This is a genomic window from Streptomyces sp. NPDC005574 (assembly GCF_040605435.1).
Taxonomy (GTDB): Bacteria; Actinomycetota; Actinomycetes; order Streptomycetales; family Streptomycetaceae; genus Streptomyces.
Genome location: NZ_JBEXCW010000006.1, coordinates 109,954 through 167,624 on the forward strand (window position 1 = coordinate 109,954; position 57,671 = coordinate 167,624).

Sequence of the window (57,671 nt, forward strand, 5' to 3'; positions counted from 1 at the left end):
CCGGGTTTCGAGGATCCGGTACGCGGCTGTCATGCCGAGCGGCTGGGAGTCGTAGTACTCGGCGATGCCCTTGCGTCCGACACTGTAGGGGTGCAGGCCCTGGAAGATCGCGTCCTCCGTGAAGCCGGACGCGACCCGCTGCGGGTCGTGTGCGCCGACGGCCGCTTTCCATCGGTCGAGGACGCCACGCAGGATCGTCTCGTTGCCCGTTGTCGTACTCATCGCGGTGTCTCCCGTCGAGCGAATCGAGTGGTTCAGTGTCCGGCGCTCATGCCGCCGTCGACATGCAGGATCTCGCCGGTGACGAACGGAGCGTTCTCCAGGTAGAGGACGGCGTCGACGATGTCGCTGACTTCGCCCATCCGGCCGACGGGGTGGAGGGCGGCGAGGAACTCGTGGGTCTCCTCGGCGTGCATGGGGGTCTTGATCGTGCCGGGCGACACCGCGTTGACGCGCAGCCCGCGGGTGGCGTACTCGATGGCGAGCGACTTGGTGGCGGACTGCAGGCCGCCCTTGGTCAGCGAGGCCAGGACGGACGGGACGTCGGCGTCCGCGTTGTCGACCAGGCTGGTGGTGACGCTGACGATGTGACCGCCGCCCCGCGCCAGCAGATGCGGCACCGCGAGCTGGGTGATGTGGAAGAACCCGGCCACGTTGATGCCCGTCACCGAGGCGTAGTCCTCGGCCGTGTACTCGGTGAACGGCTTCGCCACGAAGACGCCCGCGTTGTTGACCAGGGTGTCGATACGGCCGAACCGCTCGACGGCGGCGCTGATCACGCGCGCCGCGGTGGCCGGGTCGGCGAGGTCGCCCTGGACGGTCAGGACACCGGCGTCCTCGACCGGGGCGATCGTGCGGGAGGTGGCGACGACGGCGTGGCCCAGCTTGCGGTAGGCCTCGACGAGGGCGGCGCCGATGCCCTGTGACGCGCCGGTGATGACGGCGACCTTCTGGTGCTGCGTGCTCATGATGACCTTCTCCGAAACGATTGACCGGTCACTAGCCGACCGGTCGACTATTTGGAATGTAGGTCGGCTGACGGGCGACGTCAAAGGTCGGAGGGGGTTGTCGCGGGACCCGTTTCCTCCCGCCTGTGAGGCGCGGACTCGCAGCGCAGATCAGCGGGGGAGTGCGGGCGGCTCAGCGGGGGAACGCGTGCGGATCGGCGGCGGGCAGCCAGACGTCCGGGGCGTGGAGGCCGAGGTCGCCCACGTCGTCGCACAGGGCGTCGACCACGGCCAGGACCCCGGCGCGGTCCTCGTTCTCGCGCCGGACCAGGGACCAGGTCCAGTAGACCTTGGGCGCCACGATCTCGCGGCGGACCAGGTCGGGCGGAAGCGGCGCGGTCTGCCCCTTGGGCGAGTTGAGGGCCGGGCGACGGCAACGGCGGACGTGGTCGAAGAAGGCGGGACCGGTGACGGCCCCGTCGGAGATGCGTACCGTACGGGCGCCGGTGGACCGGGCCAGTTCCTCGCCGTACGCGTTCCACGACGCCCAGGAGGTGACGTCGTCGTCGATGAGGACGTCGATGTCCTGAGCCGCCACGCCGGGCGCGTCACCGAGGTCGGCGCCCTTGGCGACCGCGTAGAGCCGGTCGGCGCCGATGAGCCGGGCCCGCAGCCCGAGCCGCCGGAGGTCCTCGGTGCGCACCCAGCACACGGCGAGGTCGAGGCTGCCGTCGGCCACCCGGGTGGCCTGGGTGTGCGAGGGCGCGACCCAGGCGTCGACATGCACCCGGGCCACCGCCGCCGTACGCGAAGTCAGGTCTGCCGGTAGCCAGTTGACGTATCCGAGCCGGACCGACTCCGAGCCGGAGAGGCGGCCGGCCCGGCGCTGGAGGTCGTCGGCGCGGTCCAGCAGGGCACGGGTGTGGGGGAGCAGGGCGGCTCCGGCCGGAGTGAGGGAGACCGAGCGCCGGTCCCGGTCGAACAGGCGCACGCCCAGGTCCCGTTCGAGGGACTTGATCTGCTGGGAGAGGGAGGGCCCCGCGATCAGCAGCCGCTCGGCGGCCCGGCCGAAGTTGAGCTCCTCGGCGACCGCCACGAAGTACCTCAGCTGGCGCAGTTCCACGCGCGCCATGCTACCCGCGCGGGGAGGCCGCGCCGCTCGGCAGCGAGGCCGTCGGCCGTGGCATCGGTGCTGGTGGCGGCCGCAGCGAGGCCGCTTCGAGCGGTTGGCTGTCAGCGCATGCCGCGACCGTTTCCCCAGTCAGCAGGCGCCGATGAGCGCCAGGCAGTTGCCCCAGAGGGGTGTCAGGCGCTGGGTGTTGTTGTACAGCTTGGCCAGCATCACCTGGCCCTCCAGCTGGGCGACCACGGCCCGGGCCGCCTCCCGGGTGTCGGTCACGGAGACGTCGCCGCGCTCCTGTGCTTCGGCGACGACCGCTTCGACCATGTCGACCTGTGCGTCGAAGATCTCCTGCAGTCGCGCCCGCACGGCATCCGTCTGGTTGCTCAGCTCAAGGGTGAGGTTCCCGAACAGGCAGCCCGACACCGTGCCGCAGCCCTGCTGACCGGCGCGCTGGGCGGCTTCGGTCTCCTCGAACAGCTGCCGCAACCGCTGCAGCGGATCAGCGCCACCGCCCAGTACGCGTGCCCAGTCGTGCTGTTGGTCCGCCCAGTGCTCGTCGACGACGGTGAGCACCAGGGCCTCCTTCGACTCGAAGAAGTAGTAGAAGCTGCCCTTCGGCACGCCGGCCGCCTTGCAGATCTCGGCCACGCCCAGAGCCGTGTAGCCGCGCTCCTCGATCAGCGAGCGCGCGGCTCCGAGGATCTTCTGCTTGGCGTCACTGGTTCGTCCCACACCTGGAGTGTAGCGAAGTACTAGACCGGTCGGCTAAGAGAGGGGGGCGGCGCCAAGCCGTCGTTCCGCGGCGGCGGGGGAGGTGGCCCCTGGGCCGGTCCCGTTCCCGGTCCCGGTCCCGGTTCCGCTCGGCGGCGGGCCCCTGTCGGTAGGACGGTCGCCCACGCATCCCCGGCGTCCACGTCCCGACACGGGCCGGTGGACGAAGGCCGCGGCGCCGTCGAGGGTGACATGGTGGTCCCATGTGCGGCCGCTACGTCTCCACCCGAAGCCCCGAGGACCTGGTCCAACTCTTCCAGGTCACCGACTGGCGAGCCGAGGAGGCGCTCGCGCCGAACTGGAACGTCGCGCCCACCGACCCCGTGTGGGCCGTCCTGGAGCGCTCGGCGCGGGGGAGCGACGACGGCGCGCCGCAGTCCAGGCAACTGCGGCCGCTGCGCTGGGGCTTGGTGCCCTCGTGGGCGAAGGACGCGAAGGCCGGAGCGCGGATGATCAACGCGCGGGTGGAGACGGTGCACGAGAAGCCCGCCTACCGCAGCGCGTTCGCCAAGCGCCGCTGCCTGCTGCCGGCCGACGGCTTCTACGAGTGGCAGCAGATCAAGGACCACGGCACGGGCAGGAACCGCAAGCAGCCGTACTTCATCCACCCCGAGGACGACCAGGTGATGGCGCTCGCGGGCCTGTACGAGTACTGGCGCGATCCGGCGGTCAAGCAGGACGACGACCCGGCTGCCTGGCTGACGACCTGCACCATCATCACCACCGAGGCCACCGACGCGGCCGGCCACGTGCACCCGCGGATGCCCCTCGCGCTCACCGCGGAGCACTACGACGAGTGGCTCGACCCCCGCCACCAGGACCCGGACGAACTACGCGCGCTGCTTACCCAGCCTGCCGGCGGCCACCTGGACGCCCGGTCGGTGTCGCCGGCGGTCAACAGCGTCCGCAACAACGGCCCCCACCTCCTCGAAGCGACCGCTCCGTAGACCACTGCCCGCCCGGTGAGCTCCCGCTCGGCATCCCCGTGCCCAGGGCGGCGAAGGAGCTGATGCCCCTCACCGACTACTTTTCTCGCCTTGACAAAAAAATTTGTCGGCAGGATCCTGGAGTGGTGCTGAGCGCCGCCGTGACGGAGAACCCGCACCGTCCGAGCCGTGAAGCCCACAGGACACCCGAAGAACGAACAGCCACCACACACCCCAGGAAGTCCTCCCATGCGCACTGTGATCAGCACGGCCTTCGTCTCGCTCGACGGCGTCGTCGAGGGGCCCGGCGGCGAGCCCGGATACCGCAACGCCGGTTGGACCTTCAAGGACATCGACTTCGTCCCCGAGGCGTTCGAGATCAAGGGGAGAGAGCAGCAGGAGTCCGGCGCGATGCTGATGGGCCGCGCCAGTTACGAGGCCTTCAGCCCCGTCTGGCCGAACATGCCGGAGTTCGCTCTCTACAAGACCATGCCGAAGTACGTGGTCTCCACCACCCTCACCGAGGACAAGCTCGTCTCCGACTGGGGCGAGACCGCCATCCTGCGCTCCCTCGACGACGTCGCCGCCCTCAAGCAGACCGACGGCGGCCCGATCATCGTCCACGGCAGCGCCCAGCTGAACCACGGCCTCTCGGACGCCGGCCTCATCGACCGCTACCACCTGCTCGTCTTTCCCCTGCTGCTCGGCGCCGGCAAGCGCCTGTTCAGTACCACGGACAAGGACACCCAGAAGCTGAAGCTCGTCGAGCACGAGGTGTACTCCAACGGCCTCCAGAAGAACGTCTTCGACGTCGTGCGCTGACCGGGGTGCTGGGGGCCGCGGGGAGGCTGTTCTACGAGCGCGGGATCCACGCCGTCGGAGTCGACCTGATCGCCGCCGAGGCGGGGGTGACGAGGAAGACCCTCTACGACCGGTTCGGCTCCAAGGAGCAGGTCGTCGTGGAGTACCTGGCTGATCGCGACGAACGCTGGCGGGCCTTCCTCACCCGGTATCTCGACGCCGCGGAGCCGGAATCGGTGGCGCGGGTGCTGGCCGTGTTCGACGCCACGCTCGCCTGGGTGGGGGAGAGCGGTTCCAAGAGTGCGGCATGGTCAACGCCCACGCTGAGATCAGCGATGCCTCCCACCCCGCACACTCGATCATCGTGGGACAGAAGGAGTGGATGCTCGCCCTGTTCACCGGCCTCGCCGGCGGCGTCGCCCCGGACCAGGCCGACCATCTGGGGCGGACACTCATGCTGCTGCACGAAGGGGCACTCGTCGCCCACGGCCTGAACATCTTCCCGGATCCCGTCAGTCACGCTCGGGAGCCGACGCAGATGCTGCTCACCGTGGCCGGGAAGTCCGCGGGGAGATGCTGAACGGCCGGCGAAGCGCCGCCGTGGGAGCGCGGACAGAAGGACACGCCCACGGTCGCGACAGCCCTCCTGTCTGTCGGCCGTGAACCGTCTGTCACCGACTCGGAGTTGAGGGTGCGGCCACCAGGCCGCCCCGCGCATCGAACCGGCCGTTGACCGCGGGCGTCACCACTCCCGAACGCGTCGCCACCACCGGGGCGCTCCGGCCCACGCCTTCTCCCACGTCGGGTCGGGCAGCGTACGTCGTACGAACTCCGCGTCGATGCGTTCCACCAGGCGGCCCAGATCCGCTCTGGCTCCTCCGGGCAGCCGGCACAGGGCCATTTCCAGGGTGTCCCGGGCATCCTCGACGTCGGGGCTCTCCACAGGGCCGGACAGATATCGCCGCGGTTGCCTGAAAGCCCACTCCCAGTGGCTCAGGGCGCCGGAGACCGCGTTCGGCCACAGGTGCTCGGCTTCAACGCGTCGCACCGTTGCGTGAGTTCGGGCTGACACGCCCGGGATCCGAGTGACCGGCACATGCTTGCCCGGTCGCCACCGCTCCGAGCGGACGGCCTTGGGACGCCTACGCGGCATCGCCCTTTCGGATCAGGAACATGTCGGCATACTGCCACGCTCCCCGCCGTCGACGCGGGCCGATGTCACATATCCGGTCGCCGGGTTCGTCGTTCACGCGACCGGCATCCCGCGAACGGAGTGCCGGTGACACCCGCCCTGTCAGAACGGAGAACCCGTGTTCGCTGCCTACGTCACGGTCACCATCCTCGGCGCCGTCTTCAACGGTGCCGCCGCCGTCACCTATCTGAGTGGCCACGAATACCCCAAGACCCAGGCGGACATGAAGGGCCTGCCCCGCAAGTGGGTCCCCGTTCTCGGCCTGTTGCTGGCAGCCGGCACCGTGGGCCTGCTGGCCGGGCTCGCCGTGCCGGTGCTGGGGACCCTCGCCGCCATCGGACTCGTGCTGTACTTCATCGGCGCGATCACCGCCCACCTAAGGGTCGGCTCCCACGACATCGTGGGCGGGATCGTGTTCCTGCTGACCGCGTCGGCGGCCCTGGTCCTCGGGCTGGTTCACCACGGCGCCTGGTGACCGCGGGCGCCCTCCCGTCTGCTCCACCTCGTCGTCGTACGTCGTAGAGAGGCGTCCGCCGCACATGACAGCCCCGCGCCCGCGGTGTGCGGCGGACGTGGGGCTGTCGCCGGGCGCCTCAGCGCGAGGTGAGCCTCCACAGGTGGTCGGCGGTGCCGTTGTCGGTCCACTGGAGAACCTGGGCGCCGGCGGAGGTGCTCATCTGGTCGACACCGAGCAGTCGGCCGCTGTTGTAGTTTGCGATCTTGTAGTAGCCGTCGCGGGCCGGGATCACCTGCCAGAGATGGTCGGCGGTGCCGTTGTCACCCCAGATCAGGGCCGTTCCACCGTCCGCGGTGCTCATGCTGTTGATGCCGAGCACCAGGCCGCTCTTCTGGTTGACGATCTTGTACAGGCCCGAGCCGGCCGCCACCAGGGTCCAGTTCTGGTCGGTGCCGGTCGTGGATGCCGCCTGGACGACCGAAGTCCCCTGAGCCGTGCCCGCGTTGAGGGTGTCCAGGGCGCGACCGCTGTTCCTGTTGGTGATCTGGTAGCGCCCGGCCAGCGAGGAGTCGGTGCCGCTGGGGGTGATCACCAGGTGATAGCCGTCGGCGTCGTTCATCGCCACCGGTACGGTGACGGAGCCGCCCGAGACCGCGTAGTCCGCGTCGGAGACGGTGATCGGACCGGAAGATGCGTTCGTACGCCCGGTGTTGGGGCTGTACTCCAGTTTGACGTGGACCGTGCTGCCGAAGGCCGACAGGGAGGACAGCCCGTTCACGGTCACCGCGCAGGAGCCGCTGCATCCGCCCGTGAGGACGCTGATCTGGTTGCCGGCGCCGTTGAGGGAGGCGAGACCGTCGATGCCCGTCTGGGCGGGCGGCGTGGTGACGAGCATGTTCCCCGACATGCCGCCGTACCACTTGTACGTCCAGTACGAGCCGTTGGGCGATCCGCCGGTGTCGGTGAGGGTGTCGCCGAGGGTGCCGTAGTGGTTCCAGAAGGCGAGTTCGGCGTCGCGGACACCCGCCCGTTCGAACTTGGCGGCGTAGCCGACGAGGGCGCCGGAGTTGCCCATCTCGGAGGGCGTGCCGTACTCCTCGATGTCGATCGGCCGGGGACTGATGCCGAGGCTCGACTCCAGGGAGCGGTACGCCGAGACGTGCGCGGCGATGTTCGCGCTGCCCTGGAGTTCGTGCCAGGCGATGACGTCGGGCACGGTGTTGTTGGCCTTGGCCTGGGTGAGGAACGTGTTCATGTCGCTCTGTTTCCAGCTGGAGTAGCTGGGCCCCTGGATGGGCGTGGTGGTGTCCTTGGAGCGGATCTCCTTGTAGGTCGTGTTCCAGGCGGTGTTGAAGGGGCCGGCCTTGGCGGTGTCCCAGTTGAGGTCGGGCTCGTTCCAGATCGCCCAGGCCGCGATGTTGGTCGCGCCGGAGGACTTCACGGAGGCGATCTGGGTGTCCACGGCGGACAGCCAGTCGCTCATGCTGACCCATTTGTAGGGGAAGTCCGGGTACCAGTCCGGCATCCGTATGACGACCTTGGCGCCGGCCCGGGCGGCCTTCGGCGCCACGACGAGCGCGTCACCGGCGGGAGCGGGCTCGCCGTTGGGCAGTTGGTGGCCACCGGGCGCCATCTGCACGAACGTGTTCGGCTTGAGGGCGCTGACCAGGCTGTCGGCGGGCGTGCTGTTGTCGGCGAGACCGTAGAGGCTTCCCGTGCCCACGTGCGTGACCGACCGCAGGGTCTGGTTCGCGTTGACCACCAGGGTGGTGGACGAGGTGGGTGCGGCCTGGGCGGCGGGGCCCGTGAGGACGAGGGCGGTGGTGGCCAGGGTCGTGGCGATGGCGGCGGCGCCGGCCCGACCGGGGGTCGCTCCGCGGCGGTGACGGGGGCTCGGATAGGACATCAGCGGCTCTCCTGAGAAGGGAGGGGACGTGTCGGTGGTGCGCGGCCGGGACGGCTCGGGGCCGGCGTCGGGTGCGTCGGGGGGTGGATGCGCGGTGAGTGACAGCCCTGCGTGGTGACGCGGGCGAGGAGCAGGGGCCCGGCCTCGTGCCGTCGGTGGGCCGGGGCGGGCGCCGGATCAGTCCTTGACCGCGCCCGCGGTCACACCCGCGGCCACGTACCGCTGGGCGAGGACGAGCAGCACCGCCGCGGGCAGGGACGCGACGACGGCGGTGGCCATGATCGCGTTCCACTCCTGGTTGTTGTTGCCGATGTAGTGGTAGATGCCGAGGGTGATCGGCCGCCAGTCGCCGCCGCTGTCAAGGGTGTTGGCGAAGACGAAGTCGGACCAGGCCCACAGGAAGCTGAAGAGGGAGACGGTGACGATCGCGTTGCGGCTCACCGGCAGGACGACCGAGCGGAAGATCCGGAAGGTGCCGGCCCCGTCGATGCGGGCCGCGGCGATGAGTTCGCCGGGGATGCCCGACATGAAGGCGGTGAAGATCATGACGCCGAAGGGCACGGCGATGGTCGAGTCGGCGACGATCAGGCCCCACCAGGAGTTGAGCAGGCCGAGGTCGAGGAAGATGCCGTAGAAGCCCATCGCCATGACGATGCCGGGAATCATCTGGGCGACCAGCAGCACCAGGCCGAGGAATCCCCCGCCGAACGGCCGCAGTCTGGCCAGTGCGAAGCCCGCGGGGGCGGCGAGGAGCAGGGTGAGGACCACCGTGCCCAGACCGATGAGCAGGCTGGTGCCGAGGTAGGGCAACTGGTCGTTCAGGACGGCGCGGTAGCCCTCGAAGGTGGGGTGCAGGGGCAGCAGGTCGGGTGGGCTCTTGCGCATGTCCTGCTGCGGGGTGAGGGACACGTTGATCATCCAGTACACCGGGAACAGCATCACGGCGGTGAGGACGATCCCGATGACGGTGTGGCGGCGGGAACCCTTACGGGGCGTCATGCTTCCTGCCTCCTCTGGACGCGGATGTACAGCAGGCCGAAGGCGAGGGCGATCAGGATGAGGATGTTGCCGACTGCCGCTCCCGGCCCGAACCTGGGCAGCAACGTGCCGAATCCGAGCTGGTACGACCAGGTCGCCAAAGTCGACGACGCGTCGCCCGGGCCGCCCTTGGTCATGATCCAGATCAGGTCGAACACCTTGAGGGTGTACACGAGGCCGAGCAGCAGGGTGATCGCCGAGACGGGCCGCAGCAGGGGGAAGGTGATCCGGCGGAACTGCTGCCAGGTGCTCGCCCCGTCCAGCGCGGCGGCCTCGTAGAGCTCGCCGGGGATGTTCTGCAGACCGCTGTGGAGGATGACCAGGTTGAACGGGATGCCGATCCAGATGTTGGCGATGATGACCGAAGCCAGCGCCCAGCTCGGTGAGTTGAGCCAGTTGACCGGGGCCACGCCCACCAGCTGGAGGGCGTAGTTGAGGACGCCGGACTCGCTGTTGAACATCCACGACCAGGTGGACGCCGACACGATCAGCGGCAGCAGCCAGGGGATCAGGAACAGCGCCCGGAGGATGCCGGCCAGCCGGAAGTGCCGGTTGAAGAACACCGCGAGGGCGAGCCCCGCCAGGTACTGGAAGGCGATCGACACGAAGGTGAAGATCATTGTGTGCCGTATCGCGGGACCGAACGTGGGATCGTCCAGGACCGTACGGAAGTTGGCCGACCCCGAGAAGGGCGCGTCCCCGGCCACGAACGAGCGGACGGTGTAGTCGCGCAGGCTCAGATCGAGATTGCGGTAGAGGGGATAGACGTAGAACGCGGCGAGGTAGACGGCCAGCGGCGCGAGGAACGCCAGTGCGGTCAGCCGGCTCTTGCGGCGTTCGCGGCGCCGGAGCGCCGAGGCGTCCGCCCCGTCGTCGGCGTCGGTCGCCGCGAGCCTGACCGGGGACCGGCGCGGGCGGCGGTCGACGCGGGCGGTGGTCATGAGAACTCCTGGTTGCGGGTGGCCGGCCCGGGGTGGTGGTGTCCGGGCGGAACCGGTTTCCGTACGGGGCAGGTGGAAGGGGCCACGGTGCCGTGAGGGCGTAGGTGTCAGTTTTTGGCTGCGGCCGTCTGCGCGGCGTCGAGGGCTGACTGGGCGCTCTGACCGCCGGACAGGGCGGACTGGACGGCCGTCCACAACGGCTGCGAGATGGTCGGGTACTTGGTGCCCAGGCCACCGCTGGTGCGTCCGCGTGCCGCGGCCACCGCGTCGACCCACGGCTTGAGCTCGGGGTTGGCGGTGGACTGCTTGGTCTGTACAGCCGCCACGGGGGCGACGTAGGCCAGGGTGGTGTCCGTGGACAGCAGGTTGGCCGGGTTGGTCAGGCAGGTGACGATCTTCTTGGTGACGTCGTAGCGCCCGCTGTCCTTCTGCACGGGCACGGTGACGAACTCGCCTCCGGTCGGCACCGGTGCCGCACCGCCGTTCTGGCCGGGGATGCTGATGACGCCGTAGTCGAACCCGGCCTTCTCGGCGTTGCCGAGCTGCCAGGTGCCGTTCTCGCTGAACGCGTAGTCGCCGGTGGCGAACTCCTGCCAGCTGGTGGTCTGGGTGTTCTGCAGGACGTCTTTGGGGGCGTACCCCGCGTCGACCCACTGCTTCCACAGGGTCAGTGCGGCCACGCCCTTGGCGGAGTTCAGCTTGGTGAGGTCGGCGCCGGAGCCCCAGAACCAGGGCAGGAACTGGAAGCTGCCCTCCTCGGTGTTGATCGCGGAGAAGGTGATGCCCTTCTTGCCGGCGCCCTTGACCTTCTTGAGGGCCGCGGTCAGCGAAGCCCAGTCCTTGACCGAGGCGGGATCGACGTGCGCGGCGGAGAGGACCTTCTTGTTGTAGTAGAGCGCAAGGGTATTGGCGCCGATCGGCACGCCGTAGGAGGCGCCGTCGATGGTGCCCGCGCCGAGGATGTTCGCCTGGATCGACTTGGTGTCCAGGCCGAGGTCGCTCGTCTTGTTGAGGATCCCCGCCTCCACCAGGGTGGAGACGACCGGGTTGTCCACGAGCATGACGTCGGGGGCGTTGCCCTGCTGGGCGGCGAGGAGTGCCTTGTTGCCCAGGTCCGTGGTGTCCATGCCGGTGCGCTTGATCTTGACCCCGGCGCCGGAACCGCACGTGGAGACGAGCTTGCTCCACGCCGAGGAGGCGTCGAACTGCGGGTAGGGGTCCCAGAAGGTGTACGTGCCCGCGGACGCGTCGGAGGAGCCCGACGAGCCGGAACCGCCTCCGCAGGCGGCGACGGAGGTGAGCGCACCGACGGCGGCGATGGCAACGATCAGGGTACGGCGGGAGTTTCTCACGATGACCTCGTTGTCTCGGGATGGTGCGGAGGGGCGCGCGGAGAGGGCGACGGGGGCGAACGGCGGCGGGGTCAGGAGGTGGGCAGCCAGACGCGCATGCTGCCGTTTCGGCGGTTGGCCCACGCGTAGTAGGGGATCGCGGTGAGTTCGAGGGGCTCGCCGGACGGCGGCGCGGGGGTGGTTTCCGCACTCCGGTACGGCCACCAGCCCTCGTCAGGGATGGACCGCCGTCGGCCTGCGGCGATGACGGTGGTGATGCCGCCGAGCAGGTCCGGGCGGTGCTTCACGGCGAGGGGCAGAGCGGTGTCGAGGACGACGTCGTCCAGACCGCCGCCGGGGTGGTCGACGCCTTCCAGGCAGTACACGAGGGGCCCGGCTTCGATCGCGACGCAGCCGCGTACGGCGTCCACCCGGGGGTCCGCGGCCGTGAGGCGGGGCTCCACGCCGAGTTCGAGGACGACCCGGTCACCGGGTGCCCAGACGCGCTGGAGCCGCAGCCAGCCGTCGGTCACGGGCGTGTCGTTCTGGTCGTACACCGCGTCCGCGCATCGGACCCGGAACTCGCGGCACCACTGGGGGATGCGCAGCGAGAGGGTCCAGGGACGCTCGGCCGGGGTCTCCTCCACGGTCAGACCGATCGCGCCCTGCCACGGGTAGTCGGTCTCTGCGCTCACCGCGACGGGGGAGCCGCCGAGGTCGCCGGCGTAGCGGCCGGTGACGTACTGGTGGATCTGCAGACCACCGGTGTCGCCGGAGGCGAGGTAGTGCTCCAGGGAGGCCAGCAACCGCATCACGTTGGGCGGACAGCACGCGCAACGGAACCAGCGGGTGCGGCGGGCCGACTGGTCGCCGCCGGGGTCCGTGTGGCCGTCGCGCACCTGCAGCGGGTTGACGTACAGCCAGCGCTCGCCGTCCAGGGAGACGCCGGCCAGGAAGCCGTTGTAGAGGGTGCGTTCGACCAGGTCGGAGTAGCGGGCCTCGCCGGTCAGCAGGGCCATCCGCCAGCTCCACTGGATGGAGGCGATGGCGGCGCAGGTCTCGCAGTAGGCGCGTTCGTTGGGGAGTTCGTACGGGTCGCCGAAGTCCTCCTCGTCGTGGTGGGCACCCAGTCCTCCGGTCACATGCGTCTTGGTGGCGGCCATCGCCGCCCACAGCCGCTCCCCGGCGGCCCGCAGCTCGGCGTCCCCCGTCTCGGTGGCCAGGTCGGCCGCTGCGGCCAGCAGGTAGAGCTGCCGTACGGCGTGACCTTCGACGGCGGTCGCCTCGCGCAGGGGGACACGGTCCTGGCAGTACGCCTCGTGGCCGAGCAGGCCGTGGCCGAAGCGGTCCACGAAGTAGATGGCGAGGTCCAGGTAGCGGCGTTCACCGGTCTCCCGGTACAGCTCCACCAGGGCGGTCTCGACCTCCGGGTGGCCGTCGACGCCGTCGATGGGCTTGCCGCTGTCGGCCGGGCCGAAGACCGAGTCGATGTGGTCGGCGAACTTCCGTGCCACGTCGAGGAGTTCGGTGCGTCCGGTGGCCCGGTGGTGGGCGACGGCGGCCTGGATCAGGTGGCCCGCGCAGTACAGCTCGTGCCCCCAGCGCAGGTCCTGGTAGCGCTCGCCGCCCTTGAGCAGTTGGAACCAGGTGTTCAGGTAGCCGTCGGGCTGCTGCGCGTCGGCGACGAGGGAGACGATCCGCTCCACGTCGGCCGCGAGCGGGCCGGCGTCCCCCGGTGCCTGCCGGGCGAGCTGCCAGGACGCGGCCTCCAGCCACTTGTAGACGTCCGAGTCCATGAACGGGTAGGCGCCCTGGAACCTGCCCTCGGCCAGGCCCGCCGCCATCCGCAGGTTGTGCAGGTTTCCCGCCGCTTCCAGCAGGCCGGGGCCCTGCGGGATGGAGGTGTGCGCGTTGACCTCGCGCCGGGTGTCCCAGAAGCCGGCACGGACCTGAACGGTGGCGGGGGTCAACGTGGCCCTGGCATCCGGGCCGATGCGGACGGGGCCGGCGGGGCCCGCGCCAGTGCGGGCCGGGCCGGTGGGGGACGGGCCGGCCGGGCGCGCGGAGGCTGTGCCCACGGAGGCCGTGCCCGTGGGGTCCGGGCCGGTTGGCTCCGGGCCGTCGGGGGAACCTCCCGCTTCGGACGAGGTCGAGGGTGGGGCGGAGGGCACGGCGGGACGTGGGCGGGGCATGGCGCTCCGAAGAGGTAGAGGGGGAAGCGGCCGGGGCCGGCGCACAGGGCGTGTGAGGGCGTCCGCGACGGCGGGTGGTGCTCCGCTTCTCGAACCCGTTTGGGAAAACGTTTTTCTGCCGGAAACGTAGGTAGTGGGCGAGTCGCAGTCAAGAGGTGCGTCCCAAGTATTTGCAGGCCCCTGGTCAAGGCTGGTCAGTCGGCGGGAACGATGCCAGGATGGACGTCACCGATGTCGTCGAGGAAAAGGATTGCGCGTGACCGCCGCTCCAGAGTCCCTGCCGGCCGGCCGGGCGAAGCTCGCCGACGTCGCCAAGCTGGCCGGTGTCAGTGTCGGGACGGCCTCGAAAGCGCTGAGCGGCAGCGGCAGGATGCGCCCCGAGACCCGGCAGCGTGTCCTGGCCGCCGTGGAGGCGCTCGACTTCCGCCCCAACCAGCATGCGCAGAGCCTGCACACCGGACGCAGCTGGACCGTCGGTCTGATGACCACCGACGGCATCGGCCGCTTCAGCACACCCGTACTGCTCGGCGCCGAGGACGCGCTCGGCGCCGGCAAGATCTCGGTGCTCCTGTGCGACACCCGCGGCGACGCCATCCGCGAGCAGCACCACCTGCGCAACCTCACGGACAGGCGGGTGGACGGCATCATCGTCACCGGCCGACGTACCGATCCGAGGCCGCCGCTCAAGGGCATCGACCCGATCCCCACGGTCTACGCGCTCTCGCCGTCCACCGACCCGGACGACATCTCCGTCGTGTCCGACGACCGCAGTGGAGCGCACCTGGCGATCGAGCATCTGCTGGCGACCGGTCGTACCCGGATCGCGCACGTCACCGGCCCGGCACACCATGCCGCTGCCAGGGACCGCGCCCGCCACACGCTGGATCTGCTCGCCCGTTCCTCGCTGGAACCGTCCACCGGCCGCGTCCACTTCGGCGAGTGGAGCGAGGCGTGGGGACGCCGCGCCGCCGAGGCGGTCCTGCGTACCGCGCCGGACACGGACGCGTTCTTCTGCGGCAACGACCAGATCGCCAGGGGCGTCGCCGACACCCTGCGCGAAGGCGGCGTGGCGGTCCCCGGCAGGGTGGCGGTCGTGGGCTACGACAACTGGGACGTCATGGCCCTGGCCTGCCGTCCGCCGCTGACCACGATCGACACGGACCTCTCCGAGATCGGCCGGCAGGCGGCGCTGCGGCTGCTGGACGCCATCGGCTCCCAGCCGGAACCGGGCGTGCACACCGTTGCCTGCCGGCTCGTCGTCCGCGAATCCAGCTGAACCGTCGCGGCGGGCGGAGGGCCGAGCGCGTCAGGTGGGCGAACGCCGGCTGTGATCAAGTCCGCGCGGGGGCAGCCGCCTTTCACGTCAGGCGGGCCGGGGGCGGGTGGCGGCCTGGACGCGGATGCGCCGCAGCCGGTGCATGGCCTCGCTGCCTCCCCGGCCGAAGTAGTCATGCAGGAGCCGGTATTCGGCGTAGAGGCGCTCGTAGGCGGCGGAACGCTCGGAGTCGGGCAGGTGGACGCTCCGCCGCACCCGGCCCATGGCGTGGGCCGCGGCGCGGATGTCGGCATGGGCGCCCGCGGCGACCGCGGCGTGCATCGCGGCTCCGAGAGCGGCCCCCTGCGCGGAACCGATGACGCCCAGCGGACGCCGGGTGATGTCGGCGTAGATCTGCATCAGCAGCGCGTTCTTGGTGAGTCCGCCCGCGATGATCAACTCGCGCACCGGTACGCCGGATTCCTCGAAGGCGTCGATGATGGTGCGGGTGCCGAAGGCGGTCGCTTCCAGCAAGGCGCGGTAGATGTCCTCGGGCCGGGTGGAGAGCGTCAGGCCCACCAGGACGCCGCTGAGGTCGTGGTCGACGAGGACGGAGCGGTTGCCGCTGTGCCAGTCCAGGGCCATCAGGCCGTGCTCGCCGACGTTCTGCGCCGCGGCGAGCGCCGTGAGGTGCTCGTGCGGGTCCCGGCCGAGGGCCGAGGCATCCTGTGCGTACGACGCGGGGAACCCGGTGCGGACGAACCAGGCGAAGATGTCGCCGACGCCGCTCTGCCCGGCCTCGTATCCCCACAGGCCCGGCAGGATGCCGCCGTCGACCACGCCGCACATGCCGGGAACGGAGCCGAGCTGGTCCGAACTCATCAGATGGCAGGTGGAGGTGCCCATGATGGCGACCATCTGCCCGGGGTCCACGGCGGTCGCCGCCGGCACGGTGACGTGGGCGTCGATGTTGCCGACGCAGACCGTGACGCCCTCCGGCAGGCCGGTCCAGGCGGCGGCCTCGGCGGTCAGCCCTCCCGCGGCCGCTCCGAGGGTGGCGAGCGGCTGGTCCGGCTTGTCGGCGGCGAAGTCGGCGAAGTCGGGGTGCAGCGCGGCGAGGTAGTCGCGGGAAGGGTAGGCGCCGTCCTGCAACTGGCCCTTGTAGCCGGCGGAGCTGGCGTTGCGGACGTACGTTCCGCACAGGCGCCACACGATCCAGTCGGCCGCCTCCACCCACCGCTCGGCGCGCCGGTAGACGTCAGGGTCCTCCTCCAGCACCTGCAGCACCTTGGCGAACTCCCACTCCGAGGACACCTTGCCGCCGTACCGCGTCAGCCACGGCTCCTGCCGTTCGAGGGCCAGCGCGGTGATCCGGTCCGCCTGGTCCTGGGCCGCGTGGTGGCGCCACAGCTTCACGTAGGCGTGCGGGCGGGCGGTGTACTCGGGCAGTTCACACAGGGGCGTGCCGTCGGCCAGCACCGGCAGTACCGTGCAGGCGGTGAAATCCGTCCCGATGCCGACGACCTGCTCCGGCCGGACCCCCGCACGGGTGAGCGCTTCGGGTACGGCGCGGCGCAGGACGTCGAGGTAGTCCGAGGGCACCTGCAGCGCCCAGTCGGGCGGCAGCGGCGTACCGTCGGGCAGCTCCCGGTCGAGCACGGCGTGCCGGTACGGGTGCTCCGCCACGCCCAACTCCGCGCCGTCGCTGACCCGGACCACCAGAGCCCGCCCCGACAGGGTGCCGAAGTCGACCCCGATGACGCAGGGCGCCAGGTTCGTCGATTCCTCGTGCTGCGCGTCCACCGGCCGTCCTCCCAGATGTCGCATGCTCTCGGATAGCGAGCCGATTATTGTTCGCGAGGTCGGTCAACATTCGCAATGCTCAGCGCACGGCGCGCCCCCTGCTCGGCGGAGAGCCCGAGCCGAAACCGGTTCGCGGTCCACCACGCAAGCGCCATGCGGTCGAATGGGGCATCGCTCGGCTCGGGCGCCAGTGCGCGGCGCATCCATGAGGGTCTCGGATGCGTAGAGCGCTGTGGCTCCTGCCCTGAAGTGAACATCAGGTGCGACGAGTTGTCGCTCGTTCGTGTGTGATCGCGTTTTGTGGGTAGGCGGGCCGGGCAAGGTGTGACGCTTCGGAAGTGAGGCGGCTGGATGGACCTGGCTGAAGACGGCGGGGGCCAACAGTGGCTGCGTCATGCCCTGGAATCGGTGTCCGTGTCCGTGGCCTTCACGGGTGATGAGGAGATCGCTGAAGCGCGCGACGTCGCCCGAACCTTTTTGACGGATCTGCAGGTCAAGCACGACATGTTGGTGTCCCCTCGCTCTAAGGGCGTGGTCGAGTTGGTCGTCAGTGAGCTGGTGACGAACTCCCGCAAATACGCCCCCGGACCGGGCCTGCTCACCCTTGAGGTCAATGACGGTGCCGTCGAGGTGACGGTGTGGGACAGCGAGCCGCAGCCGCCGACGGTGCAGGCGGCGGACCCGAGCCGCATCGGTCAGCACGGTCTGGAGATCGTCCTGGCGCTGTGCCGCAGCTTCGAGGTACATCGCGAGCCGGTCGGCAAACGGGTGGTGGCAGCGATAGTTCTGGCCGACGACGCGGTCGGCGACATGGTCGACCCTCGTGCCGCCCCACCGGAGTGACGTCGTCGCTGAGCCGTACCACCTGAACGCATTCCGGTCGTCCCCTTGTCAGCGGCAACTGACAGGATCAACAGACCAGTTGGGCGGCGAAAGGCAGATCGATGAAAGGTGCTCGTCAAGGGTGAGGCGCAGGTCGACTACGGCCAGATCCTTGTGGAGAGCGAAGCGTGGAGCGAGTTCGACCCGTACCGCGCCTTCGCCGGGCAGGAGGGCGTCGGGCTCTGCGGCGGCGGGACGAAAGGGCAGCTGCTGGTGCTGACCGGTCTGCGCATCGGAGGCGTCGGCTTCACCGTCGAGCTGCATGACGACCGGCCCGCGGCCGACGAGACGTGGGAGGAGATCGTCGAGGTCCCGTTCCGGCCGGTGTCGGCGGAGACGAAACTGCGGCAGTGGAACGGGCGCGCCTCGTGGGAGCCGGGCCTGGAGGAGCGCGACTACCGTGTGCGGTACTGCGCCACCGCCATGGACGACGGCAGGGGCAAAGACGTCCGCGAGGACGACGAGCCGCAGACCGGCGACCGGTATCTGCTGCAGTTCTGGCCCGCCTCACAGGAACCGGCCCGCCTGCTCAAGCAGACCAGCCGCACAGCCGCGTCCTGGCACAGGGTCGCCACGTCGCCCGTGGGCTGACCGCCCGCCCGACCCCTCCGAGCCCGGCTGCGACGACAGCCGGGCGGTCTGCTGTGCCTCGGACGTGTTCCGCGACGCAGCGGGACGCCGATCCCGACCCTGCCCGGCGGAAACGCGGCGCCTACGTCAGGTTGATCGCCGCGCAGTCCGCCTCGTACTTAGGGGTGCAGATGTCCTTGACCGTGTAGACGCCGTCCTTGATCACCGTGTCCTTGATGTTGTCCTTCGTGAGCGCGACCACGGGCACCAGCATCGACGGGATGCTCTTCTGCGTGGGGCTGTCGACCGTGTCCCGGGTCAGTGCGTCGAAGGCGATCGCACGGCCCTGGACCTTGGCCACTGCCATCTCGGCGGCGTTGGTCGCCTCGAGCATGAACGACTTGTACACGGTCATGTACTGCTCGCCGGAGACGATCCGCCGCACCGCCGCCAAGTCCGCGTCCTGCCCGGTCACCGGAGGGATCCTGGTGGCTCCCGCCTTCTTCACCGCGTCGATGACCGCGCCCGCCATGCCGTCGTTCGCCGAGTAGACGGCGGCGATGTTGCCGAGGCCGACGGACTTGATCGCCTCGCGCATGTTCGCCTCGGCGACCGCCGGCAGCCACTCCTTGGTGTCGTACGACTTCGCGATGATCACGTTGTTCTCCAGCTCGGCCATCGCGCCCTTCTTGAACCGTGCCGTGTTCGGGTCGGCGGGAGAACCGTTCATCATGACGATCTTGCTCGTGGACGCCTTGCCGCCGAGGGCCTCGATGAGGGAGCGGCCCTGCACCTCCCCGACGAGCTCGTTGTCGTGGGACACGTAGGCGTCGATCGGTCCCTCGGCGAGCCGGTCGTAGGCGATCACCGGAATGCCCGCGTCCTTGGCCTTCTTGACACCCGGTGCGATGGCCTTGCTGTCCACCGCGTCCACGAGCAGGACGTCCACCTTGGCGGCGATCATCTCCGCGAGCTGCTTGTTCTGTGTCGTCTCGCTCGCACCGGCGTTGGCGTAGCGGACCTTGCCCTTGCCGTTCGTGAGGGAGGCGATCCGTTGCGTGAAGAGGGGGCGGTCGAACTTCTCGAAGCGTTTCGTGTCCCGGTCGGGCAGGAGCAGTCCCACCGTGATGTCGTCGCCCTTCTTCGAGACCGCCGAGACGTTGTCGCCGCCGATGACGCCGCACGCCGTCAGCGAGAGGGCCGATGCGGACGCTGCCAGAGCCGTGGCGAGGCTGCGCGCGGTGAGATGGCCGGGTCGAGTGTTCACTTCAGGTGCCTTCCGGGGCGATGAGGCCGCCCGGCGACCAGATGACATGGACCGACGCGGCGACGCCACCACTCTGCGATCAGCGCGTGCTGTGCAGTAGTGGTTGCCGGGGCTTCGTACAGATTCTCCCCTGGGCACACCACTGTTCCCCGCTCGATTGGCGCAGTACCTCCACATCGGGGGCGGGAGGGCGTCAGTTCACGCTGTCCGTCGAACTCGTCGCCGGTGAGCAGCGACGCTGTTGTGGCCGATCAGGCGGGGTCGCGTGGATGTCCTGCGGCGCGCGGCGGGCGGGACCTCGACGAGTGCGCGCGCCGCCGGAAGGGGCGTCCGTGACACGCAGGGTGCCTCCTTGCTCGCTCGGGGCGGGTGGCGGCGCGAGCGGATCGTGCCGGCGACCGGGGGTTACCAGCCGATGGGCCCCGGCCCCAACGACAAGTACCGCTGCCGCCATGGCGGGTGGGCCTCTGGGAAAAGGGCTCGGTGGCCGAGTCGGCAAATTACGGTTACGGTGTATCCATAAAGCGGTCGGCCCGTCACGGCATCCGACGCCCTCCTTCGGCGCCCGGATCACGAGCCGGAGCGATACGGGACCGCAGTGTGTTTCCCCAGTCAAGGAGTGCAGTGATGAAGGCAGCAGTGGTGAAGACGGCAGGCGCGGCCCCCGAGTACCGGGACTTTCCCGAGCCTCGGGTCGGCCAGGGCCTGCAGATCGTCGACCTGGTCGCCTCCGCGATCCACCCCATCGTGCGCCACAAGGCATCCGGCGAGCACTACAGCAGCACCGGGCAGTACCCGCTCGTACCGGGCGTGGACGCGGTGGCTCGCACCGCTGACGGCACGCTGGTGTACACCGGTGAGATCCAGGCCCCCTGGGGCACGTACGCCGAGCGGATGGCGGTCGCCATGACCCTTCCGCTTCCGGACGGCGCCGACCCCGTCGCCGTTGCGGCGGGCGTCAACCCGGGCATGTCCTCCTGGATGCCGCTGACCACCCACGCGGAAGAGCACGGCGTCCCGGACACCGTACTGATTCTCGGGGTGACCGGTGCGGCCGGCGGCCTCGCCGTCCAGAACGCCCGAGCCCTCGGCGTGCGGCGCGTGATCGGCGTGGGCCGCGGCGTCGACGACCTCAAGCGCGTGGCCGGACTCGGTGCCGAGACCGTCGAGATCACCGGCGACAGGGACGCGGACGCGGCGGCCATCGGTGCGGCCCTCGACGGCAAGGCGCCCGAGCTCGTTGTGGACTTCCTGTGGGGCGGGGCGGCCGAGTCCGCGTTCCAGGCACTGGCGGACGTGCCCGGCACTGCCGCCACCAGCTACGTGGAGATCGGTTCCGTCATCAGCGAACAAGCGGCCGTACCCGCTTCGTTGCTGCGCAGTCGCCCCTTCCGCCTCAGCGGCAGCGGTATCGGCTCCTTCGACATGCGCCGCTACTTCACCCAGGTCGCCGTCTACGTGCAGCTCATCGCCGACGGCAAGGTGGACGTGGACGCGCAGGCCTACCCGCTCTCCCGGATCAGTGAGGCGTGGGCGGCCCCCGCAGGACGCCGCCCGGTCCTGATCGCCGACTGACGGTGACAACCGACCATGGCATCGCCCGGAGGGCCGACTCCGGCCGACCGACGCTCGCGCCGACCTCGTCGGACACCCGGGCGATGCCGTCGCTTCGTCGAGTTCGGCGACGCGCTACCGCCGGCGGCAAGCGGCAAGATCCTCAAGCGTGAGATCGGCTGACATGGCGGTGCCCGCCTCTCCGACTGGGAGGGCGGGCGCCGAGGGCAGCGTCCCGTATCCGGGGCGGTGGCCGGAGAACTCAACCGTGCGTCCTCGCCGTCGGCCGCCGCGACCTCGGCTTCGACGGCGACACGTCCTGCTGACGGTCAGTCGCCGTCACGCAGCCGACTGAGCCCGTCGAGGACGAGTTCCAGGCCGAAGCGGAACTCGTCCTCCAGCGGCACCGGCATCCAGTCGGCCACCGCCGCGGTGGCGGGATACAGGGAGGGGTCCGCGGCCCGGAAGACGGCGGACGCCTCGGCGTCGCCGCCGGGCTGTTCCGCGCCGTGATGTCCCCGGACCTGGATGGCGAAGCCGAGCACGAAGCGGGACAGGGTGGCGTAGGCGTGCGCCGCCACCTTGGGCGGGAAGCCGTCGGCGAGCAGGACGGCGATGCAGCGCTCCCGCACGGCCATCGCGTTCGGGCCGGCAGGGATCCCCTCGACGAGCAGGGGCGCCACGTTCTCGTGCCGGCTCACCGCGTCGAACATGGCCTGCACCCCTGCGCGGCACGCGTCCCGCCAGCCCATGGCGGCGAGCTCCTCGTCCTTGACCTCGATCCCGCCGAACATGCGGTCCACGACGTGGGCCACCAGAGCCGCCCGGTTGTCGAAGTGCCGGTAGAGCGTGGCCGTGCCGGAGCCAAGGCGCTGGGCGAGGGTCCGCATCGACAGGGCGTCGGCACCTTCCTCGTCGACGATCTGCACCGCCGCGGCGACGATCCGCTCGAGCGGGACGGGCGGACGGCCGGGCGAGCGCCGCACCGACGACCCGTCTCCTCGTACCTGATCTCGTGATGTTGACACGTGGAAAGTATGCCTGCTTGACAGGAATCAGATAACGGCGACACTGTAACCGTAATGGGTGTCTAGTCTGCCCCCCAGCCGACTCGCCGCCTCGCCGTCGCGGTGGTCGATGGTCTGCGGGGGCGCTACAAACGCGCCGGGCACGTGCCGACGGTCGTGCCGCCGCACGGCAGCGCGTCGTCACTGCGACACATCGAGTGCGGGGCGGTCCTGTTGTCGGCGTCCCACGACGTCATCCCACCCGACCTGCCCGGGTGGGGACTCACCGGTTCGCGCGCCGCCCGCGACCACATCCAGACATTCGAAGGAAAGACACCCCGATGAAGTATTTCGTGACACCGGACGAGACTCTCCAGCTCGACTCGAACGCCCGGAAGTCGCTGCGCGGTGACTTCGCCCAGCTGTCCGACGGGTTCACGCACTACGAGTTGCGCGGTCCCGGGAGCGGCGAGCTCGCCGTCCTGGTGCCGGGACTGACCATTCCGCTGTTCTACTGGGACGGCGTGGCGCCCAAGCTGCACGCGCGGGGCATTCGGACGCTGGCCTTCAGCGCATACGGCCGCGGCTACTCCGACCGCGCGCAGGGCCGGTACGACGAGGCGATGTTCGTGCGCCAGCTCCGCGAGCTGCTCTCGTACCTCGACATCGACACGCCGGTGCACCTGGTGGGGACGTCGATGGGGGCGCTGGGCGCGATGGCCTGTCTCCTCGACCGTCCCGAGACGGTCCGGACCCTCACGCTCATCGGGCCCGCGGGCCTGTCCACCGACACCGCGCTGCAGCAGCGTGCGCTCAAGGCCGACCCGGTCGCCTCGTTCGCCGCACGGCGCTTCGGCCGCAGGATCCTGCTCGGCCATCTCGGGCGCAACGTCTCCGATCCCGCCCTCGTCGAGCCCCTGACCACCATGATCTCGGACTGCTACCGGTTCGAGGGATCGATGTACTGCTTCTTCTCCACCTTGCAGAACTACCCGGTCTCCGGCCGAGAGGACCTCTACCGGCGGACCGGCGACCTCGGCATCCCGACCCTGCTGGCGTGGGGAACCGACGACCAGGTCACCCCCATCAGCGGGTGCGACCGAGCCCGTGACCTGGTCCGTCCTACGCGCACCGAAGTCATCGAGGACTGCGGGCACATGGCTCCGTACGAGCGTCCAGCGGTCACCGCGGACCTCATCTCCTCCTTCATCGCAGTCCGGCGCGATCGCATCGACTCATGACCGGATCACCCGGTCCGATGTCCTGATCGTGGGTTCGGGACCAGCCGGGTCAGCCACGGAACCGAGGCCTCGGCGTCACCGCCGGTGACCGCGCCACCCACGCCGAGCCGACAGCGAAAGGCCTCGGCGGGCTGAGGGCCTCGACGCCGAGAGAGACGCCGAGAGATACGGAGAACTGCTGTGAGCTTGCTGGTCGCGATAGCCCTGTACGCCCTGCGCATCCTGCGTCGACCGCTCGACGGACGACTGAAGAGGCGGTGCTTCGGCCCCATCGTCGTCACGGTGCTGGCCGTCGACCTCGGCCTGATATGGAACGAAGGCAGGCCCAACGGAGTCGACGGTGTCTACTTCCTCGGCGACCTGGCCGGTCTGCTGGCGGTCTACATGATGACGCTGAGCCTGGTACTGGCCACCCGCGTCCGATGGCTGGAACCCTGGTTCGGCGGCCTGGACCGCATGTATCTGTGGCACAAGAGATATTCGCTGTGGGCTGTCGCGCTGATCACGTTCCACATCGTTTCGACCCAGTGGGACGGCGGTCGCGTGGACCCCGGGGAATCGAAGGAGGTCGCGACGGGCCTCGCGCTCGGAGTCATCTCCGCGGTCGCACTGGCGCTCCTTGTACTCATCTCGCTGCCGAAGGTGGGCGCCATCATCCGGCTGCCGTACGAGCGATGGCTTTTCATCCACCGGTTCATCGGAGTGATGGTGGGCACGTCGGTGCTGCACGGCTGGCTGCTCGATCCGGTGCTCGCCTCGTCGGGTCCGGCAGACAGCGCGTATCCGGTCATCGCAACGGTGGGGCTGATCGCGTACGTGTACGCCGAACTCGTGCGCCGGCGACAGGAACCGTCAGCGCACTACACGATCCGCCGGGTCTCCCGACCGGGTGAGGACATCGTTGACGTCACACTCCACCCAGTCGGGGGGACGACGCCCCTGCCGATCGCCGGCGGCCAGTTCGTCTACCTGAAGGTCGGCGGCGACCACGCCTGGCACGAGCACCCGTTCAGCGTCGCCGGCGTCGACGACGAGGGTGCGGTGCGCCTCACCATCCGCGCACTCGGTGACGCGACCCGAGATCTCCACGCCGATCTGCTGACCGGCACCCCAGCCACCCTCAGTGGGCCCTACGGCATGTTCGATCACACCCTCGGCGGGCCCCGCCAGATCTGGATAGGGGCGGGAATCGGGATCGCTCCCTTCCTGGGGTGGCTCGACCGCACGGACGCACCGCTACCGAGAACGGACCTCTTCTACTGCACATCGAGTCCGGACCGGGCACCGTTCCTGAGCGAGCTCTCCGCGGCCGCGGAGAGCATCCCCGCACTGCGGTTGCACCCGGTGTTCAGCTCGGCCGACGGCCGCCTGACTGCGGCCCGCGTCCTCAGGGAGGTCGGACCGATCGGGCCCGATGTCCACGTCTTCCTGTGTGGACCGGACCAGATGCTGAGTACGCTGACCCGCGATCTGCGCCGCTCCGGCCTCTCGAGAGACCACCTGCACACCGAACACTTCACCTTCCGCTGATCGACTGGTGCGCGCGCCGTTCAGTGAGACGGAGCCGCCGGTGAAGGCCGGGGACTGACGTCGCATCCCGGAGAGCTCCACGTCCCGCCAAGCTGTTGCGGTGAGGTCAGTGGCCGGTCGGCTGCGCACGTACGCCGCGGTTGCCGCGGAGCCGGCGGCGGAGAACCGGCCGCTGGTGACTGCCGTGGGAGGTGCGGAGCCGGCTTCCTTCGGCCTCATGGCGCAGCGCGGCTTCGCGCGTTGGACCAGTGGGTGGGCGAAAGCGCTGCCTGTCACTCGCCCCTGATCGTTGGCAGCGGCCGCCGGGCCACTTCCCGGGCCTCGTCCGACGGGACGCCCAGCATGCGCAGGGTCATCTCGGCCATGTTCGCAGCGGCCTGCTCGCCGTCGAGGTCGGGGCGAGAGAATCGCAACTCCACCAGGGACATCAGCACGCCGCCCATGGCGGACAGAGCAGTGAGCGGATCGGCGTCGGCGAAGCGGCCGGAAGCGATGCCGCGCTCCACATCGCGCAGGGCGCGAGGAGCGACGCCGCGCTCGGAGTGAATGTGGCGCAGGCCGCGGTGGCGGAGGATCTTCACCAGTTCAGGGTGCGAGTCGGCCATGCGGGCCGTGAGGCGGAAGCCCGCCGCAACGAGCTCCGCCGGGTCGTCGACAACCCCCTGAAGGTGCTCGTCGATGGCTTGGCCGAACTCGTCCAGGGCGTCCGCCACCGCCGCGTCGAACAGCTCCGTCTTGGACTCGAAGTGGTTGTAGAAGGACCCGAAGCCGACGTCGGCGCGCTCGGCGATGGACTGGATGCTTGCGCTGGTGTCCCCACTCTCGGCAAGGAACTCGCGAGCCGCGCGGATCAGAGCTTTACGTGTCTCGGCCCGTCGTCGCTCGAAGCGATTGAGGGGCGGCGCGGATGTCGGCATGCGGCCGATCGTAGCAATGGTCCGATCGCGCGCCCATGTCTGATGAATCCATCAGATTTCTCCGAAGTGACTATTGACGATCCTTCGAGCAGAGTTGATGATTCCATCACTATGGAAGCGCCGCTTGGAGGACACCATGTCCGGAACACGCGCCGGCGAGGTCGAGCACACCGATCCCGCGACGCCTCATCAAGATCTCCACAGTGAGCAGGGCGCCCTGCGCGGCGAGCATGCCGGGCGCTCCCGGAATCCGGTGATCAAGGTGGCGGATCTGGCGTGGCTGGAGTTCGAGAAGCCGGACCTTGACCGTGCAGAGGTGTTCGCGCGGGACTTCGGCTTCGCGGTCGCCGCCCGCACCGACGGAGAACTCTGGCTGCGGGGTACGTTCGCAGGCCCGCCGTGCATGGTGATCCGCAAGGGGCGTACGTCCCGGTTCATCGGCCCGACGTTCAAGGCGGCCGAACGGGCTGATCTGGACCGGCTGGCCCGCGTCACAGGCAGCTCGGTGCGGGAGACCGACGCCCCGGGCGGCGGCCGGGCGGTGGATATGCTCGACCCGTCCGGTCTCCCGGTGCGGGTCGTGCACTGCGGCGAGGAACTACCCGCTCTGCCCGATCAGCAGCCGCAGCTTTTCAACTTCGGCACGGATCACCGCCGCGTCAACGCGTCACAGCGTCCACCGCGCGAGCCGTCCCGCGTCCAGCGGCTTGGACACGTGGTCCTTGAAACCCGTGTGTTCCAAAGGGCCCTGGACTGGTACCTGGACACGCTCGGCATGATCGTCAGCGACTTCCATTTCCTGGACGGCCAGCGCGACCGAGGTCCGGCGGTGGCGTTCATCCGCTGCGACCGGGGAAGCCGGCCGGTCGATCACCACACACTGGCCATGCACCTGGGCCCGGGCAACGGCTACGTCCACTCCGCCTATCAGGTCACCGATCTCGACGCGATCGCCGCCGGCGGGGAGTACCTCGCCGAGCGCGGCTACCAGCGCAGCTGGGGGATCGGCCGGCACATCCAGGGCAGCCAGCTGTTCGACTACTGGCGCGACCCCGACCGCTTCATACTGGAGCACTTCGCCGACGGCGACCTGTTCTCCTGCGACGTCGCGCCCGGCTGGGGACCCCTCTCGGCCAGCGGACTCTCGCAGTGGGGGCCGCCCGTCACCCGCGACTTCCTCGGTACGAATCCGTCCCCCGCCAAGCTCCGTGAGGTCATGCGGGCCCTGCGCGGCGACAACGAACTGGACCCGGCGCGGTTGCTGGGCCTGATGAAAGCGATGAACTCATGAGCGCCAACGTCCTGCGCACCGCCGAGGGTTGGTGGGCGGTGAGCGCCGAACGCGCCGTCCGCATCGAGACCGGAGCGACCACCACCGCCGAGCTGCTCGTCGACCGGGATGCGGTCCGCGAGGCCGCCACTTCCGGGGAGACGGGCACGCCGGTCGCCGACCTGGCGGCACTATCCCCGGTCACCACCCCCTGTCGGGTGGTCGCCCAGATGGTCAACTACCTCAGCCACGCACGTGATTCGGGCTTCACCGGCGAGATCCCGCCCACGTTCTTCCGCAAGGCGTCCACCTCGGTGTGCGGTCCGCAGGACACCATCGTGCGGCCCTCGCACGTGGAGTTCCTCGACTACGAGATCGAGCTCGGCCTGGTCATGGGCGCGCCGCTGCCGCTGGGCACCGTCGTCACGGAGAAGGACCTACCCCGATACGTCGCCGGGCTCGTCATCACCAACGACGTCAGCGCCCGCGACGTGCAGCTGACCAAGACGCAGTTCTACGAGAGCAAGTCGTACCCCACCTTCACCCCCGCCGGGCCCCACCTCGCTCTGCTCGAGCCGGAAGACTTCGCGCACCTGCTCGACCTGAGACTGAGGCTGTCGGTCAACGGCGCCCTGCGCCAGGACCGCACCCTGGCCGACATGATCGTCCGTCCCGCCGAGGCGCTGACCCTGCTGGCCCGCTTCCAGACCCTCGACCCGGGCGACCTGCTCCTGACCGGCACCCCGGGCGGTACGGCCCTCAAGGCCCCGCCCAAGCCGGTCGAGAAGATCGGCGCGCTGCTGCCGCCCACGGTGAAGTGGAAGGTGTTCTTCAACGGCCAGCGCAGGAACCCCCGTTACCTCCACGAAGGCGACCTGGTCACCGCAACCATCGCCACCCCCGACGGGCGGATCGATCTCGGCGAGCAGCGCTCCCCGGTCAGCCACGCGCAGCAGGGACCGAGCCGCACGTGAGATCCGACCAGGCCGCACCACGGGGCACCACGTCCCGGCCGGCCCCACACGTACCCGTCGTGATCATCGGAGCCGGGCCCGTGGGCGTGACCGCCGCCCTCCTGCTGGCCCGACACGGCGTCCGCAGCATCGTCCTGGAGCGCCACCAGGACGTCTACCCGTTGCCGCGTGCCGTGGCCACCGACGACGAGGTCCGCAGGATCCTCCAAGCCGTCGGTGTCGCCGAGGAGTTCGACGCCATCGCCCGTCCCGCCCGAGGGCTCCGGCTGCTGGACGCCCGGCACCGGGCGATCGCCGAGTTCCCGCGCTCCCCGCAGGGGCACCACGGTTTCCCGCAGACGAGCATGTTCGACCAGCCCGAGCTGGAGCGGCTGCTGCGCGGTGCCCTGGCCCGCGGGCCCGGATGCGAGCTTCGCAGTGGGGTGGAGGTCGTCGCTGTGACGCAGGACGGTGACGGCCCCGTCCGGGTGACCTACCGCGGCGACCGCGGTGAGGAACACCTGTGGGCCGACGCGGTCCTCGGCTGTGACGGCGCGGGCGGCATCACCCGCGCGGCCATCGACGCCGTATGGGAAGACCTGCACTTCGAAGAGCGCTGGACCGTCATCGACGTCCGTACCCACGCCCGCGTGCGCTCCTGGGAGGGCGTCGACCAGGTCTGCGACCCCAACCGGCCCGCGACGTTCATGCGCATAGGGCAGGACCGCTACCGCTGGGAGTTCCGACTTCCGGAGGGGGAGAAACCGGGTCCCGGACGGCTGCGTGAACTCGTGGCTCCCTGGACCGACGCCGCCGACGGCGACTTCGAGGTGATCCGGCAGGCGCAGTACACCTTCCGGGCGCGCCTCGCCGACCGCTGGCGACAAGGCCGCGTGTTCCTGCTCGGAGACGCCGCCCATCTCACCCCGCCCTTCATCGGGCAGGGCCTGTGCGCGGGGATGCGCGACGCCCGAAACCTCACCTGGAAACTCGCCCGCGTCCTGCGACAAGGCGCGGACGTACGGTTGTTGGACACATACGAGAGCGAGCGCAAGCCCCATGCCCGGCAGGTCATCCGGCTCGCGGTGGCGATGGGCTGGGCCATGACCGGCGGACAGGACCGCGCTGCCGCGGTGCGCCGCAGCCTCGTCGGCGCGGCCTGCCGGGTCCCCGTGGTGGTGTCGCTGGCCGGCCGCGACCTCAGCCCCGCCCTGCCCCGAGGTCCGCTGGTGCGACGCCGTACCCGCATGGGCGGCCGCGCCCTGGCGGGCACCTACTGCCCGCAGCCCTGGGTGACCTTGGACGACCGGCGTGTCCGCTTGGACGACGTTCTCGGCGCCTCCTTCGCCGTCGTCACGGCCGCGGCGCCCACGGCCTCGCTCCGCGCCGTGGCGGCGGGCATCGGCGCGCCGATCGTCGCCACCGACACTCTCGGCGACGACGGCACCCTCGCCGCCTGGCTGCGCGCCGGCCGGGCGGACGCTGTCCTGCTGCGCCCCGACCGGGTTGTCCTGGACGTCGTCCCCGCCGGAACGGGCGACTTCACCGACCTGGCCTCCTGGGCGCCCCTGCTCTGCACCAGCCGCCTCACCGACAACCCCGAACTGCCCGCAACGCAGCCCCTTCTGAGGAGCCCCACGTCATGACCACGCCGCGCCCCTTCTGGCTGCCCGACCCCGAGGCCGGCACGACCAGCCGCATCGCCCAGTTCGGGCGCTGGGTGGCCCGAAACAGGGACGTTGCCGTCGCCTACGACCACACCGACTACGGTGCCCTGCACCGCTGGTCCGTCACGGACCTCGAAGGCTTCTGGAGTGCTGTGTGGGAGTTCTTCGACATCGACGCGGACGCCCCGTTCGAACGGGTGCTGAGCGAGGAGACCATGCCCGGCGCCCGCTGGTTCGAGGGCGCCACCCTCAACTATGCCCACCACGCCCTGCGTGACCTGCGTGAGGACGCGCCGGCGATCGTGGCCCTGGACGAGACCGGCTCGGGATACGAAGTGACGGGCGGACGGTTGCGCGCCCAGGTCGCCTCGGTCGCCGCCACCCTGCGCGACCTGGGCGTGGGCCGCGGTGACCGGGTCGTCGGCTATCTGCCCAACACCCCGCACGCGATTGTCGCCTTCCTCGCCGCGGCCAGCCTCGGAGCCGTCTGGTCGGTGTGCGGCCAGGACTACGCTCCGCAGGCCGCCGCCGACCGGTTCGCCCAGCTAGAGCCGGCCGTCCTCGTCACCACCGACGGCTACCTCTTCAACGGCACCACACATGACCGCCGCGACGGGGCCCTCGAACTGGCCGGCGCCCTGCCCGGCCTGAAGGCGATGCTGCTGATCGACCATGTCGGCCTGCCCTGGCCGCCTGGGAGCTACCCCGCACCGACCGTCCCGTGGGAGGACGCGGCCACCCGCACCGAGGAACTCGACTGCACACCAGTGGCTTTCGACCACCCGCTGTGGGTCGTCTTCTCCTCCGGTACCACCGGGCTGCCCAAGGGCATCGTCCACGGCCACGGTGGCGTCCTCCTCGAGCACCTCAAGACCCTCGCCCTGCATTCCGATCTCGGCCCCGGCGACCGGCTGCTGTGGTACACCACCACCCACTGGATGATGTGGAACCTGGTTGTCTCCACCCTCCTGACCGGTGCCACACCATGTACCTACGACGGCAGCCCGGCCCCCTCCGCACGCCCGGACGTCCTGTGGGAGCTGGCCGCGCGCCACCGGGTCACCGTCTTCGGCACCAGCCCTCAATACCTGCTGGGCATGGCCAAGTTCGGCATCGAGCCGACCGTGCACGACCTGTCGGCCGTGCGTGCCGTCGGCTGTACCGGCTCGACCCTGCCCCCCTCCGCCTACCCCTGGGTCCGCGACCACGTCGGCAGCCGCACACAGCTCGCCTCCACCAGCGGTGGCACCGACGTCGTCTCCGGCTTCGCCGGCAGCGCCCCCACCACACCCGTCTGGGCAGGGGAGTTGTCCGCTCCGTACCTGGGCGTGGCGCTCGCCGCATACGACGGCGAGGGCCACCCGGTCGTGGACCAGGTCGGCGAGCTGGTGGTCACCCGACCCATGCCGTCGATGCCGCTGTACTTCTGGAACGATCCCGACGGCAGCCGCTGTCGCGAGGCGTACTTCTCCACGTACCCGGGAGTGTGGCGGCACGGCGACTGGATCACGGTCACCGGACACGGCTCGGTCATCGTGCACGGCCGCTCCGACTCCACCCTCAACCGCAACGGCGTACGGCTGGGCAGCGCCGACATCCACGATGTCGTCGAACGTCTCCCGGAGATCACCGAGGCGCTGGTCATCGGGGCCGAGGAGCCGGACGGCGGCTACTGGATGCCGCTGTTCGTCCACCTCGCAGACGGAGTGGAGCTTGACGACGAGCTGCGCGACAGGATCCGCGCCGCGATCCGCACCGGTGTGTCACCCCGCCACGTCCCGGACGAGATCCTCGCCGTCCCGGGCGTCCCGCACACCCGTACCGGTAAGAAGCTCGAAGTCCCGGTCAAGCGCCTTCTCCAGGGCGCCCCGGTCGAGCAGGTGGTCAATCCCGCCGCCGTCGACGCTCCCGAACTCATCGCCCACTACGCACACCTGGGCGCCGAACGCCGTGTAGGGCGCGGGCCGGAGCCGCGCGCTGGAAGCACTGTGCAACCGCGGCGCTCGGCCACCGGGGCCGGCTGATCCGAGGTGACACCGCCTCGACCCTCCCGCGACAGACCTCGGTCGTCGCCCGAACACCAACGGAAGAACTCGTGATCCTCTCCACTGTCCTCGCCTCTCTCCTGGCCCTGGGCTTCACAGCCGTCGGAGCGTCCAAGATCCTCGCGTTGGCGAAGATGCGGGAGCTGGCCGCCGAGGCGGGCTTCTCCGTCGGCGCCTATCGCGTCATCGGCGTTCTGGAGGTGGCGGGCGCCGCCGGTGTCCTGCTGGGTCTGGCCGCCCCCGTTCTCGGTGTCCTGGCGGGCGCGGGGCTGTTGCTGATGATGGCCGGAGCCGTGATCACGCACGGCCGCAAGGGCGACGGGCTCCGCGGCATGACGCCCGCGCTTGCGTGCGCCCTTCTCGCTGCCGGCTACCTCGCAGCCCTGATCACCGCGTGACCGACCCGGAACGGACTTCTGATGACTGCTCGCACTGATGCCCCCGTCTACCGCGCCGACATCTACTCAGCAGCGGCCATCCGCGACACCCACTCCCACTACGCCGCGCTCCGCGCCCTGGGCCCCGTGGTGTGGCTGAGCAAGCAGAAGGTCTACGCCCTGCCGCGGTACGCCGAGTGCAAGGCAGTCCTTCTCGACGACCGGACCTTCATCTCCGGCGAGGGCGTCGCCCTCAATCCCGTCGCCAACCGGGTGGGACAAGGCACCACACTCTTCAGCGACGGCGAGGAGCACGCCCGCCGCCGGAGACAGGTGGCCCACCGGCTCACGCCGAGGGCTCTGCGCGCGATGACGGAAACGGTGGAGGAGCGGGCCGCCGCGGTCGTCGAGGCCGCTGTCGCCGGCCGGAACGTCGACGGAGTGGAACTCGCCACGGCTCTGCCCCTGTCCGTTGTTCCCGACTTCGTCGGCTGGCCCCAGGGGGGTCGCGAACACCTGCTGCGCTGGGCCGGCGCGGCCTTCGACGGCCTCGGTCCGATGAACCGCCAGGCCGTACGCAGCCTTCCCGCGTCCGTCGGCATGATGCGGTACGCCCGCCGCGTCGTCGGCGACCGGTCCGTACTGGAGGGAAGCATGGGTCACGACCTGCTGTGCGCGGCCGACACGGGCGAGGTCATGCCCGCCGAGTGCGCCACGATGTTGATCGACTACCTGGCACCGTCCCTGGACACCACGATCAGCGCCATCTCCAGTGCCCTGCACCTGTTCGCCATCCATCCCGATCAGTGGCGGCTGCTGAAGGCGGACCCGAGCCTCGTCCCCAACGCGGTCAACGAGGTCGTGCGTTACGAGTCCCCGATCCGGGCCTTCTCCCGTACCGTCGCCCGCGACACGGAACTCGCGGGCACCACACTCCTCAAGGGCTCCCGGGTGCTGGTGGTCTACGGTTCCGCCAACCGCGACGCGCTGCAGTGGGACGACCCGGACACCTTCGACATCCGCCGCGACGCAAGCCGCCAACTAGGCTTCGGACAGGGCAAACACGGCTGCGCCGGACAGGGGCTGGCCCGCATGGAGACCTCCGCGATGCTCCGCGCCCTGGCCGCCCGCGTCGAGCGGATCGAGCCGACCGGCACCCCGGAATGGGCTCTGAACAACCTCATCCACCGCTACGAGCGACTCCCGCTCGCGCTCATCCCTGCCTGGACCACCTCGGGTTCCCCCGGTCAGACACCTTCCTGAAGGACTACGCCATGCGGATCTCCGTCGACCACGCCCGCTGCGAAGGCCACGGCCTGTGCGCGAACCAGGCCCCGCACGTGTTCGGCCTGGACGACGACGCCGAACCCACCTACCGCTTCGACGGTGCCGACGTGCCCGACGAGCACCAGTCCGCAGCCCGGACGGCCGTCAACGTGTGTCCCGTCGCCGCACTGCGGGTGCTGTCATGACGGCGCGTTCGGTGCTCGTCGACGGCGAGTCGATCGCCGCACGAGAGCTCGGAAGGCCGCCAGGCCTCGCCCTGGAGACTTTCGGGTCCGGCTGCAAAGGCCGTCGGCGAGCACGGTGATACTGCTGGCTCGAGCGGATCCGTTCGTTGAGCCGCGCCTCGCCGAGCAGGGGCTCCTCGTCGGGCGCCAGCCGGATCATCCACTGGAAGGTGTCGCTGTGGGGCGGGGGGCAGGCGCCGGCGAACTTGCCTCTGAGACGGGGCCACATGTGCCAGCGGTCACGGGACGGGCCCGTGGTGACGGCGTCCACCACGATCATCCGGTCCTGTTCGTCCGTCGACCCGGTGAAGCCGATGCCTAGCTGAGTGCGGACGGTGCAGGTCACTGGCGAACGGCCGGTGCGTCGGCACCTTGCTGGGGATCAGCCCCGCAGGACCCGTGATGGTCAGGGTCGTCAGGGACTCCCGGTGCCGCCGGGCGTACTGCATCGCGACGAGCCGCCGATGGAGGCGCCGACGAGATGCGCCGGCTGCCTGATGCCGCGCTCGTCCCTGAGCTCGAAGAGCTGGCGGACGAAGAGTGACTCGTCGTACTTCGCCCGCACCCGGTCGGAGTAGCCGCGCCCGCCCGTACGCACTGCACGCCAGGGTGCGCAGCTCCCGGGCCCGCGCTTCCGCCGCCAGGCCGTCCCGCCGGCCCCGCGAAGCGGAAGCCCGCCCGGTGCCCGCCTTCCGGCGATCCGAACCCACCCGGACGGCGTAACGTCGTCACTGTGGACCTCACCGCGGACACCCTCGTGTCCCATGCCGCGCATGAGCTCAGCCTGAAGGCGGAACGGCTGCTCCATGACGTGGAGCGATGTCTGCGGAGTGAGGTTCCCGAGCTCTGGGAGGAGCCGGACATCGCGCGGATCACAGCGGAAAGGGTCGCCGCTCATGTCGTCGCCGCGTTGTCCGGGGTGGAGCACGGCATCGATCCGAGCCGGATCCGACTGCCGACGGCCGACGCGGAGGGCGCGCGCCTGCTGGCCCAGCGGGGGAAGTCGTTCAGCACGACGCTGCGGGCGTTCCGGCTCGGGCAGGCCTTCGTCCTCGACAGGCTTCTCGAGGAGATCGCTCGACTGACCAGCGACGCCGAGCTGATGAACGCGGCCACGCGCAGGCTGATCGCGCTGGTGACCGAGTACGTGGACCGCTCGTCGGAGCAGGACGTCCTGGCATTCCAGGAAGAGCGCGAACGCCGCCTGCGGTGGCGGCTGTCGGTGGTGAACGAGGCGGGCATACGTGTCGGAACCACCCTGGACATCGCCCGTACCACCCAGGAGCTCGCGGACCTGGCCACCGAGTACTTCGCCGACGCCGTCACCGTCGACCTCCTCGACTCCGCCCTCGAAGACAGCCCTCCGTCGGACGGCGCGCCGGTAGTCCGCCGGGTCGCCCAACAGTCACTGCCGGGGTACTGCCCGGAGGCCTCACCGCCGCCGCAGCAACTCCACAGTTATCCGCACGGATCGCCACTGGCTCTCGCCCTCGCCACCGGGCGGCCCTCGCGCCACCTCGATGCCTCGCACCCCGAGGATCGGCAGGTGGCGAAGACGGCGCGCGATTCCACCGCCGACACCTTCCGGCACCGCTCGACACTGGTGGTACCCCTGCGGGCCCGCGGCGGCACCCTGGGTGTCGCACAGTTCTTCCGGCACCGCACCCTCGAGCTCTACGACGACGAGGACCTGCTCCTCGCCCAGGAGATCGCCGCCCGGGCAGCCGTAGCCATCGACAACGCCCGCCGCTACACGCACGCGCGCGCCACCGCTCTGACCCTCCAGCGCAGTCTGCTTCCGCGGAGTACACCGTCACTGTCCGCCGTGGAGGTCGCCTGCCGGTATCTGCCTGCCGGCGACCGGCTCGGCGTGGGCGGCGACTGGTACGACGTGATCCCGCTGTCCGGCGCACGGGTCGCCCTCGTGGTCGGCGACGTGGTCGGCCACGGCATTCACGCCGCCGCGACCATGGGCCGGCTGCGGACCGCGGTACGCACACTGGCCGACATCGACCTGCCGCCCGACGAACTCCTCACGCACCTCGACGACGTCGTGATCCGCCTCTCCGCCGAAGCCTCGGCCGAAGCGGACAGCGAATCCGCGGGGGACATCGGCGCCACCTGCCTGTATGCCGTCTACGATCCGGTCGCCGGCCGCTGCATGCTCGCCCGTGCGGGGCATGTGCTCCCCGCCGTGGTGAGCCAGGGCGGAACCGTCGACTTCGTCGACCTGCCCGCAGGCCCGCCACTGGGTCTGGGCGGCCTTCCGTTCGAAGCGGTCGAGGTCGACCTGCCCCAGGGCAGCGTCCTGGCCCTTTACACCGTCGGCCTGGTCGAGGCCCTCGACCACGACATCGAGGGGGGTCTCACCCGACTGCGCGACGCCCTCGGGCAGTCAGCCGTCTCCCTGGAGGCCACCTGCGACGCCGTACTCGAAGCCCTGCTGCCCGCCGATCGACCGCACGACGACGTCGCCCTCCTGCTGGCCCGCACCCAGACCTTCGGAGACCGCCAGGTCGCCACCTGGGACGTGGACGCAGACCCGGCCGCGGTCGCCCGGGCCAGAGCGAACGTCTCCGAGCAACTGACCGTTTGGGGGCTGGAAGAAGTCGACTTCACCGCGGAACTGGTCGTGAGTGAACTGGTCACCAACGCCATTCGCTACGGCCGGCCCCCCATCCGGCTGCGCCTCATCCATGACCGCACCCTCCTGTGCGAGGTCTCCGACGCGAGCAGCACCACCCCACACCTGCGCAGGGCCCGTGTCTACGACGAAGGAGGTCGCGGCCTGCTCCTCGTCGCCCAGCTCGCCGAACACTGGGGCACCCGCCACGCCCGAGGCGGCAAGACGGTGTGGGCCGAGTGCGGCCTGGCCCCGTCAGGAGCCGTCCCCGGAATCGGACTGGACTTGGAGGGGATACCTGGGCTCACATGACACGCCGATGCCCATCTGACGGCGTAACCGGTGTGTCTGTCGGCTCGGTTGTGCCCGACCGGACCGGTTCGCCACTCGCTCGAATGCGGACTCCAACTCCGCGGTTCAGCAACCGACTTCAGTGATCCCCTGCATACGGACGCTGACAGTCACCACTTCAGGACACGAACCACCGCCGGAGCAGGGCTCGCGGAGGAACCATATGCGGACGAGCGCTGCGACCGCATTGGCCGGAACGCGGCACCACTCCTCCGTTTCCGTGGTGGCTGGGCGGCCGGGGGCGGGGCACCTCCCGGTTCCCCCGGTGGTACTGCTGGTCCTACCCGCGCGTCTGGCGGTGCCCGGTGCCGGAAGAGGATCATCGGTCGGGGGAGGCGGCCGGTCGAAGGCGCCGCCCCGGCCGTCGACCGAGGGCCACGGAGGGGGCGCCGTGGCCGCCGACCACACAGAACGGACACCGCCGTGAGCATGGCCTACCTCGCGCAACCCGATCAGCAGCAGAAGCTCGAGTGGCTCGACGGGGGCCAGTTCGCGGTGCTTCTGGACGCGGCGGCCACCGACGGACAGCTGACCGTCGGACGCTTCAGTGTCGCCAAGGGCGAGGCGCCGCCGTATCACCTGCACACCCGTGAGGACGAGATCTTCATGCTGATCAAGGGCACCGCGCTGCTGTGGTCGGACGACCAGGAGATGGAGTTGTCGGAAGGCGGCATCGTCTATCTGCCGAGGAACGTCCCCCACGGCTACCGGATCACCTCCGACACCGCGGACCTGCTGATGATCTGTACTCCGGGTGGCATCGAGGGCATGTTCCGGCACGCCGGGCGTGACATGTCCACCGCCCGGCCCGAGGGATTCGAGATCTCCAAGGAGCTGATGGCGGAGGCCGCGGACCTGTACGGCCAGATCATCCTCGGTCCGCCGCGCTGAGCTTCGGCACACCCACGGTTCCGCCAGAGCGTCCACTCCGTACGAAGGGCACCACCATGTCCGAGCAGCAACGCCGCGACCTCGACGAGATGCTGCGGCACGCTCCGCTCGACGTCGGAGGCGACGTGGCCGAAGCGCGCGCCGTCTTCCACCAGATGATGACCTCGGTCCCGCTGCCTCCCGATGTCACGACGGTTCCCGGGCTGCTCGGCGGGGTTCCCGTCCTCACCGTCGACACGCCCGGAAGTGATCCTGCCGGCGTGCTGCTGTACTTCCACGGCGGCGCCTACGCCATCGGCTCCGCCGCCGACGCGGCGGGCCTGGCGGCCGACGTGTCCCGGCGAGCCGGCGCGCGGGCGGTCTGCGTGGAGTACCGCCTGGCGCCCGAGAACCCGTTCCCCGCGGCCGTCGACGACGCAGTGGCCGCCTGTCGAGGGCTGCTCGACCAGGGGATCCCCAGCGACCGGATCGCCTTCGTCGGCGAGTCGGCGGGCGGCGGCCTGACCATCGCGACGCTGGTCGCCCTCAGGGACGCCGGCCTGCCCCAGCCCGCGTCCGCCACGGTGTTCTCGCCCTGGACCGACCTCACCGTGTCGGGTGCCAGCGCGACCGGCAAGGCTCACCTCGACCCCGCGCTGACCCCGGAGGCCCTGCGCGTCCGCGCTCGCGACTACCTCGGACGGACGCCCGGCACCGAGCCGCTGGCCAGCCCGCTGTTCGCCGACCTGACGGGTCTGCCGCCGCTGCTCATCCAGGCCGGTTCGCACGAGATCCTGCTGGACGACGCCGCACGGCTGGCCTCCCGCGCCGCCGACCACGACGTGCAGGTCGAACTGCAGGTGTGGCCCCAAGTCCCGCACGTCTTCCAGGCGTTCGCCGCGATGCTCGACGAGGCCGACGCGGCACTGCGGTCCGCCGCGGCCTTCGTCCGGGCCCAATGGGCCGCTGCCCGGACCACGCAGGCCGCCTCGCCGCGACAGTGACCGTGACTGCGACGGTCTTCCCTTCGCGGTTTTGCCCAGATGTGGGAAAGGGGGCCTGCTGCGGGCGTGGCTCCTGAATGATGATGAACGCATGGCAGCGACGAACAACTTCGGCATTGCCCTACGAGGCTGGCGGGAGCGCGTTTCGCCCCCGGCGGGCGGACCGGATTCCGGCGCGGAGCGGCGCATCCCCGGTCTGCGCCGCGAGGAACTGGCCCGGCTGGCCGGGTTGTCCGCCGACTACGTGGTGCGGCTCGAACAGGGCCGCGCCCGCAACCCCTCCGCCCAGGTCGTCACCGCGCTGGCGAGGGTTCTGTGCCTGGACACCGCCGAGCGCGACCACCTGTTCCGCTGTGCCAACCTCGCCCCGCCGTCCAACGGCGACGTGCCAATTGACGTACCGGCGAGGGTCCACCGGCTCGTTCGGCAACTCGGCGACGCGCCGGTCGCGGTGTACGCCGCCGACTGGACGCTCCTCAGCTGGAACCGGATGTGGGCTGCCGCCGTCGGCGATCCCCGTACGTACGGCTGGTACCAGGACAACCTCGTCGCGGGGATGTTCCGCTCCAGCGGGGGCCACCGGGTCGACGCCATCGCGACCTGGCCCGTGCGGTCCTGGGAGGGCGACGAGGCCGAGGAGGAGTCCCTCGTCGCCGACCTGCGGGTCACCGCCGTCGCCTACCCCGACGATGCCCGACTCGCCGCACTCGTCGACCGGCTGCTGCACACCAGCCCCCGCTTCGCCCGCCTGTGGTTCAACGGCAGCGCGGGCCTCCACACCGGCGACCGCAAGACCATCGAGCATCCCGTGGTCGGCGACATGGCCCTCGACCTCGACGTCCTGATGGTTCCCGGCTCGGATCTTCGCATCGTCGCCTACGCGGCCGTAGCCGGAACCGATGACGCTCAGAAGCTGCACGACCTGCGCGGCTTGTTACCGGCGGGTCGCGGTGCTCGCTCGGGAGGCTGCCTCACTGCGCCGCAGCCGCGCGACTGATGCCCCGGCCAGACGCTCAGCGGGCGGCGCGGGCCGCAGCGACGAGACCGGCGTCAGTCACCTGCCGGTGTGAAGGTGCTTGCGCTCGCCGCTCTGGTCGAGGATGCACAGGATTTCGGCCGGGCCGTGGTCGGCGCGAAGCGTGTGCGGGGTCATGGTGGAGAACGATGCGGCCTGACCCGCTTCGACGCGGATGACGCGAGCGCCGAGGTAGAGGACGACCGTGCCCGACAGGACGGTGAACCAGTCCCTGCCGGGATGGACACCGAAGTCGTCCGGCCCGACTCCGCCCGCCTGGTCGGTGATCCGCATTTTGGCGACGGTCAGCCCCTGGGGGCCGTGTTCACCGCTGAGCAGCCACGTCGTCAGGCCCCGGGTCTCGTCCGTGTCGGGCCGGATGACGACATCGGAGTCGTCGGCTGACTCCACGAGCCGGTCGAGGGACGTGCCCAGTGCGCCGGCGATGGCGGTGAGCTGGTCGAGACTGATGCGGCGGTGGCCGGTCTCGATACGGCTGAGCTGGGACGGGCTGATGCGTGTGCGTTCGGCGAGGTTGTCCAGCGACCACCCGTGCGCCTTGCGCAGGGACCGGACACGCATCCTGACGGTGGCGTCGAGGTTCGATTCTTGCTCCACAGGCAAGAGTGTATGACCTGTGGACAAGAACGCCGTTAGCGTCGAAGCATGGACTCCTTTCGCAACGCGCAGAAGCATGCAGGGCACGAGCGGGCGAGTGGCGCCGACGCCGCGATGGCGGAACTGCTGGAGTTGGACGCCGAGGTCCTGAGCCCCTATCTGACGAACGTGACCAGTCGACTCGCCGATCTTCTCGACCCTGTTCCGGCCCGGGTCCTGGATCTCGGCAGCGGCCCCGGCACGGGCAGCCTCGCCCTGGCCCGACGGTTCCCCGATGCGAGCGTGACGGCCGTGGACGTCTCACCGCAGATGCTGCACCGCCTGCGTGAACGGGCGGCGGCGCACGGCGTCGCCGGACGCGTGCGCACGGTGGAGACGAACCTCGACGAGCAGTGGCCGCAGGCGGCCGACGGGCAGCCGTACGACCTGATGTGGGCTGCGGCGTTCCTGCACCACCTGACGGACCCGCATCGCACCCTCACCCAGGCTCTCGCACACCTGAGGCCGGGCGGCCTGCTCGCGGTCGGCGAGATGGATTTCTTCCCCCGCTTCCTTCCCGAGGACACCGGTGTCGGCCGCCCCGGCCTGGAGGCGCGGCTGCATGCCGTGACGAACACCCGCCCTCCGCACGAATGGACCGACCAGCTCACGGGCGCCGGCTTCACCGTGGACGAGCGTCGCCCCTTCGTCATCCGCCTGGACCACACGACGGCGGGCCCGGCGCTGAACCGCTACGCCCAGGTGTGTCTGGCCAAGCTGCGCCTCCACGCCGAGGGCCTGCTCGAGGCGGACGACCTGGCCGCCCTCGACGCCCTCTTGGACGAGACGCGGCCGCACGGCATCGCGCGCCGCCGCGACCTGACCGTCCGCACCACCCGTACCCTCTGGGTGGCGCGCCGACCGTGAACCGACGACCGCGCGTTCGCCGTACGTGCGGACCCGCGCGACGGAACGCGCCATCGACCGGCCTCGGTTGGGCATCGCCGGCCGAGCCGCCGGAAGGGTGGGTGTTCAAGGCGCGCACCGTGTGGGGAAGTGCGTCCTGTGCAGTCCCTCACCGCCGCGAACGGAGCCGCCATGAAGTACCCGGATCTCTCCGCCCTGCCCCCGGAACTGCAGGACGCCGTGACCAGTAACGGCTCGCTCAACGTCTTCCGGATGTTGATGCACTCACCGGTCTTGGCGCCGGACGTACTGGCTCTGGGGGACGCGATCCTGAAGCGGAACTCGCTGCCGGACACGCTGCGCGAACTCGCCATCGTCCGCGTGGGTCATGTCTACGGGGCGGCCTACGAGGTCCATCACCACGAGAACATCGCCCGTCTCGTCGGACTCGGCGAGGCAGCGGTCTCCGCCGCCGCGACCGGCTCCACCGAGGGCCTGTCCGCACCCGAAGCCGCCGTCCTCACCGCCACGGACCTGCTGCTCACCCGCCACACTCTCGACGCCGCCGCCCGCGACGAGCTGCTTGCGTTCCTGACGGTCAACCAGCTCGCCGACCTCGTCATCACCGTCGGCTTCTACCAGTTCGTCTGCAACTTCCTCAACACCTTCGAGGTGACGACCGCGGGGGAGACCCCGGCCTACGGCAAGGCGCTCTCGGAGGGGAGGGACGCGGACGGATGAGAGGCGCGTTCCGCTGCGGCCGCATGCTTTGCCGGTTGCACGGGCTATTGAGAGAGTGAGGGCCCGCGGCGAAGGCACCGGGCCGGCGCGCTGAGCCAGGCCAGCGGCGTTCGGGCTCCGATCTGGCTCCCGGCTACCCGAAAGGGCAGAAGGCTTTGCCCTCAGCGGCCACTTTCGCTGCCCCGGTGCGTACACGGGCGTGCTTGAAGCGCCTTTTGTCAGCGGTCTACGGTGAGCTGTTGTGCCTCCGGCGAGGGGTACGCCGCCGATGCGAGGGGAACGTTTGCTGTGCGTGTGCGCGAGGGACAAGAGAACGCCGAGGCCGCCGGACACGTGTTCCGTCCGCCCCTGGACAGCGCGCGCGAGCATCATGTGGCCCCGGTTCAGGGCCCGATGACGCCGGCCCGGACGATGGCCATCCAGCGCTCCGCGGGCAACGCGGCGGTGAGCCGCGTGATGGGGGAGAGCGCAGGCGCGGGACCGAGGATCCCTTGGGCCGCGCCGGGTACCGCCTCTAAGCGGAACCAGGAAGCGTCCGGCATCGAGCGCGGCGAGAGCCCGCCGAAGCAACAGCAGCGCACCGCGAAGGATCAGCAGGCGACCCGGACCACGCGCAGCGGAAGGGCCGGGACGGCGGTCAAGGGCGGCGAGAAGTCGGGGGAGGCCGAGGAGATCGGCAATCCCACCCTCACGTTCACCTCCCGGTACGACGGCGCCGCCACGCAGTCGCTCGGTGGCAACGCCGAGATCGGCTTCCAGCAGATGGCGACACTGCGCCGGGCGAACGGGATGACGACGCCGGCGGGGGACGCGTACGACTTCTGGCAGGAGGTCACCGACGAGAACCACCAGATCACGCCGGACGCGGTGAACTACCGCCCCAAGAGGTCGAAGCGTCAGTGGGCTGTCGATGGCCCGTTCCGTCCGCCGTACAACACGGAGGACGGAAACATCGTCAACGCCGCCGATCACATCTCCTTCGACGACAGCCCTGGATTCTCGGGCGGCATGAGGATGTCCAACGGCTACTGGCTCTCCGACTACGAGGTCAGGTTCCGCTGGAAGGTCCGCCGCAAGCTGGGCGGCCGGTTCACCAAGGCGGAGCCGTTCTGGACCAGTGACGAGATGGTTCACCGGGTGCAGTCGGAGTTCGACCCCGACCACCCCGAGGCGTCGGCGCCCGTCAACGCCACCGCGGCGGGCAACCGCACGTGGAACGTCGACCTCCCCAACTGACACCGGTCCGGCACGCGGCGGAGAGTGCGCCCGCGATCTGTCGCGTGCCTCCGCGGAAGCCAGTCCCACCGGGTGGTGGGAAACGACCCCTTCGCCGCGGCCAGTCGGCGCCTACGCGCAGGGTGGGGTCTGGCGGCCGCGGTCTCTGACGGACTGTTCGATCGCGAACGCGGTCGCGGTGAACGCCTCGATCTGGTCCGCTGTCAGGTCCCGAACGGAGGCTTCCTCCAGGGTGCGCCACATGTCGGCGATGGGCTCCTTCATGGCGCGTCCCTTGTCGGTGAGGCGGACGACCATGACGCGCCGGTCGTGCGCGGCCGGCTCGCGGGTGAGGAGTCCGGCCTCCTGCATGCGGCGCAGTGACTTGGAGACCGTGGAGTGGTCCAGGCCCACACTGTCCAGCAGTTCGGACTGGGTCTGACCGTCGCGGTCGAAGAGCTGCATGAGCAGCAGCTCCTGCCCCGGGTGCAGGTTCATCTCGCGCAGCATGGCGGCGGCCTGGCCGCGGTGGGCGCGGGCGAGCTGGAAGACGGCGTAGCTGAGGCGGCCGTCGCGCGCCGTGCTCGGGGTCCTGAACGCGGGGCCGGTCATCATGCTCCTCATGCGTGGCCGTGGGTGCGGTAGTCGGTGTAGCCGGTCTCGCCTCCGCTGTAGAAGGTGGCCGGGTCAGGGCTGTTCAGTGGTGCCCCGGAGCGTACCCGGTCGACCAGGTCGGGGTTGGCCAGGGCGAGCGTGCCGACCGAGACCACGTCGGCGCGGCCCTCCGCGATGTCCTGGGCGCGCACGCGCAGGTCGGCGCCCGCGCGGTTCAGGATCAGCGTGTTCGGCCACAACCCCCGCAGGGTGTCGAGGAGTTGCTCGTCGCCGGAGTGGAGCAGATGCAGATAGGCAAGGTCCAGCGGAGCGAGGGCGCGCACCAGCTCCGGGTACAGCTCGTGTGTGTCGTCCTCGCGGATGTCGTTGTAGGGGTTGCCGGGGGAGAGCCGGATGGCGGTGCGGCCGGCGCCGATCTCGTCGGCGACGGCCGTGGCGACCTCGACGGCGAAGCGGATGCGGTGGGCGAGGGAGCCGCCGTAGCGGTCGGTGCGCTCGTTGGCGTTGGACGACAGGAACTGGTGGACGAGGTAGCCGTTGGCGCCGTGGATCTCCACGCCGTCCGCGCCCGCGGCGACGGCGGAAGCGGCGGCGCGGCGGAATTCCTCGACCGTCGCGGTGACCTCGGCGGTGGACAGTGCCCGGGGACGCGGCATCTCCTGCGGCCCGGACGCGGTGAACATCACGCCGGCCGGCCGGACCGCGGAGGGCGCCACCGGCTGCCGCCCGTGCGGGGTGTTGCCGGGGTGCGCGATCCGCCCGACGTGCATCAGCTGTACGACGATCCGCCCATCGGCGGCGTGCACGGCGTCCGTGACCTTGCGCCACCCGGCGACCTGCTCCGCGGAGTGGACACCGGGGGTGAGCAGGTAGCCCTGCCCGTCGGGTGAGGGCTGGGTGCCCTCGGTGATGAGGAGCGCGTTCGAGGCGCGCTGTGCGTAGTACTCGGCGTTCAGCTCGGTCGGCACGCCCTCGGGGGTGGACCGGCCCCGCGTCATCGGCGCCATCACCAGCCGGTGCGGCAGCCGGATGTCCCCGGCGACGGTCGGTTCCCACAGGGCGTTCAGGTCGGCGGTGTCGGTGGTGGGCACGGGATCTCCTCTGGTGCGGAAGGGGTACGGGGTGATGAGCGACTGGGCGAGGACGCAGTCGGGGTGCCGGTCGCGGTCCGGCGGTGCCTGCACGCGGGCCGGCCGCCGGAGGCCGGGGCCGGCCCGCGTGAGGGCGGTCAGTCGACGGTGAGGACGAGCTTTCCGCGGCTGTGGCCCGCGTCGCTCGCCTGCTGCGCCTTGGCCGCGTCGGCGAGCGGATAGGCCGCGCCGACCGTGCTCACCAGCGTGCCGTCGGCGGCCTGCTGGGCCAGTTCGGCCAGCCGGGCGGCCGAGCGCCGCTGCGGACCCTCGGCGAAGACGACGCCGAGTTCGCGGGCGCGGAAGTCGGCGGTGGTGACGATCCGGTCCGTGCCGCCGCGCAGTGCGATCGAGTCCTCCAGCGCGCCCTTGCCCGCGGCGTCGAACACGGCGTCCACGCCGTTCGGGGCGAGCGCGCGGACCCGCTCGACCAGGTGCTCGCCGTAGACCAGCGCGGTGGCGCCGAGCGAGGTCACGTACTCCTGGTTGGACGGGCCCGCCGTGCCGATGACACGGGCGCCGCGGGCGACGGCGAGCTGGACGGCGATGGTGCCGAGCGCACCGGACGCGCCGTGGATCAGCAGGGTCTCGCCGGACTTGACGTCGAGCAGGTCCAGGACCCGGTCGGCGCCGTCGCCGGCCACCGGCAGCGAGGCGGCGTGCGTCCAATCCAGGCCGGCCGGCTTGGCGGCGAGGACGGTCGCGTCGGCCAGCGCGTACTGGGCGTAGGCGCCGGTGTCGGACCAGCCGAGAACCTCGTCGCCGACCTTCAGCCGGTCCACGTCTTCGCCGAGAGCGTCGACGACCCCGGCGATCTCCCCGCCGGGGACGGCCGGCAGCGTGGTGGGGAAGATCGCCTCCATGATCCCGGAACGGATCTTGCCGTCCACCGGATTGACGCCGACCGCCCGGACCCGCACCCGGACCTGGCCCGCGCCGGGCTCGGGGATCTCGGTCTCCGCCTCGTGCAGGACCTCGGTGCCGCCGAACGTGTCGAAAACGATGGCCTTCATGACTGCTGCTCCTTCGGAAGGTGGTCCGCCGCCCCGGTTTAGGTGGCCAGCCACATAAAACGTAGCACCGATTATGTGGCTAGCCAAGTATTGGGGAGGTCGCACCTTCGGCTGGAGGTGGAGAGCGGCAGTGCTCGACCGTCCGGCCCGGGGCAAGGGTCATCTCGACCCGCTCTGTCCACGGTCACGCACCCTGCGATCAAGGCCCCCCGGGAATCCCGTCCGACGGCGGCCATGCTGCGGCGATACGGCGGCATGCGGCGGGCAATGCGGCGGGCCGCGCGGCGGCGATGTGGCGGGCCGCGCGGCCGACAGGTGGCCGAGACGCGGCCGGGGCGCGGCAGGGATGTTGCGCAAACCCTTGACGCGCCCCGCTGTACTGCGTAGATATGTCTGCGCAGTCATGGCAGCGCAGTCATACGGGATGATGGTGTTGCTGACCGCCGGAGATCAGGAGATGCCCATGGCACGACTCGTAGGCCGCGGTGCGGGGACCGCGCCGCGCAGCATCGACGTGGCGCAACTGGCGGGTGTCTCCCAGAAGACGGTCTCCCGGGTCATGAACGGCGAGCAGTACGTCTCCGACGACGTGCGCCGACGCGTCCTGGAAGCCGCGGAAGCGCTCGGGTACCGGCTCAACCACGCCGCCCGGGCGCTGGCCTCCGGGCGCACCCGTTCCATCGGGGTGGTGACGCTCGGAACGGCGCTCTACGGCCCGGCATCACTGCTGATGGGCGTCGAGCGCGCCGTCCGGGACACCGGATACGCGCTGCACGTGGTCAACACGGTGGAGGGTGATGCCGCGGGCCTCGCCGGTGCCGTCGACTCGCTCCTCGATCAGGGCGTGGACGGCATCGTCATCTCCGAGCCGATCGACGAGCAGGGCGGTGCCGACCTCACCCTCCGGGTCGACGTGCCGGTCCTGGTCCTCAGCGCACCGCCGCCGTTCGCCGCCCGCCGGGTGGTGACGGCGGGGCTGGTCTCCCACCAGCTGGCCCGGGCCGTCACCGAGCACCTGCTCGACCTGGGGCACGAGACCGTCCATCACCTCGCCGGCCCGCAGCGCTGGTTCGCCGCCAGGGACCGCCTGGAGGGGTGGCGGGCCACGCTGGCCGCGCACGGCAGGCGCGAACCGCCGGTCCTCGCGGGCGACTGGTCCGCCGCCTCCGGCTACCGGGCGGGGCGCGAACTGGTCGAGGCCGACGACGTCACGGCGGTCTTCGCCGCCAACGACGACATGGCCATCGGTCTGATCCGCGCCCTGCTGGAGTCCGGCCGGCGTGTGCCGGAGGACGTCAGTGTCGTCGGCCTCGACGACGTTCCCGTCGCCGCCTACGTCACTCCTCCTCTGACGACGGTGCGGCAGCCGTTCGACGCGACCGCGCAGGACGGCCTCAAGCGCCTGGTGCACGCCATCGAGAACCCTGACGCGGACCCCGTTCCGGCGCAGGATCCGCCGGTCGACCTCGTCGTCCGTGAATCGACCGCCCCGCCGCCGAACCGGTAGACCCCGGAAGGCCGACGGCCCAGGACCTGACACCGCGGGACCCCGCTTCTCCCCAACATCGGCGCCTACCCGACCACTTGGAGCTTGTCGACCCGAGCCAAGGCATGGGCGCCTCTCTCCCTGACGAACGCCGCCCAGGCCCTCCACCCCTCTTCCGACTCCACCACGGCGAGCCCCTCGCCGGCCGAGGAGCGGCGAGCGCTCAAGCCCCGGAACGCGCGAGCAATCCTCCGCGCCCGGGCGGTCCCGGCCTCTGCCCCACCCACCCTCTCTCCTGGCATGACCCCCAGCGCGCCGACGCCCGGTGCGCCGATCCTCTACGCCCTCTGCGGAGTTCACCATGTCCAGACTGCCCACAGACTTCCCCTCGGCCTCCCTGAACCGTCGTGGTTTCCTCGCCGCGACCGGAGCCCTGACGCTCGCCTCCACGCTGTCCGCCTGCGGCGGCGGGGACGGTTCGGGGGGTGCCGCCCGCTCGGCCAAGGCGGTCAGCCAGGCCGACATCGACAAGGCGATGAAGACACCCACCGAGCTGACGTTCTGGACGTGGGTCCCGAACATCGACAAGGAGGTCGCGCTCTTCCAGAAGAAGTACCCGGCCATCAAGGTCAAGGTTGTCAACGCCGGTCAGGGCGTGGCCCATTACACGAAGCTGCGCACCGCGCTCAAGGCGGGCAGCGGGGCCCCTGACGCCGTGCAGATCGAGTACCAGGCGATCCCGACGTTCACGATCACCAACAGCCTGCTGGACCTGAGCCCTTATGGCGCCGCGGCGCTCAAGGAGACCTTCGTCGACTGGACGTGGGGACAGGTCAGCGGTCCGAACGGCGAGATCTGGGCCATCCCCCAGGACACCGGCCCGATGGGCATGCTCTACCGCAAGGACATCTTCGACAAGCACGGCATCGAAGTGCCCCGAACCTGGGACGAGTTCGCCGCGGCGGCCCGCAAGCTCCACAAGGCCGACCCCGGCGTCTACCTGACCAACCTCGCGTCGAGCGAGGCCGCCGCATGGCACGGCCTGCTCTGGCAGGCGGGCGCCAAGCCCTACGAGACCTCGGGCAGGAGCGACATCACCATCAGCGTCGACGACGCCGTCTCCCGCAAACTCGGCGACTACTGGGGCAGCCTCGCGAAGGAAGGCGTCATCGGCACCGAGCCCGACTTCGCCGACTCCTGGTACGCGGCGCTCAACAAGGGGAAGTACGCCACCTGGATCACCGCCGCGTGGGGCCCGGCGTTCCTCTCCGGCTCGGCCAGGTCGACGGCCGGCCGGTGGCGGGCCGCCCCGCTGCCGCAGTGGGACGCCGCCAAGCCGAGCTCGGGCAACTGGGGCGGCTCGACCACCGCGGTCGTCAAGGGCGGCAAGAACCCGATCGCGGCGGCGCTGTTCGCCCAGTTCCTCAACAGCGACCCGGCGAGCGCGAAGATGTTCGCCACCGAGCAGTTCTTCTTCCCGGCGACCAAGGCCCTCCTCACGAACGCCGACTTCGTGAGCGACGCGCCGTCCTTCTACGGCGGCCAGAAGGTCAACCAGGTGTTCGCCGACGTCAGTTCCACCGTCAACTCCACCTTCCAGTGGCCGCCGTTCCTCGACCAGGTGGCCACGGACTGGACCGAGACCGTCGGCAAGTCACTGGCCGACAGGACCGACACCCTCCGCGCGCTGGGCGCCTGGCAGACGCGGCTGACGACGTACGCCAAGAAGCAGGGCTTCACGGTCCGGACGGCCTGACCGCCTTCCTGGCCCCGAGCGCCGACGGCGGACCCGACCAGCACACCCGGCCCTACCCGGATTGCCACCACCGGCCCGACCGCAACCCGGGCCGCTGCCACCGGCCCGCCGCGCCCCACCGGCACCACCGGCACCACCGCAATCCGGACCGACACCACCGACACCACCGGCCCCGCCGCGTCCCGGACCGCCACCACCGCCATCCGCTCCACCGCCTCCGCCCACCACCCGCGCCATCCCCGCCCGCCCCACCATTACGCGCGCCCCGGCCGGAAGACCGGGAGCCGCAGCACGGGGGCGCCGCTCCCACCCGCACACTCCCTCCTTCAGAAAGGGCCGATGATGACCGCCACAACCGCGGCCTCCGCCAAAGCCCGGCGCCGGGACGGCCCGACCCGCCCCCGGCGCGGCCGCCGGGGCCGACGCCGGTCGGCAGGGCCCCTGTTCGTCGCACCCTTCATGGCCCTGTTCCTCCTGCTCTTCCTCGCGCCCCTCGGCTACGCCGCCTACCTCAGCCTCTACCAGGAACGCCTGATCGGCGGGACGGCGTTCGTCGGGCTCGACAACTACCTGCAGGCGCTGCGCGACCCGCTGCTCATCCACGGGGTCGGACGCGTCGCGGTGTTCTTCGTGATCCAGGTTCCCCTGATGCTGTCGCTGGCGCTGCTGTTCGCCCTCGCACTCGACAGCGGCCTGCTGCGGCTGGCCCGAGTGATCCGCCTGGGCATCTTCATCCCCTACGCGGTCCCGAGTGTGGTCGCCGCCCTCATGTGGGGCTACCTGTACGGGCCGGACTTCGGCCCGTTCGCCCAGCTGAGCCGCGATCTCGGCCTGCCGGCACCGCGCTTCCTCAGCGACGGCTGGATGCTCGGCAGCCTGGCGAACATCGTGACCTGGGAGTTCGTCGGCTACAACATGATCATCCTGTACGCCGCGCTGCGCACCGTCCCGCCGGAGCTGTACGAGGCGGCCGCAATGGACGGCGCCGGCGCCTGGCGGATCGCCTGGTCCGTCAAACTCCCCGCGCTCAGGCCGGCGCTGATGCTCACCCTGCTGTTCTCCGTGATCGGCAGCTTCCAGCTGTTCAACGAGCCGAACCTGCTGATGAAGATCGCCCCGGACGTGATCAGCAGCTCCTACACGGCCAACGTGTACGCCTACTCGCTCGCCTTCACCAGCCAGCAGGTCAACTACGCGGCCACGGTGTCCTTCCTGCTCGGCCTCGTCATCGTGATCGTCTCCTACGCCGTCCTGCTCACCGCGAACCGCCGGAGGACCCCATGACGACCTCACCCGAGTCCCCGGCCTCGCTCGTGCGGAGCGCGCCCTCCGCCCCGCCGCCCGCGGCCCCCCGGACCACGCAGCCGACCACCACCACGGCGGCGAGGAGTGACCGGCGCGGGCCCCGCCGCAGCACCCCGCTGACGATCGCCATGCTGGCGGCCCTCGCCTACTTCCTCCTGCCCCTGCTGTGGCTGCTGATCGCCTCGACCAAGAGCACCCAGGACCTGTTCAACACCTTCGGCCTGTGGTTCTCCCACGCCCCGCAACTGCTCACCAACGTCAGGAGGACCTTCACCCAGGACGACGGCGTCTTCGCGCACTGGCTGCTCAACACGGTCCTGTACGCCGGGGTCAGCGCGCTCGGAGCGGCACTGCTGGCGGCCGCAGGCGGGTACGGGTTCGCCAAGTTCCGCTTCCGCGGCGACCGGTTCGCCTTCAACCTCGTCGTGGGCGCCGTCATGGTCCCCGCCACCGCGCTGGCGATCCCGACCTACCTGCTGTTCGCGAAGGCGGGCCTGGTCAACACACCCTGGGCGATCATCCTGCCCTCCCTCGTGAACCCCTTCGGCCTCTACCTCATGCGTGTCCACGCCGAGGACGCCGTACCCGAGAGCCTGCTGGAGGCCGCGCGCATCGACGGCGCCGGCGAGGTGCGGATCTTCTTCCGGATCGTTCTGCGGCTGCTGGGCCCCGGCCTGGTCACGGTCCTGCTGTTCACGCTGGTGGCGACCTGGAACAACTACTTCCTGCCGCTGATCATGCTCAACGACCCGAACCTGTACCCGGTCACGGTCGGCCTGTCCTCCTGGGCCGCGCGAGCCCAGAACGGCGGAGCCGGCTCCAGCAGCGACATGCTCGCGCTGGTCGTGACCGGCTCCATGATCTCGATCATCCCGCTCGTCGTGGCGTTCCTGATGCTCCAGCGGTACTGGCAGAGCGGCCTCGCCTCCGGCGGCGTCAAGCAGTAGCGCCCGCACCCCTTCCACCACTCCCGCTTCCCGGAGGTTCCCCACCATGGCGGCCCTGCCTGCCCGCGTCCTCTTCGGCGCCGCGTACTACCACGAGTACACGCCCGCCTATGACCCCCAACTGCGCCCCGACGAACGGCTGAAGACCGACCTCGACCTGATGGCCGAGGCGCGCTTCACCGTGATCCGGGTCGGCGAGTCGGTCTGGTCGACCTGGGAGCCGGACAACGGCCGGTTCGACCTCGACTGGCTCCAGCCCGTGCTCGACGGCGCCCACGAGCGAGGCATCTCCGTCATCCTCGGCACCCCGACGTACGCCGCCCCGCCCTGGCTGGCCCGGCAGTACCCGGAGATCACCGCCGAGTACGCCACCGGGCGGCGCCTGGGCTGGGGAGCCCGTCAGGAAATCGACTTCACCCACCCCGCGTTCCGCTTCCATGCCGAGCGGGTGATCCGCAAAATCGTCGCGCGGTACGCCGACCACCCCGCGGTCATCGGCTGGCAGGTGGACAACGAACCGGGCCTGCACCTCCTGCACAACCACGGCGTCTTCCAGCGCTTCGTGGACCACCTGCGGGAGAAGTACGGAGACGTCGAGACCCTGAACCGCGCCTGGGGCCTGGTCTACTGGTCCCACCGCCTGTCGACCTGGGCCGACCTGTGGACGCCCGACGGCAACGAGCAGCCCCAGTACGACGTCGCCTGGCGGGAGTTCCAGGCGCGTCAGGTCACCGAGTTCATCGGCTGGCAGGCCGACCTCGTCCGCGAACACGCCCTGCCCGGGCAGTTCGTCACCACCTGCATCTCCTACACCCGTCAGGGAGTTGCGGACGACGAGCTGTCCGCCCGGCTCGACATCGCCGCCGGCAACCCCTACTACGACATGCAGGACGGCCTGGTGCTGCCCGACCCCACCCACGACGCCCACGAGCAGAAGTGGCAGACCACCGGCGTGTGGTCGATGTACCAGACCGCGGACTGGATGTTCTCCTCGCGCCAGGAGCCGTTCCTGGTCACCGAGACCAACGCCCAGAGCATCGGCTTCGCATGGGACAACCGCCCGGGCTACGAAGGCCAGTGGCGGCAGGCCGCCTGGGCGCACGTCGCGCGCGGGGCGCGGATGATCGAGTACTGGCAGTGGCAGACCCTGCGGTTCGGCGCGGAGACCTACTGGGGCGGAGTCCTGCCACACAGTGGCCTGCCCGGCCGCACCTACGCCGAAATAGCCTCTCTCGGCGCGGAGTTCGACGCCGCCGGACCGCTCGTGGCCGGGCTGGAACCGGACGCCGACATCACCATGGTCCACTCGATGCCGAGCAAGTGGCTGATGCAGAAGTACCCGCCGCTCGCGAGGCCCGACGGCGAACCCGACGCCGCCGCCTACCACCGGTTCTTCGACCCCTTCTACCGCGGTGCCTTCGATGCCGGCCGCCAGGTGCGCATCGTCCACGCCCGCCAGCTGCACGACCCGCAGGGCGCGGGGGAGGGGATGACGCCGGAGGAGGCCGTACGGCGCCATCCGGTCCTCGTCGCCCCCGCCCTGTACGTCGTCCACGACACCACGCTCGACTGGCTGGAGGCCTACGCCCGAGCGGGCGGCCACCTGGTCCTCGGCCCGCGCACCGGATACGCCGACCACGAGGCCCGGGCCCGGCTCACCCCGGCCCCCGGACGCCTCGCCGACGCCGCGGGTGTCACCTACGACGAGTTCAGCAACCTCCGTCAGGACGTCCCCGTGCACGCGGCACCCGGCAGTCCGCTGCAGTTGCCGGAGACAGCCACCGCGACCGGGTGGATCGAGTGCCTGAACGTCACCGACGCCGAGGTGCTCGCCGGCTACGACCACCCGCACTTCGGCCGCTGGGCCGCGATCACCACCCGCCGCCACGGCGCGGGCCGCGTCACCTGCGTCGGCACGGTACCGGGCCGCGACCTCGCCCGGGCGCTCGCTCAGTGGCTGGCGCCCGCCGCGTGCGGCGCGTGGCAGGACCTGCCCGAGTCGGTCACCGCGACGACCGGGACCTCTCCCGACGGCCGTCGGGTCCACATCGTCCACAACTGGAGCTGGGAGCCCCGACGCGCGAGCGTCCCGGTCGACCTCTCCGACGTTCTGGACGGCGCCTCCGTCCCCGCCGGCACGCCGCTGGAGCTCGGCCCCTGGGACGTACGCGTGCTCGTCTCCGCCACACCGTGACTTTCCCCGAAGGAGGGGCAATGCAGAGAAGAACGACAGCGATGGCGCTGGGCAGTTCCATCGCGGCCGCCGCACTGCTGGCCGGATCCATGGCCGGCGCGCACGCGTACAGTCCGACGGGCGGAACCCTGTACCAACTCGGCGGTGAGCCCTGCCTGAAGGGCCGGGGGAACTGCGCGATCTACCCGAAGTCGGCGCAGCTGCCGAGCGGGCGTCTGGTGGCGGCGTTCGAGAAGTCGACGGTCGTGACGGCGTCGGGCAGTGCGGACGGACAGACCCTGCCGGTCTACAAGAGCGACGACGACGGAACGACCTGGCAGTCCCTGTCGGAGGTCAAGGCCCCGGCGTACCTCTCCACGGACCCCAAGTACGCCAAGTACACGAGCAACTGGACGAACCCCTACCTGTACGTCCTCCCGAGCGACGTCGGAAAACTGAAGGCGGGCACGCTGCTCCTGGCGACGGTGGTGTCGGGCGACGACTCCTACTACAAGGAACACAAGGCAGCCGACCCCAACTGGACGCCTGGCAACGACGGCGACCGCAAGGACCTGGCGATCGCCCTCTACTCCAGCACCGACGACGGCGCGTCCTGGAACATCGTCAACGTCATCGCCACCGGCGGCTGGCAGGGCGGCAGCGCGGGCGCGGTCGGCCAGAACATCGCGAACGCCAACACGCACCGCCAGGTCGACCCCCTCTGGGAGCCGTACCTGATGGTCTACAAGGGCAAACTCGTGGCCTACTACTCCGACGAGAACGACTACACCGGCTTCAACGCGACCACCGGCGTCCCGACCCCGGACCCCGCGAACGACACCGCCACCGACTCGCTCGGACAGATCCTCGTCCACAGGACCTGGGACGGCGCCAGCGCCGCCTGGAGCGACCCGGTCGTCGACATCGCCGGGCTGAGCCAGGACATGGGCGGCGGCAAGACGGAGATCGGGGGCGGGCGGCCCGGCATGACGAACGTCGTCCGGACCATGGACGGCAAGTGGATGATCACCTACGAGTACTGGGGCGGCGGGGCCAACACCCGATACCGGATCGCCACCAGTCCGCTGGAGTTCTTCAAGGGGTCGGCGACCGGCACAGGCGTCGACTCACTACCGGTCGACGCCGGTTCGCACACCCTCGCGACGGGCGGCAGCCCGGTCCTCATCAGACTGCCCGGCGGCCGGCTGGTGTACAACGCGGCCGGCAGCGGCAGCGTCTGGATCAACCAGAGCGGACGCGGCGACGGGACGTGGAAGGAGTACCAGACGACCCTGGGATCCGGCTACAGCCGCAACCTCACCTACGTCGAGGGCACCGGACGCCTCTCCATCCTGCGCAACGTGGGCACCTCGACGCTCACCTACGCCGACCTCGACATCGGCCGGTCGAAAGGCGCCTACTACCAGCTGGTGAACCGCAGGACCGACCAGGTGATCGGCACCGGGAACAAGACCAACGACGCCGACCTCGGCAACGCCGACGTACCCGACGTGGTCCTGGAGGCACCCGGCGCCGCGGCGAACCCCGACACCCAGTACTGGCACGTGCTGACCGAACCGCAAGGCGGCGTCAGCCTGCTGAACAAGGCGGGCGGCCGCGCGGCGGCCATCTGGACGGGTAACGCGACCGCCGGCCAGAAGATCGGCCAGTGGGTCGACAACAGCGCCACCGGCAGCTGGAACCTCGTCAAGACCGGCGACGGCTTCTACAGGCTCCAGTCCGTCAAGAACACCAGCCTGTACCTCACCGGAGCGACCGCCGGCGCGCAGCTGACCCTGCAGACCGCGGCCACGGACGGCTCCCAGGACTGGGAACTCGTCCAGTAAACCGGCTTCCCGAGGACCTGTGCGGCGCCCCGGACCTCTCCTGGCCCGGGACGCCTGCCCCTCTCCGGCTGGGACGCAGGCCCAGCTCGCGATGCGCTCCCGGCCTTCGCATGCCCGCGGCGGTCGGAAGACGCCGGGGTGCGGCACCATGCACCCCTGTCGCGACAGCCCGGAGCCAGGGCCTGGCTATCCCTTGCGGGTGAAAATCGCTTTCGCGCCGAGTGGACGGCGGCTACTGTCCGGGTGCAGCGAGTGGACCCGCGAGGAGCTGAGACATGGTCGGTCTTCCGAGCGCGCTTTGACGTCGTAGGCCGTGATCGGCCCGTCATCGCGTGCTGCTCCTGACGCTGCGGCACAGCGAGCCTTCTCCCGCCTGAGTCGCCCCCGCACCCCTTGTGCGCCGGGCGACGGGCTTCGTTGTCGGCGATCCAGGGATCCTCGTGCCGCCTGCTTCCTCCGATGTATCCGATTCCGCTCGGCCCGTTCCGTCACGTCTGTGGTGGGACAGCGGCTTCCTGAGGCTCTGGGTGGGGCAGACGGCCTCCCAGCTCGGCGAACAGGCGAGTCTGGTGATTGTGCCGCTGTGGGCCGTCCTGACGCTCGACGCCGGTGCCGGCCAGCTGGGCGTGCTCCGCGCGGTCGGGCAGACGCCGATCCTGCTGCTCTCCCTCCTTGCCGGCGCGTGGGTCGACAGGTGGCGGACCAGCACCGTGATGGTGGTGACGGACATCGGACGGACCCTCGCGCTGGGCGCGGCTGCCGTAGCCGGCCTGCTCGGTCGGCTCGGCATGCCGACGCTGTTCGTGGTCGCCTTTTTCGTCGGAACTCTGTCCGTGTTCTTCGATGTGGCCTACCAGGCGTCTCTCGTACGGTTGGTAGGACGAGATCAGTTGACGCGGGGCAACAGCGCGCTGGAGGGCAGCCGGTCCGCCGCGCAGATCGGCGGTCCCGCTCTTGGCGGCGCGTTGGTGTCGCTGTGCTCAGCGCCCATCGCCGCCGCTTCCAGCGCGTTGTTTTTCGCGCTGTCCTTCCTGTCCGTCCGACCGATCCGTCGGATCGAATCGGTTCCGCTCAGCACTCAGCGTCCGCTCTCGCTCCGGCGGCGTATCCACCAGGGCTTCCGTTGCGTCGTGAGCGATCCCTTGCTGGGGACCGTGTGCCTCGCCTCGGCCGCCTTCCAGTTCTGCTTCGCGGCGATGATGACCGTCTATCTGCTCTTCCTGCCGCGGGAACTGCACCTGTCGGGCGCCGCCGTCGGGCTGGCGCTCGCCGCGACGGGACCTGGCGCACTGCTGGGCTCGGTGTTGGCCGCCCGTCTGCCGCGCCGCTTCGGCTACGGCGTCGTGCTCGTGTCCGCGGCGGCACTCGGCGACGGGCTGTTCCTGTGCGTGCCGGCGGTGCACGGCTCCTCCGCGGTGACCGTTCCCGCGTTGCTGGCGATCAACTTCGTGTTCGGTGCTGGGGGCCAGCTGGTGAACGTCACGGTGATGGCCGTCCGGCAGGCCGTCACTCCGGCCGGGATGCAGGGCCGCGCGGCCGCGACGATCACCTTCGCCGGCATGGGGCTCAGCCCACTGGGCTCGCTACTGGGCGGTTACCTCGCGGAGGGGTGCGGGCTGCGGACCAGCCTGCTGGTGACGGCCGCGGGCATGGTGCTCTCCCCGACGGTGATGGCTCTGTCCCCGCTCGGCCGCTTGGGACGGACGCTTCCGCCCCCGTCGGACGCCGCAACCGCTGGGCCGTAGCCCGCAGTTGCGCCCACAAGACGGCCACCCGCGTGACCGGCGGTGCTGACAGGCGACCGGAACGTCTGCTCAGTGGTTGGTGCGGGTGACGGTGAAGGTGGTTGCTTTGGCGTCGTAGGTGGTGTCGCCGTCCTTGGCGGTGACCAGGACGGCCGTGTTCCAGGTGCCGGTGGGTGAGACGGCCGCGTCCTTGTTGACCGGTGTGGTGTAGGTGCAGACGGACGTGCGGGTTGAGGTCGCCTTGCAGGTGGCGCTCTCGACGTGCTTCATCTCGGCGGCCTTGGGGTTGAGCTTGGAACTCGCGGGCCAGGGGAGGACCTTGACGCTTCTGATACCGGAGTTGTCGGTGACGGTCGCTGTGAAGGTGAAGGTCTTGGTTCCGCTGTCGGCGAGTACGAGTGAGGTGGCGGTGGCCTTGTCGATGGTGGGGTGGGTGGCGGCGGCGTCGGCGGTGCCGACGAGGGTGACGGTGGCGAGGGCGGCGCCGCCGAGAACGGCGACACCGGCGAGCGAGGAGAGCACCAGACGTGCGGACATGTGAATCCCCCAGGGACGGATCAAAGTCGGAGTGAGTGGGAAGCCGGGTCCGCGCTTCCCGCTGCTTGCTGTGTCCATGGTGGGGTGCGGGGCATCCCGCGGGCATGAGTACGACTACTCACCCGCTACCCGAACACAGGTCCTGAGTACGAGAGTTACCGGGGTGGAGCTCCACCCGGCCGGATCAGTCCGCTCTCGTACGCCAGGATCGTCGCCTGGACCCGGTCGCGCAGCCCGAGTTTGCCGAGCAGTGCGTTGACGTGGGTTTTCACCGTGCCGGTGGTCACGCCGAGGTGGACGGCGATGTCGGCTTTGGTGAGA

Annotated in this window: 51 protein-coding genes and 2 pseudogenes (2 of these 53 only partly in view); 31 read left to right on the plus strand and 22 right to left on the minus strand. The window is 70.4% G+C overall.

Annotation, left to right across the window (positions count from 1 at the left end):
• The 4 genes from ABZT03_RS06745 to ABZT03_RS06760 form a co-directional block, all read right to left on the minus strand.
• A protein-coding gene (locus ABZT03_RS06745) for an SgcJ/EcaC family oxidoreductase (protein WP_356034455.1) crosses the window boundary here: on the minus strand, positions 1-222 show its 5' portion. Its footprint begins 150 nt before the window's first position; 222 of the gene's 372 nt are visible here — the first part of the coding sequence; its start codon is at positions 220-222; the stop codon falls past the left edge of the window.
• 32 nt (positions 223-254) lie between these two features.
• Positions 255-968 carry an SDR family oxidoreductase gene (locus tag ABZT03_RS06750; RefSeq protein ID WP_356034458.1) on the minus strand — a complete coding sequence of 238 codons (714 nt, stop codon included), beginning with the start codon at positions 966-968 and terminating at the stop codon, positions 255-257.
• 172 nt (positions 969-1,140) lie between these two features.
• Entirely contained in the window at positions 1,141-2,079 is a 939-nt protein-coding gene (locus ABZT03_RS06755; RefSeq protein WP_356034461.1) for a LysR family transcriptional regulator, read from the minus strand.
• Between the two features lie 129 nt (positions 2,080-2,208).
• Positions 2,209-2,802, minus strand: coding sequence for a TetR/AcrR family transcriptional regulator (locus ABZT03_RS06760; protein WP_356034464.1), 594 nt, complete (start codon positions 2,800-2,802; stop codon positions 2,209-2,211).
• A 242-nt stretch (positions 2,803-3,044) separates the two neighbouring features.
• Here ABZT03_RS06760 and ABZT03_RS06765 point away from each other — a divergent pair, with 242 nt between their 5' ends.
• The 3 genes and pseudogenes from ABZT03_RS06765 (at position 3,045) to ABZT03_RS06775 (ending at position 5,148) form a co-directional block, all read left to right on the plus strand.
• A complete protein-coding gene (locus tag ABZT03_RS06765; protein WP_356034467.1) occupies positions 3,045-3,788 on the plus strand; it encodes an SOS response-associated peptidase in 744 nt (247 codons plus the stop codon).
• 228 nt (positions 3,789-4,016) lie between these two features.
• Positions 4,017-4,589, plus strand: coding sequence for a dihydrofolate reductase family protein (locus ABZT03_RS06770; protein ID WP_356034470.1), 573 nt, complete (start codon positions 4,017-4,019; stop codon positions 4,587-4,589).
• A pseudogene (locus tag ABZT03_RS06775) lies at positions 4,586-5,148 on the plus strand (TetR/AcrR family transcriptional regulator). Before ABZT03_RS06770 ends, ABZT03_RS06775 begins: the two are co-directional and overlap by 4 nt.
• 162 nt (positions 5,149-5,310) lie before the next feature.
• On the opposite strand, the gene ABZT03_RS06780 reads toward ABZT03_RS06775, so the two are convergent.
• Positions 5,311-5,616 carry a hypothetical protein gene (locus tag ABZT03_RS06780; RefSeq protein ID WP_356034473.1) on the minus strand — a complete coding sequence of 102 codons (306 nt, stop codon included), beginning with the start codon at positions 5,614-5,616 and terminating at the stop codon, positions 5,311-5,313.
• A 262-nt stretch (positions 5,617-5,878) separates the two neighbouring features.
• On the opposite strand from ABZT03_RS06780, the gene ABZT03_RS06785 reads away from it, so the two are divergent.
• A complete protein-coding gene (locus ABZT03_RS06785) occupies positions 5,879-6,235 on the plus strand; it encodes a DoxX family protein (protein ID WP_356034475.1) in 357 nt (118 codons plus the stop codon).
• Between the two features lie 118 nt (positions 6,236-6,353).
• Here the strand turns inward: ABZT03_RS06785 and ABZT03_RS06790 are convergent, their stop codons facing one another.
• From ABZT03_RS06790 to ABZT03_RS06810, 5 genes are all read right to left on the minus strand, one after another.
• A complete protein-coding gene (locus ABZT03_RS06790) occupies positions 6,354-8,123 on the minus strand; it encodes an RICIN domain-containing protein (RefSeq protein WP_356034478.1) in 1,770 nt (589 codons plus the stop codon).
• A 177-nt stretch (positions 8,124-8,300) separates the two neighbouring features.
• Positions 8,301-9,122: a carbohydrate ABC transporter permease gene (locus tag ABZT03_RS06795; RefSeq protein ID WP_356034481.1), complete on the minus strand. Its 822-nt coding sequence runs from the start codon at positions 9,120-9,122 to the stop codon at positions 8,301-8,303.
• Positions 9,119-10,102: a sugar ABC transporter permease gene (locus tag ABZT03_RS06800; RefSeq protein ID WP_356034484.1), complete on the minus strand. Its 984-nt coding sequence runs from the start codon at positions 10,100-10,102 to the stop codon at positions 9,119-9,121. The genes ABZT03_RS06795 and ABZT03_RS06800 overlap by 4 nt, the downstream gene beginning before the upstream one ends.
• Positions 10,103-10,209: 107 nt before the next feature.
• On the minus strand, positions 10,210-11,454 hold the full coding sequence (locus tag ABZT03_RS06805; protein WP_356034486.1) for an extracellular solute-binding protein: 1,245 nt from the start codon (positions 11,452-11,454) through the stop codon (positions 10,210-10,212).
• A 71-nt stretch (positions 11,455-11,525) separates the two neighbouring features.
• Positions 11,526-13,403, minus strand: a complete 1,878-nt coding sequence (locus ABZT03_RS06810; RefSeq protein WP_356034488.1) for a beta-L-arabinofuranosidase domain-containing protein — start codon at positions 13,401-13,403, stop codon at positions 11,526-11,528.
• Between the two features lie 478 nt (positions 13,404-13,881).
• On the opposite strand from ABZT03_RS06810, the gene ABZT03_RS06815 reads away from it, so the two are divergent.
• Positions 13,882-14,901, plus strand: coding sequence for a LacI family DNA-binding transcriptional regulator (locus tag ABZT03_RS06815; protein WP_356034491.1), 1,020 nt, complete (start codon positions 13,882-13,884; stop codon positions 14,899-14,901).
• Between the two features lie 87 nt (positions 14,902-14,988).
• On the opposite strand, the gene araB is transcribed toward ABZT03_RS06815, so the two are convergent.
• A complete protein-coding gene (gene araB, locus ABZT03_RS06820; protein ID WP_356034494.1) occupies positions 14,989-16,683 on the minus strand; it encodes a ribulokinase in 1,695 nt (564 codons plus the stop codon).
• 351 nt (positions 16,684-17,034) lie between these two features.
• Here araB and ABZT03_RS06825 point away from each other — a divergent pair, with 351 nt between their 5' ends.
• Entirely contained in the window at positions 17,035-17,526 is a 492-nt protein-coding gene (locus ABZT03_RS06825; RefSeq protein WP_356034497.1) for an ATP-binding protein, read from the plus strand.
• A gap of 108 nt (positions 17,527-17,634) precedes the next feature.
• Positions 17,635-18,156 (plus strand): hypothetical protein, encoded by a 522-nt coding sequence (locus ABZT03_RS06830; protein ID WP_356034500.1) that lies wholly within the window; start codon positions 17,635-17,637, stop codon positions 18,154-18,156.
• Positions 18,157-18,277: 121 nt separating this feature from the next.
• On the opposite strand, the gene ABZT03_RS06835 is transcribed toward ABZT03_RS06830, so the two are convergent.
• Entirely contained in the window at positions 18,278-19,402 is a 1,125-nt protein-coding gene (locus ABZT03_RS06835) for a substrate-binding domain-containing protein (RefSeq protein ID WP_356034503.1), read from the minus strand.
• Between the two features lie 627 nt (positions 19,403-20,029).
• Between ABZT03_RS06835 and ABZT03_RS06840 the strand changes: the two genes are divergently transcribed.
• The gene (locus ABZT03_RS06840) at positions 20,030-20,977 is read left to right on the plus strand and encodes a zinc-binding alcohol dehydrogenase family protein (RefSeq protein ID WP_356034506.1); all 948 of its coding nucleotides are present in this window, start codon (positions 20,030-20,032) and stop codon (positions 20,975-20,977) included.
• A 308-nt stretch (positions 20,978-21,285) separates the two neighbouring features.
• On the opposite strand, the gene ABZT03_RS06845 is transcribed toward ABZT03_RS06840, so the two are convergent.
• Positions 21,286-21,942, minus strand: coding sequence for a TetR/AcrR family transcriptional regulator (locus ABZT03_RS06845; protein ID WP_356034509.1), 657 nt, complete (start codon positions 21,940-21,942; stop codon positions 21,286-21,288).
• A 362-nt stretch (positions 21,943-22,304) separates the two neighbouring features.
• Between ABZT03_RS06845 and ABZT03_RS06850 the strand changes: the two genes are divergently transcribed.
• Positions 22,305-23,204, plus strand: a complete 900-nt coding sequence (locus ABZT03_RS06850) for an alpha/beta fold hydrolase (protein WP_356034511.1) — start codon at positions 22,305-22,307, stop codon at positions 23,202-23,204.
• Between the two features lie 180 nt (positions 23,205-23,384).
• Complete coding sequence (locus tag ABZT03_RS06855; RefSeq protein ID WP_356034514.1) at positions 23,385-24,734, plus strand: ferredoxin reductase family protein; 1,350 nt, start codon at positions 23,385-23,387, stop codon at positions 24,732-24,734.
• 272 nt (positions 24,735-25,006) lie between these two features.
• On the opposite strand, the gene ABZT03_RS06860 is transcribed toward ABZT03_RS06855, so the two are convergent.
• On the minus strand, positions 25,007-25,651 hold the full coding sequence (locus tag ABZT03_RS06860) for a TetR/AcrR family transcriptional regulator (protein WP_356034516.1): 645 nt from the start codon (positions 25,649-25,651) through the stop codon (positions 25,007-25,009).
• A 136-nt stretch (positions 25,652-25,787) separates the two neighbouring features.
• Between ABZT03_RS06860 and ABZT03_RS06865 the strand changes: the two genes are divergently transcribed.
• From ABZT03_RS06865 to ABZT03_RS06895, 7 genes are all read left to right on the plus strand, one after another.
• The gene (locus ABZT03_RS06865) at positions 25,788-26,942 is read left to right on the plus strand and encodes a VOC family protein (RefSeq protein ID WP_356034519.1); all 1,155 of its coding nucleotides are present in this window, start codon (positions 25,788-25,790) and stop codon (positions 26,940-26,942) included.
• Positions 26,939-27,895: a fumarylacetoacetate hydrolase family protein gene (locus tag ABZT03_RS06870; protein ID WP_356034522.1), complete on the plus strand. Its 957-nt coding sequence runs from the start codon at positions 26,939-26,941 to the stop codon at positions 27,893-27,895. Before ABZT03_RS06865 ends, ABZT03_RS06870 begins: the two co-directional genes overlap by 4 nt.
• Complete coding sequence (locus ABZT03_RS06875) at positions 27,892-29,520, plus strand: bifunctional 3-(3-hydroxy-phenyl)propionate/3-hydroxycinnamic acid hydroxylase (protein ID WP_356034524.1); 1,629 nt, start codon at positions 27,892-27,894, stop codon at positions 29,518-29,520. The genes ABZT03_RS06870 and ABZT03_RS06875 overlap by 4 nt, the downstream gene beginning before the upstream one ends.
• On the plus strand, positions 29,517-31,565 hold the full coding sequence (locus ABZT03_RS06880; RefSeq protein ID WP_356034527.1) for an acetoacetate--CoA ligase: 2,049 nt from the start codon (positions 29,517-29,519) through the stop codon (positions 31,563-31,565). Before ABZT03_RS06875 ends, ABZT03_RS06880 begins: the two co-directional genes overlap by 4 nt.
• A 71-nt stretch (positions 31,566-31,636) precedes the next feature.
• Positions 31,637-31,984 (plus strand): DoxX family protein, encoded by a 348-nt coding sequence (locus ABZT03_RS06885; protein WP_356034530.1) that lies wholly within the window; start codon positions 31,637-31,639, stop codon positions 31,982-31,984.
• A 21-nt stretch (positions 31,985-32,005) separates the two neighbouring features.
• On the plus strand, positions 32,006-33,226 hold the full coding sequence (locus tag ABZT03_RS06890) for a cytochrome P450 (protein WP_356034532.1): 1,221 nt from the start codon (positions 32,006-32,008) through the stop codon (positions 33,224-33,226).
• A gap of 11 nt (positions 33,227-33,237) precedes the next feature.
• Positions 33,238-33,435 carry a ferredoxin gene (locus ABZT03_RS06895; RefSeq protein WP_356034535.1) on the plus strand — a complete coding sequence of 66 codons (198 nt, stop codon included), beginning with the start codon at positions 33,238-33,240 and terminating at the stop codon, positions 33,433-33,435.
• A gap of 169 nt (positions 33,436-33,604) precedes the next feature.
• Here the strand turns inward: ABZT03_RS06895 and ABZT03_RS06900 are convergent.
• Positions 33,605-33,808, minus strand: a pseudogene (locus ABZT03_RS06900) (FAD-binding monooxygenase); the annotation flags it as partial.
• Between the two features lie 81 nt (positions 33,809-33,889).
• Positions 33,890-34,072: a hypothetical protein gene (locus tag ABZT03_RS06905; protein ID WP_356034538.1), complete on the minus strand. Its 183-nt coding sequence runs from the start codon at positions 34,070-34,072 to the stop codon at positions 33,890-33,892.
• Positions 34,073-34,207: 135 nt separating this feature from the next.
• On the opposite strand from ABZT03_RS06905, the gene ABZT03_RS06910 reads away from it, so the two are divergent.
• From ABZT03_RS06910 to ABZT03_RS06925, 4 genes are all read left to right on the plus strand, one after another.
• Positions 34,208-36,409: a SpoIIE family protein phosphatase gene (locus ABZT03_RS06910; RefSeq protein ID WP_356034540.1), complete on the plus strand. Its 2,202-nt coding sequence runs from the start codon at positions 34,208-34,210 to the stop codon at positions 36,407-36,409.
• A 468-nt stretch (positions 36,410-36,877) separates the two neighbouring features.
• Positions 36,878-37,339, plus strand: coding sequence for a cupin domain-containing protein (locus tag ABZT03_RS06915; RefSeq protein WP_356034710.1), 462 nt, complete (start codon positions 36,878-36,880; stop codon positions 37,337-37,339).
• Positions 37,340-37,395: 56 nt separating this feature from the next.
• On the plus strand, positions 37,396-38,322 hold the full coding sequence (locus ABZT03_RS06920) for an alpha/beta hydrolase (RefSeq protein ID WP_356034542.1): 927 nt from the start codon (positions 37,396-37,398) through the stop codon (positions 38,320-38,322).
• Between the two features lie 91 nt (positions 38,323-38,413).
• Entirely contained in the window at positions 38,414-39,319 is a 906-nt protein-coding gene (locus ABZT03_RS06925; protein WP_356034545.1) for a helix-turn-helix transcriptional regulator, read from the plus strand.
• A gap of 57 nt (positions 39,320-39,376) precedes the next feature.
• On the opposite strand, the gene ABZT03_RS06930 is transcribed toward ABZT03_RS06925, so the two are convergent.
• Positions 39,377-39,919: a helix-turn-helix transcriptional regulator gene (locus ABZT03_RS06930; protein ID WP_356034712.1), complete on the minus strand. Its 543-nt coding sequence runs from the start codon at positions 39,917-39,919 to the stop codon at positions 39,377-39,379.
• An 84-nt stretch (positions 39,920-40,003) separates the two neighbouring features.
• Between ABZT03_RS06930 and ABZT03_RS06935 the strand changes: the two genes are divergently transcribed.
• The 3 genes from ABZT03_RS06935 to ABZT03_RS06945 all read left to right on the plus strand — a co-directional run bounded on the left by ABZT03_RS06935 (position 40,004) and on the right by ABZT03_RS06945 (position 42,817).
• Complete coding sequence (locus ABZT03_RS06935; protein ID WP_356034547.1) at positions 40,004-40,861, plus strand: class I SAM-dependent methyltransferase; 858 nt, start codon at positions 40,004-40,006, stop codon at positions 40,859-40,861.
• A gap of 171 nt (positions 40,862-41,032) precedes the next feature.
• Entirely contained in the window at positions 41,033-41,581 is a 549-nt protein-coding gene (locus tag ABZT03_RS06940; protein WP_356034550.1) for a carboxymuconolactone decarboxylase family protein, read from the plus strand.
• A 294-nt stretch (positions 41,582-41,875) separates the two neighbouring features.
• A complete protein-coding gene (locus tag ABZT03_RS06945; RefSeq protein ID WP_356034553.1) occupies positions 41,876-42,817 on the plus strand; it encodes a hypothetical protein in 942 nt (313 codons plus the stop codon).
• A gap of 111 nt (positions 42,818-42,928) precedes the next feature.
• On the opposite strand, the gene ABZT03_RS06950 is transcribed toward ABZT03_RS06945, so the two are convergent.
• From ABZT03_RS06950 to ABZT03_RS06960, 3 genes are all read right to left on the minus strand, one after another.
• Positions 42,929-43,420: a MarR family transcriptional regulator gene (locus ABZT03_RS06950; RefSeq protein ID WP_356034555.1), complete on the minus strand. Its 492-nt coding sequence runs from the start codon at positions 43,418-43,420 to the stop codon at positions 42,929-42,931.
• Positions 43,417-44,478, minus strand: a complete 1,062-nt coding sequence (locus tag ABZT03_RS06955; protein ID WP_356034714.1) for an alkene reductase — start codon at positions 44,476-44,478, stop codon at positions 43,417-43,419. The genes ABZT03_RS06950 and ABZT03_RS06955 overlap by 4 nt, the downstream gene beginning before the upstream one ends.
• 161 nt (positions 44,479-44,639) lie before the next feature.
• The gene (locus ABZT03_RS06960; RefSeq protein WP_356034558.1) at positions 44,640-45,554 is read right to left on the minus strand and encodes an NADP-dependent oxidoreductase; all 915 of its coding nucleotides are present in this window, start codon (positions 45,552-45,554) and stop codon (positions 44,640-44,642) included.
• Positions 45,555-46,017: 463 nt separating this feature from the next.
• On the opposite strand from ABZT03_RS06960, the gene ABZT03_RS06965 reads away from it, so the two are divergent.
• The 7 genes from ABZT03_RS06965 (at position 46,018) to ABZT03_RS06995 (ending at position 56,813) form a co-directional block, all read left to right on the plus strand.
• On the plus strand, positions 46,018-47,061 hold the full coding sequence (locus ABZT03_RS06965; RefSeq protein ID WP_356034561.1) for a LacI family DNA-binding transcriptional regulator: 1,044 nt from the start codon (positions 46,018-46,020) through the stop codon (positions 47,059-47,061).
• Between the two features lie 340 nt (positions 47,062-47,401).
• Positions 47,402-48,796, plus strand: a complete 1,395-nt coding sequence (locus ABZT03_RS06970; RefSeq protein WP_356034564.1) for an extracellular solute-binding protein — start codon at positions 47,402-47,404, stop codon at positions 48,794-48,796.
• Positions 48,797-49,255: 459 nt separating this feature from the next.
• Complete coding sequence (locus ABZT03_RS06975) at positions 49,256-50,080, plus strand: sugar ABC transporter permease (RefSeq protein ID WP_356034717.1); 825 nt, start codon at positions 49,256-49,258, stop codon at positions 50,078-50,080.
• Positions 50,077-51,048: a carbohydrate ABC transporter permease gene (locus tag ABZT03_RS06980; RefSeq protein WP_356034567.1), complete on the plus strand. Its 972-nt coding sequence runs from the start codon at positions 50,077-50,079 to the stop codon at positions 51,046-51,048. The genes ABZT03_RS06975 and ABZT03_RS06980 overlap by 4 nt, the downstream gene beginning before the upstream one ends.
• Positions 51,049-51,094: 46 nt before the next feature.
• Positions 51,095-53,242 (plus strand): beta-galactosidase, encoded by a 2,148-nt coding sequence (locus ABZT03_RS06985; RefSeq protein WP_356034569.1) that lies wholly within the window; start codon positions 51,095-51,097, stop codon positions 53,240-53,242.
• 20 nt (positions 53,243-53,262) lie between these two features.
• Entirely contained in the window at positions 53,263-55,068 is a 1,806-nt protein-coding gene (locus tag ABZT03_RS06990) for an RICIN domain-containing protein (protein ID WP_356034572.1), read from the plus strand.
• 440 nt (positions 55,069-55,508) lie between these two features.
• Positions 55,509-56,813: an MFS transporter gene (locus ABZT03_RS06995; protein ID WP_356034719.1), complete on the plus strand. Its 1,305-nt coding sequence runs from the start codon at positions 55,509-55,511 to the stop codon at positions 56,811-56,813.
• A 69-nt stretch (positions 56,814-56,882) separates the two neighbouring features.
• Here the strand turns inward: ABZT03_RS06995 and ABZT03_RS07000 are convergent, their stop codons facing one another.
• Together ABZT03_RS07000 and ABZT03_RS07005 are read right to left on the minus strand one after the other, a co-directional pair.
• On the minus strand, positions 56,883-57,350 hold the full coding sequence (locus ABZT03_RS07000; RefSeq protein ID WP_356034575.1) for a DUF5707 domain-containing protein: 468 nt from the start codon (positions 57,348-57,350) through the stop codon (positions 56,883-56,885).
• A gap of 155 nt (positions 57,351-57,505) precedes the next feature.
• On the minus strand, positions 57,506-57,671 hold the end of the coding sequence (locus tag ABZT03_RS07005; protein WP_356034577.1) for a response regulator transcription factor. The gene runs 326 nt beyond the window's last position; the window shows 166 of its 492 coding nt (coding positions 327-492); its start codon lies beyond the right edge, outside the window; it ends in the stop codon at positions 57,506-57,508.

Coding starts and splice junctions, on each gene's coding strand:
- ABZT03_RS06870 (WP_356034522.1), top strand. CDS start 26,939: ATGAGCGCCAACGTCCTGCGCACCGCCGAGGGTTGGTGGGCGGTGAGC.
- ABZT03_RS07000 (WP_356034575.1), bottom strand. CDS start 57,350: ATGTCCGCACGTCTGGTGCTCTCCTCGCTCGCCGGTGTCGCCGTTCTC.
- ABZT03_RS06950 (WP_356034555.1), bottom strand. CDS start 43,420: ATGAGGAGCATGATGACCGGCCCCGCGTTCAGGACCCCGAGCACGGCG.
- ABZT03_RS06750 (WP_356034458.1), bottom strand. CDS start 968: ATGAGCACGCAGCACCAGAAGGTCGCCGTCATCACCGGCGCGTCACAG.
- ABZT03_RS06755 (WP_356034461.1), bottom strand. CDS start 2,079: ATGGCGCGCGTGGAACTGCGCCAGCTGAGGTACTTCGTGGCGGTCGCC.
- ABZT03_RS06920 (WP_356034542.1), top strand. CDS start 37,396: ATGTCCGAGCAGCAACGCCGCGACCTCGACGAGATGCTGCGGCACGCT.
- ABZT03_RS06935 (WP_356034547.1), top strand. CDS start 40,004: ATGGACTCCTTTCGCAACGCGCAGAAGCATGCAGGGCACGAGCGGGCG.
- ABZT03_RS06840 (WP_356034506.1), top strand. CDS start 20,030: ATGAAGGCAGCAGTGGTGAAGACGGCAGGCGCGGCCCCCGAGTACCGG.
- ABZT03_RS06965 (WP_356034561.1), top strand. CDS start 46,018: ATGGCACGACTCGTAGGCCGCGGTGCGGGGACCGCGCCGCGCAGCATC.
- ABZT03_RS06865 (WP_356034519.1), top strand. CDS start 25,788: ATGTCCGGAACACGCGCCGGCGAGGTCGAGCACACCGATCCCGCGACG.
- ABZT03_RS06850 (WP_356034511.1), top strand. CDS start 22,305: ATGAAGTATTTCGTGACACCGGACGAGACTCTCCAGCTCGACTCGAAC.
- ABZT03_RS06925 (WP_356034545.1), top strand. CDS start 38,414: ATGGCAGCGACGAACAACTTCGGCATTGCCCTACGAGGCTGGCGGGAG.
- ABZT03_RS06975 (WP_356034717.1), top strand. CDS start 49,256: ATGGCCCTGTTCCTCCTGCTCTTCCTCGCGCCCCTCGGCTACGCCGCC.
- ABZT03_RS06800 (WP_356034484.1), bottom strand. CDS start 10,102: ATGACCACCGCCCGCGTCGACCGCCGCCCGCGCCGGTCCCCGGTCAGG.
- ABZT03_RS06915 (WP_356034710.1), top strand. CDS start 36,878: ATGGCCTACCTCGCGCAACCCGATCAGCAGCAGAAGCTCGAGTGGCTC.
- ABZT03_RS06960 (WP_356034558.1), bottom strand. CDS start 45,554: ATGAAGGCCATCGTTTTCGACACGTTCGGCGGCACCGAGGTCCTGCAC.
- ABZT03_RS06980 (WP_356034567.1), top strand. CDS start 50,077: ATGACGACCTCACCCGAGTCCCCGGCCTCGCTCGTGCGGAGCGCGCCC.
- ABZT03_RS06825 (WP_356034497.1), top strand. CDS start 17,035: ATGGACCTGGCTGAAGACGGCGGGGGCCAACAGTGGCTGCGTCATGCC.
- ABZT03_RS06990 (WP_356034572.1), top strand. CDS start 53,263: ATGCAGAGAAGAACGACAGCGATGGCGCTGGGCAGTTCCATCGCGGCC.
- ABZT03_RS06895 (WP_356034535.1), top strand. CDS start 33,238: ATGCGGATCTCCGTCGACCACGCCCGCTGCGAAGGCCACGGCCTGTGC.
- ABZT03_RS06860 (WP_356034516.1), bottom strand. CDS start 25,651: ATGCCGACATCCGCGCCGCCCCTCAATCGCTTCGAGCGACGACGGGCC.
- ABZT03_RS06890 (WP_356034532.1), top strand. CDS start 32,006: ATGACTGCTCGCACTGATGCCCCCGTCTACCGCGCCGACATCTACTCA.
- ABZT03_RS06790 (WP_356034478.1), bottom strand. CDS start 8,123: ATGTCCTATCCGAGCCCCCGTCACCGCCGCGGAGCGACCCCCGGTCGG.
- ABZT03_RS06930 (WP_356034712.1), bottom strand. CDS start 39,919: ATGCGTGTCCGGTCCCTGCGCAAGGCGCACGGGTGGTCGCTGGACAAC.
- ABZT03_RS06770 (WP_356034470.1), top strand. CDS start 4,017: ATGCGCACTGTGATCAGCACGGCCTTCGTCTCGCTCGACGGCGTCGTC.
- ABZT03_RS06795 (WP_356034481.1), bottom strand. CDS start 9,122: ATGACGCCCCGTAAGGGTTCCCGCCGCCACACCGTCATCGGGATCGTC.
- ABZT03_RS06970 (WP_356034564.1), top strand. CDS start 47,402: ATGTCCAGACTGCCCACAGACTTCCCCTCGGCCTCCCTGAACCGTCGT.
- ABZT03_RS06880 (WP_356034527.1), top strand. CDS start 29,517: ATGACCACGCCGCGCCCCTTCTGGCTGCCCGACCCCGAGGCCGGCACG.
- ABZT03_RS06985 (WP_356034569.1), top strand. CDS start 51,095: ATGGCGGCCCTGCCTGCCCGCGTCCTCTTCGGCGCCGCGTACTACCAC.
- ABZT03_RS06765 (WP_356034467.1), top strand. CDS start 3,045: ATGTGCGGCCGCTACGTCTCCACCCGAAGCCCCGAGGACCTGGTCCAA.
- ABZT03_RS06940 (WP_356034550.1), top strand. CDS start 41,033: ATGAAGTACCCGGATCTCTCCGCCCTGCCCCCGGAACTGCAGGACGCC.